The organism is Streptomyces sp. NPDC026575 (assembly GCF_055567415.1).
In genome coordinates this window covers 112,636-168,951 of record NZ_JBVHQM010000005.1, presented here as the reverse complement: position 1 = coordinate 168,951, position 56,316 = coordinate 112,636, and the positions used below count along the sequence as shown (strand labels likewise).

The 56,316-nt window shown below is 71.4% G+C and carries 48 protein-coding genes, 3 pseudogenes and 1 riboswitch (1 of these 52 only partly in view); of the genes and pseudogenes, 31 read left to right on the top strand and 20 right to left on the bottom strand.

Annotated elements, in window-relative coordinates:
* Positions 1-1,415: the 3' portion of a glycoside hydrolase family 13 protein gene (locus tag ACZ4NB_RS08715; protein WP_467659433.1), read on the top strand. 226 nt of this gene lie to the left of the window's left edge; the window shows 1,415 of its 1,641 coding nt (coding positions 227-1,641); its start codon lies off the left edge, out of view; it ends in the stop codon at positions 1,413-1,415.
* A gap of 454 nt (positions 1,416-1,869) precedes the next feature.
* Here the strand turns inward: ACZ4NB_RS08715 and metE are convergent, their stop codons facing one another.
* The 4 genes from metE to aceA form a co-directional block, all read right to left on the bottom strand.
* Positions 1,870-4,179, bottom strand: a complete 2,310-nt coding sequence (metE, locus tag ACZ4NB_RS08710) for a 5-methyltetrahydropteroyltriglutamate--homocysteine S-methyltransferase (protein ID WP_467659432.1) — start codon at positions 4,177-4,179, stop codon at positions 1,870-1,872.
* Between the two features lie 165 nt (positions 4,180-4,344).
* A riboswitch (cobalamin riboswitch) is annotated at positions 4,345-4,566 on the bottom strand.
* A gap of 194 nt (positions 4,567-4,760) precedes the next feature.
* The gene (locus tag ACZ4NB_RS08705) at positions 4,761-5,630 is read right to left on the bottom strand and encodes a 3-hydroxybutyryl-CoA dehydrogenase (protein ID WP_467659430.1); all 870 of its coding nucleotides are present in this window, start codon (positions 5,628-5,630) and stop codon (positions 4,761-4,763) included.
* Positions 5,627-7,225, bottom strand: coding sequence for a malate synthase A (gene aceB / locus ACZ4NB_RS08700; protein WP_467659429.1), 1,599 nt, complete (start codon positions 7,223-7,225; stop codon positions 5,627-5,629). Before aceB ends, ACZ4NB_RS08705 begins: the two co-directional genes overlap by 4 nt.
* Positions 7,226-7,327: 102 nt before the next feature.
* Entirely contained in the window at positions 7,328-8,611 is a 1,284-nt protein-coding gene (aceA, locus tag ACZ4NB_RS08695; RefSeq protein WP_467659427.1) for an isocitrate lyase, read from the bottom strand.
* A 504-nt stretch (positions 8,612-9,115) separates the two neighbouring features.
* Between aceA and ACZ4NB_RS08690 the strand changes: the two are divergent.
* Positions 9,116-9,466: pseudogene (locus ACZ4NB_RS08690) on the top strand (DUF817 family protein); the annotation flags it as partial.
* Here ACZ4NB_RS08690 and ACZ4NB_RS08685 read toward each other — a convergent pair.
* On the bottom strand, positions 9,417-9,902 hold the full coding sequence (locus tag ACZ4NB_RS08685; RefSeq protein ID WP_467659425.1) for a nitroreductase family deazaflavin-dependent oxidoreductase: 486 nt from the start codon (positions 9,900-9,902) through the stop codon (positions 9,417-9,419). The pseudogene ACZ4NB_RS08690 and the gene ACZ4NB_RS08685 overlap by 50 nt on opposite strands.
* Before the next feature lie 491 nt (positions 9,903-10,393).
* Here ACZ4NB_RS08685 and ACZ4NB_RS08680 point away from each other — a divergent pair, with 491 nt between their 5' ends.
* Positions 10,394-10,951, top strand: coding sequence for a DinB family protein (locus tag ACZ4NB_RS08680; protein WP_467659423.1), 558 nt, complete (start codon positions 10,394-10,396; stop codon positions 10,949-10,951).
* Between the two features lie 84 nt (positions 10,952-11,035).
* On the opposite strand, the gene ACZ4NB_RS08675 is transcribed toward ACZ4NB_RS08680, so the two are convergent.
* Positions 11,036-11,569 (bottom strand): nucleoside-triphosphatase, encoded by a 534-nt coding sequence (locus ACZ4NB_RS08675; RefSeq protein ID WP_467659421.1) that lies wholly within the window; start codon positions 11,567-11,569, stop codon positions 11,036-11,038.
* A gap of 122 nt (positions 11,570-11,691) precedes the next feature.
* On the opposite strand from ACZ4NB_RS08675, the gene ACZ4NB_RS08670 reads away from it, so the two are divergent.
* The 3 genes from ACZ4NB_RS08670 to ACZ4NB_RS08660 all read left to right on the top strand — a co-directional run bounded on the left by ACZ4NB_RS08670 (position 11,692) and on the right by ACZ4NB_RS08660 (position 15,438).
* A complete protein-coding gene (locus tag ACZ4NB_RS08670; RefSeq protein ID WP_467659419.1) occupies positions 11,692-12,144 on the top strand; it encodes a YbhB/YbcL family Raf kinase inhibitor-like protein in 453 nt (150 codons plus the stop codon).
* 213 nt (positions 12,145-12,357) lie between these two features.
* Complete coding sequence (locus tag ACZ4NB_RS08665; protein WP_467659417.1) at positions 12,358-12,657, top strand: hypothetical protein; 300 nt, start codon at positions 12,358-12,360, stop codon at positions 12,655-12,657.
* A 393-nt stretch (positions 12,658-13,050) separates the two neighbouring features.
* Positions 13,051-15,438, top strand: a complete 2,388-nt coding sequence (locus ACZ4NB_RS08660; RefSeq protein WP_467659415.1) for a zinc metalloprotease — start codon at positions 13,051-13,053, stop codon at positions 15,436-15,438.
* Between the two features lie 112 nt (positions 15,439-15,550).
* Here ACZ4NB_RS08660 and ACZ4NB_RS08655 read toward each other — a convergent pair whose 3' ends face one another.
* Both ACZ4NB_RS08655 and ACZ4NB_RS08650 read right to left on the bottom strand, forming a co-directional pair.
* Positions 15,551-15,877: a hypothetical protein gene (locus tag ACZ4NB_RS08655; RefSeq protein WP_467659413.1), complete on the bottom strand. Its 327-nt coding sequence runs from the start codon at positions 15,875-15,877 to the stop codon at positions 15,551-15,553.
* A 59-nt stretch (positions 15,878-15,936) separates the two neighbouring features.
* Positions 15,937-17,490 (bottom strand): alpha/beta hydrolase, encoded by a 1,554-nt coding sequence (locus ACZ4NB_RS08650; protein WP_467659411.1) that lies wholly within the window; start codon positions 17,488-17,490, stop codon positions 15,937-15,939.
* Between the two features lie 377 nt (positions 17,491-17,867).
* On the opposite strand from ACZ4NB_RS08650, the gene ACZ4NB_RS08645 reads away from it, so the two are divergent.
* The 15 genes from ACZ4NB_RS08645 (at position 17,868) to ACZ4NB_RS08575 (ending at position 32,637) form a co-directional block, all read left to right on the top strand.
* Entirely contained in the window at positions 17,868-18,227 is a 360-nt protein-coding gene (locus ACZ4NB_RS08645) for a hypothetical protein (protein ID WP_467659410.1), read from the top strand.
* Between the two features lie 744 nt (positions 18,228-18,971).
* Positions 18,972-19,787 (top strand): GNAT family N-acetyltransferase, encoded by an 816-nt coding sequence (locus ACZ4NB_RS08640; protein WP_467659408.1) that lies wholly within the window; start codon positions 18,972-18,974, stop codon positions 19,785-19,787.
* Positions 19,784-19,909 carry a putative leader peptide gene (locus tag ACZ4NB_RS08635; RefSeq protein ID WP_467659406.1) on the top strand — a complete coding sequence of 42 codons (126 nt, stop codon included), beginning with the start codon at positions 19,784-19,786 and terminating at the stop codon, positions 19,907-19,909. The genes ACZ4NB_RS08640 and ACZ4NB_RS08635 overlap by 4 nt, the downstream gene beginning before the upstream one ends.
* A gap of 75 nt (positions 19,910-19,984) precedes the next feature.
* Complete coding sequence (locus ACZ4NB_RS08630) at positions 19,985-21,196, top strand: LLM class flavin-dependent oxidoreductase (RefSeq protein ID WP_467659404.1); 1,212 nt, start codon at positions 19,985-19,987, stop codon at positions 21,194-21,196.
* Between the two features lie 21 nt (positions 21,197-21,217).
* Positions 21,218-22,594: an NtaA/DmoA family FMN-dependent monooxygenase gene (locus ACZ4NB_RS08625; RefSeq protein ID WP_467659402.1), complete on the top strand. Its 1,377-nt coding sequence runs from the start codon at positions 21,218-21,220 to the stop codon at positions 22,592-22,594.
* Positions 22,591-22,716, top strand: coding sequence for a hypothetical protein (locus ACZ4NB_RS08620; protein WP_467659831.1), 126 nt, complete (start codon positions 22,591-22,593; stop codon positions 22,714-22,716). The genes ACZ4NB_RS08625 and ACZ4NB_RS08620 overlap by 4 nt, the downstream gene beginning before the upstream one ends.
* Complete coding sequence (locus ACZ4NB_RS08615; protein ID WP_467659400.1) at positions 22,709-23,827, top strand: LLM class flavin-dependent oxidoreductase; 1,119 nt, start codon at positions 22,709-22,711, stop codon at positions 23,825-23,827. The genes ACZ4NB_RS08620 and ACZ4NB_RS08615 overlap by 8 nt, the downstream gene beginning before the upstream one ends.
* A gap of 68 nt (positions 23,828-23,895) precedes the next feature.
* Complete coding sequence (locus ACZ4NB_RS08610) at positions 23,896-24,942, top strand: amino acid ABC transporter permease (RefSeq protein ID WP_467659398.1); 1,047 nt, start codon at positions 23,896-23,898, stop codon at positions 24,940-24,942.
* A complete protein-coding gene (locus tag ACZ4NB_RS08605) occupies positions 24,939-25,703 on the top strand; it encodes an amino acid ABC transporter ATP-binding protein (protein WP_467659396.1) in 765 nt (254 codons plus the stop codon). The genes ACZ4NB_RS08610 and ACZ4NB_RS08605 overlap by 4 nt, the downstream gene beginning before the upstream one ends.
* A 38-nt stretch (positions 25,704-25,741) precedes the next feature.
* Positions 25,742-26,731 (top strand): ABC transporter substrate-binding protein, encoded by a 990-nt coding sequence (locus ACZ4NB_RS08600; protein WP_467659394.1) that lies wholly within the window; start codon positions 25,742-25,744, stop codon positions 26,729-26,731.
* Positions 26,732-26,951: 220 nt separating this feature from the next.
* Positions 26,952-27,530, top strand: coding sequence for a carboxymuconolactone decarboxylase family protein (locus ACZ4NB_RS08595; RefSeq protein ID WP_467659392.1), 579 nt, complete (start codon positions 26,952-26,954; stop codon positions 27,528-27,530).
* Entirely contained in the window at positions 27,527-28,378 is an 852-nt protein-coding gene (locus ACZ4NB_RS08590; protein WP_467659390.1) for an RNA polymerase sigma-70 factor, read from the top strand. The genes ACZ4NB_RS08595 and ACZ4NB_RS08590 overlap by 4 nt, the downstream gene beginning before the upstream one ends.
* A gap of 211 nt (positions 28,379-28,589) precedes the next feature.
* Positions 28,590-31,487: a TIR domain-containing protein gene (locus ACZ4NB_RS08585; protein WP_467659388.1), complete on the top strand. Its 2,898-nt coding sequence runs from the start codon at positions 28,590-28,592 to the stop codon at positions 31,485-31,487.
* A 124-nt stretch (positions 31,488-31,611) separates the two neighbouring features.
* Positions 31,612-32,229, top strand: a complete 618-nt coding sequence (locus ACZ4NB_RS08580) for a YdcF family protein (protein ID WP_467659387.1) — start codon at positions 31,612-31,614, stop codon at positions 32,227-32,229.
* A gap of 129 nt (positions 32,230-32,358) precedes the next feature.
* Entirely contained in the window at positions 32,359-32,637 is a 279-nt protein-coding gene (locus ACZ4NB_RS08575) for a hypothetical protein (RefSeq protein ID WP_467659386.1), read from the top strand.
* An 88-nt stretch (positions 32,638-32,725) separates the two neighbouring features.
* Here the strand turns inward: ACZ4NB_RS08575 and ACZ4NB_RS08570 are convergent, their stop codons facing one another.
* The gene (locus ACZ4NB_RS08570) at positions 32,726-33,397 is read right to left on the bottom strand and encodes a TetR/AcrR family transcriptional regulator (RefSeq protein WP_467659385.1); all 672 of its coding nucleotides are present in this window, start codon (positions 33,395-33,397) and stop codon (positions 32,726-32,728) included.
* A 93-nt stretch (positions 33,398-33,490) separates the two neighbouring features.
* Here ACZ4NB_RS08570 and ACZ4NB_RS08565 point away from each other — a divergent pair, with 93 nt between their 5' ends.
* The gene (locus tag ACZ4NB_RS08565; protein WP_467659384.1) at positions 33,491-34,927 is read left to right on the top strand and encodes an amidase; all 1,437 of its coding nucleotides are present in this window, start codon (positions 33,491-33,493) and stop codon (positions 34,925-34,927) included.
* A 191-nt stretch (positions 34,928-35,118) separates the two neighbouring features.
* Here ACZ4NB_RS08565 and ACZ4NB_RS08560 read toward each other — a convergent pair whose 3' ends face one another.
* The 5 genes from ACZ4NB_RS08560 to ACZ4NB_RS08540 form a co-directional block, all read right to left on the bottom strand.
* Positions 35,119-35,718 (bottom strand): 2'-5' RNA ligase family protein, encoded by a 600-nt coding sequence (locus ACZ4NB_RS08560; RefSeq protein WP_467659383.1) that lies wholly within the window; start codon positions 35,716-35,718, stop codon positions 35,119-35,121.
* A 256-nt stretch (positions 35,719-35,974) separates the two neighbouring features.
* Entirely contained in the window at positions 35,975-37,771 is a 1,797-nt protein-coding gene (locus ACZ4NB_RS08555) for an acyl-CoA dehydrogenase (RefSeq protein ID WP_467659818.1), read from the bottom strand.
* 2 nt (positions 37,772-37,773) lie between these two features.
* The gene (locus ACZ4NB_RS08550; RefSeq protein ID WP_467659382.1) at positions 37,774-38,103 is read right to left on the bottom strand and encodes a YkvA family protein; all 330 of its coding nucleotides are present in this window, start codon (positions 38,101-38,103) and stop codon (positions 37,774-37,776) included.
* Positions 38,104-38,216: 113 nt separating this feature from the next.
* A complete protein-coding gene (locus ACZ4NB_RS08545) occupies positions 38,217-38,525 on the bottom strand; it encodes a Chromate resistance protein ChrB (RefSeq protein ID WP_467659380.1) in 309 nt (102 codons plus the stop codon).
* Between the two features lie 250 nt (positions 38,526-38,775).
* Positions 38,776-39,432 carry a TetR/AcrR family transcriptional regulator gene (locus ACZ4NB_RS08540; RefSeq protein ID WP_467659816.1) on the bottom strand — a complete coding sequence of 219 codons (657 nt, stop codon included), beginning with the start codon at positions 39,430-39,432 and terminating at the stop codon, positions 38,776-38,778.
* 38 nt (positions 39,433-39,470) lie between these two features.
* Between ACZ4NB_RS08540 and ACZ4NB_RS08535 the strand changes: the two genes are divergently transcribed.
* Positions 39,471-39,746, top strand: coding sequence for a darcynin family protein (locus tag ACZ4NB_RS08535; RefSeq protein ID WP_467659379.1), 276 nt, complete (start codon positions 39,471-39,473; stop codon positions 39,744-39,746).
* A 330-nt stretch (positions 39,747-40,076) separates the two neighbouring features.
* On the opposite strand, the gene ACZ4NB_RS08530 is transcribed toward ACZ4NB_RS08535, so the two are convergent.
* The 4 genes and pseudogenes from ACZ4NB_RS08530 to ACZ4NB_RS08515 all read right to left on the bottom strand — a co-directional run.
* Positions 40,077-41,264, bottom strand: a complete 1,188-nt coding sequence (locus tag ACZ4NB_RS08530; RefSeq protein ID WP_467659377.1) for a cytochrome P450 — start codon at positions 41,262-41,264, stop codon at positions 40,077-40,079.
* Positions 41,261-41,974, bottom strand: a complete 714-nt coding sequence (locus tag ACZ4NB_RS08525; RefSeq protein WP_467659375.1) for a cyclodityrosine synthase — start codon at positions 41,972-41,974, stop codon at positions 41,261-41,263. Before ACZ4NB_RS08525 ends, ACZ4NB_RS08530 begins: the two co-directional genes overlap by 4 nt.
* A gap of 207 nt (positions 41,975-42,181) precedes the next feature.
* Complete coding sequence (locus ACZ4NB_RS08520) at positions 42,182-43,381, bottom strand: macrolide family glycosyltransferase (protein WP_467659374.1); 1,200 nt, start codon at positions 43,379-43,381, stop codon at positions 42,182-42,184.
* 95 nt (positions 43,382-43,476) lie between these two features.
* A pseudogene (locus ACZ4NB_RS08515) lies at positions 43,477-43,857 on the bottom strand (SbtR family transcriptional regulator); the annotation flags it as partial.
* Here ACZ4NB_RS08515 and ACZ4NB_RS08510 point away from each other — a divergent pair.
* A pseudogene (locus tag ACZ4NB_RS08510) lies at positions 43,854-44,381 on the top strand (SDR family oxidoreductase); the annotation flags it as partial. The pseudogenes ACZ4NB_RS08515 and ACZ4NB_RS08510 overlap by 4 nt on opposite strands.
* A 4-nt stretch (positions 44,382-44,385) precedes the next feature.
* Here ACZ4NB_RS08510 and ACZ4NB_RS08505 read toward each other — a convergent pair.
* Positions 44,386-45,657, bottom strand: a complete 1,272-nt coding sequence (locus tag ACZ4NB_RS08505; RefSeq protein WP_467659372.1) for an alpha/beta hydrolase family protein — start codon at positions 45,655-45,657, stop codon at positions 44,386-44,388.
* 995 nt (positions 45,658-46,652) lie between these two features.
* Here ACZ4NB_RS08505 and ACZ4NB_RS08500 point away from each other — a divergent pair.
* From ACZ4NB_RS08500 to ACZ4NB_RS08480, 5 genes are read left to right on the top strand one after another with little or no spacing between them, the layout of a single operon-like run.
* Positions 46,653-48,983, top strand: a complete 2,331-nt coding sequence (locus tag ACZ4NB_RS08500; protein WP_467659371.1) for a HAMP domain-containing protein — start codon at positions 46,653-46,655, stop codon at positions 48,981-48,983.
* Between the two features lie 19 nt (positions 48,984-49,002).
* Positions 49,003-50,340 (top strand): poly-gamma-glutamate synthase PgsB, encoded by a 1,338-nt coding sequence (gene pgsB / locus ACZ4NB_RS08495; RefSeq protein WP_467659370.1) that lies wholly within the window; start codon positions 49,003-49,005, stop codon positions 50,338-50,340.
* A complete protein-coding gene (locus ACZ4NB_RS08490) occupies positions 50,337-50,819 on the top strand; it encodes a poly-gamma-glutamate biosynthesis protein PgsC/CapC (RefSeq protein ID WP_467659369.1) in 483 nt (160 codons plus the stop codon). Before pgsB ends, ACZ4NB_RS08490 begins: the two co-directional genes overlap by 4 nt.
* Before the next feature lie 49 nt (positions 50,820-50,868).
* A complete protein-coding gene (locus ACZ4NB_RS08485) occupies positions 50,869-51,927 on the top strand; it encodes an NlpC/P60 family protein (protein ID WP_467659367.1) in 1,059 nt (352 codons plus the stop codon).
* 53 nt (positions 51,928-51,980) lie between these two features.
* A complete protein-coding gene (locus ACZ4NB_RS08480; RefSeq protein ID WP_467659365.1) occupies positions 51,981-53,900 on the top strand; it encodes an ArnT family glycosyltransferase in 1,920 nt (639 codons plus the stop codon).
* A 92-nt stretch (positions 53,901-53,992) separates the two neighbouring features.
* Here ACZ4NB_RS08480 and ACZ4NB_RS08475 read toward each other — a convergent pair whose 3' ends face one another.
* On the bottom strand, positions 53,993-54,244 hold the full coding sequence (locus ACZ4NB_RS08475; protein WP_467659363.1) for a hypothetical protein: 252 nt from the start codon (positions 54,242-54,244) through the stop codon (positions 53,993-53,995).
* Positions 54,245-54,664: 420 nt separating this feature from the next.
* Here ACZ4NB_RS08475 and ACZ4NB_RS08470 point away from each other — a divergent pair, with 420 nt between their 5' ends.
* Both ACZ4NB_RS08470 and ACZ4NB_RS08465 read left to right on the top strand, forming a co-directional pair.
* Positions 54,665-55,297 carry a DUF4956 domain-containing protein gene (locus ACZ4NB_RS08470; protein WP_467659362.1) on the top strand — a complete coding sequence of 211 codons (633 nt, stop codon included), beginning with the start codon at positions 54,665-54,667 and terminating at the stop codon, positions 55,295-55,297.
* Complete coding sequence (locus ACZ4NB_RS08465) at positions 55,294-56,115, top strand: polyphosphate polymerase domain-containing protein (RefSeq protein ID WP_467659361.1); 822 nt, start codon at positions 55,294-55,296, stop codon at positions 56,113-56,115. The genes ACZ4NB_RS08470 and ACZ4NB_RS08465 overlap by 4 nt, the downstream gene beginning before the upstream one ends.
* Positions 56,116-56,316: the final 201 nt, after the last annotated feature.

Sequence of the window (56,316 nt, the reverse complement as noted above, 5' to 3'; positions counted from 1 at the left end):
TGTTCGGCAACGTCGCGGAGGCCGAGGCGCTCATCGAGGAGGCGCATCGGCACGGCATCCGCGTCATCCCCGACATCGTGCCCAACCACACCTCCGACCAGCACGCATGGTTCCAGGCCGCGCTGGCCGCCGGGCCCGGAAGCCCCGAGCGCGAGCGCTATGTCTTCCGCGACGGGCGCGGCCCCGACGGCGCCGAACCGCCCAACGACTGGACGTCCTGCTTCGGCGGCCCGGCCTGGAAGCGGCTGCCCGACGGACAGTGGTACCTGCATCTGTTCGCCCCCGAGCAGCCGGACCTCAACTGGAAGAACCCGGAAGTACGCGCCGAGTTCGAGGACATCCTGCGGTTCTGGTTCACCCGGGGCGTCGACGGCTTCCGCATCGACGTGGCGCACGGCCTGATCAAGCACCCCGAACTCCCCGACCTGCCGGTCCCCCCGGACCCGGACTCCCCAGAGGCCCAGGCCCCGGTCGACCACCCGCACTGGGACCGCGACGAGGTCCATGAGATCTACCGCTCGTGGCGCCGGGTGGCCGACGAGTTCCCCGGCGACCGCAAGTTCGTCGCCGAGGCATGGGCCCCCAACCCCGAGCGGCTCGCCCGCTACGTACGGCGCGACGGCCTGCACACCGCCTTCAACTTCGACTTCCTGATGACCAGTTGGGACCCCAAGGCGCTGCGCGAGGTCATCGACAGCTCGCTCGCCAGCCTCGGCGCCGTCGGCGCCCCCGCCACCTGGGTGCTCTCCAACCACGATGTCGTACGCCACCCCAGCCGCTACGGGCGCAAGGTGGTCAGGAAGTGGACCGCCAATGTGCCCTACCGGCCCGAAGGCCCACTCGACCTCCCACTCGGCATCCGGCGCGCCCGCGCCGCCGCCCTGCTGATGCTCGCCCTGCCCGGTGGCGCATACGTCTACCAGGGCGAGGAACTGGGCCTGCCGGAGGTCGAGAACCTGCCCGAGGACGTCCTCCAGGACCCCATCTGGGAACGCTCCGGAAACACCGACCCCGGCCGTGACGGGTGCCGGGTGCCGATCCCGTGGTCCGGGCAGGAGGCGCCGTTCGGCTTCAGCCCCGACGACGCCACCGGCGCGCCCTGGCTGCCCCAGCCGGCGGACTGGCACGCCCTCAGCGTCGAGGCGCAGACCGGCGACGAGACCTCCATGCTGGAGCTCTACCGCCGCGCCCTCCATCTGCGCCGGGACCACGCCGCCCTCGGCGACTCCGCTCTGACCTGGCTGGACACTCCACCCGGAGTACTCGCCTTCACCCGCGAACCGGGCTTCGCCTGCGTCGTCAACCTCTCCGCCGACCCCTACCCCCTCCCGGAACACGACGCGGTGGTCCTGGCGAGCGGACACATCGAGGACGGCCGCCTGGGGACGGACGAGGCGGTCTGGTTGGCGCGGTGACGGGGTGACGGGGTAGCGACGCCGACCGCGCCATCGCGCCGTGGTGTGCGGTGCGACCGGTCCCGACCGTGGCGGCCCCCACGGTCGGGACCGGTCGGTCAGCGCAGTCCGCCGGCGTCGCCTCGCGCCCGCGCTGCCTGCTGTTCCGCCTCCTCCCTGGCGGCCCTGCGCCTGCGAGCAGCCATGCTCAAATAGCCCACCAGGGCGATCAGCGCTCCCGTGATGGCGGCAGAAACCAGCTTGTGCAAGAGATCATCCACAGGGTCCCCGTTCACTTGCTCGGTACGCATACGACGTAAGCGCGCGACCGATCGTTCGACACGTTGTGCGCCCACTGTCGCGGGGAGCGCTGAAATGCCGATGAAATACAGGTGATCGCGGGGCTCGCCCGGCCCGTGCCGCGTCCGCGGGCGGTGCCGGCGTTCCTTGGCGCCGGCCCCGCCCGCATCGCGTACTACAGCTCCGCGCGCACCGTCCGCGCGGCCGCGACGAGGTTCTCCAGAGCTGCCCGGGTCTCGGGCCAGCCCCGGGTCTTCAGACCGCAGTCCGGATTCACCCACAGGCGCTCGGCGGGGATCGCCTGCAGGCCGGTGCGCAGCAGTTCGGCGGCCTCCTCCGGGCCCGGCACACGCGGCGAGTGGATGTCGTACACGCCGGGCCCGGCCTCGCGCGGATAGCCGTGGGCGGCCAGTTCGCGGGCGACCTGCATATGGGAGCGGGCGGCCTCCAGGCTGATGACGTCCGCGTCGAGGTCGTCGATGGCCTGGACGATGTCGCCGAACTCGGCGTAGCACATGTGGGTGTGGATCTGGGTGTCCGGTCGGACGCCGCTGGTGGTGATCCGGAACGCCTCCGTGGCCCAGGCCAGGTAGGCGGGGCGGTCGGCGGTGCGCAGCGGCAGGGTCTCGCGCAGGGCCGGCTCGTCCACCTGGATGACGGAGGTGCCGGCCGCTTCCAGGTCGGCCACCTCGTCGCGCAGGGCGAGGGCGACCTGGCGGGCGGTGTCGCCCAGGGGCTGGTCGTCGCGGACGAAGGACCAGGCGAGCATGGTGACCGGGCCGGTGAGCATGCCCTTGACCGGGCGGTCGGTGAGCGACTGGGCGTAGGACGTCCAGCGCACGGTCATCGGCTCGGGGCGGGAGATGTCGCCGGCCAGGATCGGCGGGCGGACATAGCGGGTGCCGTAGGACTGGACCCAGCCGTGCCGCGTGGCGAGGTAGCCGGTGAGCTGCTCGGCGAAGTACTGGACCATGTCGTTGCGTTCGGCCTCGCCGTGGACGAGGACGTCCAGACCGGCCTTCTCCTGGAAGGAGAGCACCTCCTGGATCTCGGCCTTGATCCGCTCCTCGTACCCGGCCGTGTCGATCCGGCCCGCGCGCAGATCGGCCCGCGCGGTGCGCAGCTCACCGGTCTGCGGGAAGGAGCCGATGGTCGTGGTCGGCAGCAGCGGCAGGCGGAGGTGGGCGCGTTGGGCCGTGGTCCGTTCGGCGTAGGGCTGGGAGCGGCGGGCGTCGCTCTCGCCGATCGCGCCGGTACGGGCGCGGACGGCCGGGTCGTGGGTGATGGGGGAGTCGGCCCGGGAAGCCAGGGCGGCCCGGGTCGCGGCCAGTTGGGCGGTGATGGCGCCGGTGCCGTGGGTCAGGCCCTTGGCGAGGGTGACGATCTCGGCCGTCTTCTGCCGGGCGAAGGCCAGCCAGCGCAGGACCTGCGGGGCGATGTCCCGCTCGGCCGACGCGTCGAGCGGGACGTGCAGCAGGGAGCAGGAGGCCGACACATCGACCCGGTCGGCCAGGCCGAGGAGGGTGCCGAGCGTGGCGAGGGACTTCTCCAGGTCGTTGGCCCAGATGTTGCGGCCGTTGACGACGCCGGCGACCAGCCGTTTGCCCGGCAGTCCGCCGACGGCCGCGAGGGCCTCCAGGTTGCCGGCGGCGGCCTCGGTGAAGTCCAGCGCGAGTCCCTCGACCGGGGCCTTGGCCAGCACGGGCAGCGCGTCGCCCAGCCGGTCGAAGTAGGAGGCGACGAGCAGCTTGGGCCGGTCGGCCAGCGCGCCGAGCTCGCGGTAGGCGCGGGCGGCGGTGCTGAGGTCGGCCGGTGTGCGGTCCTGGACGAGAGCGGGTTCGTCCAGCTGCACCCATTCGGCGCCGGCCGCGCGCAGGTCGGCAAGGACCTCGGCGTACACGGGCAGCAGGCGGTCCAGGAGGGTCAGCGGGTCGAAGTCGGCGACCACGCCGGGCGCGGGCTTGGCCAGCAGCAGATAGGTGACGGGACCGACCAGCACGGGCCGGGCCGTCAGCCCCAGCGCCAGGGCCTCCTTCAGCTCGGTGACCTGCTTGGCGGAGTCGGCGGTGAACACCGTGTCGGGCCCCAACTCGGGCACCAGATAGTGGTAGTTGGTGTCGAACCACTTGGTCATCTCCAGCGGTGCGACATCCTGCGTGCCCCGCGCCATGGCGAAGTAGCCGTCGAGCGGATCGGCCGCGACGGCGTCCCGGTGGCGGTAGGGGATCGCCCCGACCATGACGGTGGTGTCCAGGACGTGGTCGTAGTACGAGAAGTCGCCGGTCGGGACCTCGTCGAGGCCCGCCCCGGCCAGCTGCTGCCAGGCGGTGCGGCGCAGTTCGGCGGCGGTGGCGCGGAGGGCGTCGGCGGTGACGCGGCCCTTCCAGTAGCCCTCGATCGACTTCTTCAGTTCCCGGTCCGGGCCCTGGCGCGGGTAGCCGTACACGGTGGCCCGCGCTGCCGCGGCTGCGGACTTGGTGTTCACGGAGATCTCCTTCGCGAGATGAATCCCTGAGATCCCGGCGACGGGACGAAGGCGCGAAGGGGTAGCGAACCGTGCGAGACGACCTCGCGCGGTAAGGCGCGGTCATCCGCCTGGTATGTACGCCGACCCGCCCACGAGGTCACCGGGATATCCGGGTGCGAGTCGTCCGCACCCGGGCAGATGGCAGGTCTTCGGACTCGCGGGCACGTCCTCGCGGGGGAGGACATCTAATGGCCGTCGCTTCCCAGGCCCTCTCGTCGGACCCAGTGCGTATGACGGCGGTCGTTCCCGCTCACCGCTGCGGGGCAGTCCCGGATTCCCACCGGGTTCCCTCTTGCGACGCATCCCGCCTGGCGGACGGGGCGAACCAGCTGCACGGGTCAGCCTAAGGGCCGTCGAGCGATGCGGTACGTCCAGGTCCACCATTCGGAAGGTGAGGTGAGCCACGCGAGCGACAGGTGTGAAGCGCGACGAGGGCGGGAAACGCCGCACATGCGTCTCCCGCCCTCCCTTGTGAGCAGCCGCCGGGTCCCTCGGCCGGCGGCGCGGTCCGGGCCCCTCAGCCCGGCCGGACCAGATCCTCAGCTCTGGTCGTACTGGTGGAACCCCCGGCCGGTCTTGCGGCCCAGCAGCTCCGCCTCGACCATCCGCTGGAGCAGCGGGGGCGGGGCGTAGAGGGGTTCCTTGAACTCGTCGTAGAGCGATTCGGCGATCGAGGCGACGGTGTCCAGCCCGATCAGGTCCGCGAGCCTGAGCGGCCCCATGGGGTGGGCGCAGCCCAGCTCCATGCCGGTGTCGATGTCCGCGGCGGTGGCGAAGCCCGACTCCGCCATGCGGATCGCCGCGAGCAGATAGGGGACGAGCAGGGCGTTGACGACGAAGCCGGCCCGGTCCTGGGAGCGCACGACCGTCTTGCCCAAGGTGCCGGTGGCGAAGTCCGCCACGACGGCGACCGTTTCCGGTGCCGTGTGCAGGGACGTGACGATCTCCACCAGCGGCAGCACCGGGACCGGGTTGAAGAAGTGCAGTCCCACGACCCGGTCTGCGCGGTTGGTGGCCATGCCCAGGCGCATGACGGGGAGGGAGGAGGTGTTGGTCGCCAGCACCGCCCCGGGATCCTCGACGATCTTGTCGAGTGCGGCGAACACCTCCGTCTTGGCCTCCGCGTTCTCCACGACGGCCTCGACGACGAGCTGCCGGTCCGCCAGGTCCTCCAGGCTGCCGGTGAAGAGCAGCCGGTCCAGGGCCTGCTGGGCGGCGACCGGCGCCAGCTTCCCCCGCCGCACGGCGCGGTCGAGCGAGGCGGCCACCCGCTCCCGCGCGGCACGGGCGGCCGTGGCGTCGGCCTCGCAGACCACGGTGTCGAGACCGGCCCGCGCGCACACCTCGGCGATGCCCGCGCCCATCTGACCGCCGCCGACCACCCCGACGCGCTGGATGCCCGCGCTCATGACCGCGGCTCCGCGTTCCGCACGAGGTGGCGGGCGTAGGCGTCCGGGGTGAAGAAGCTCGGCAACTCCCGTGCCAGCGCGGTCCGTTCGAAGAGCGCGCGCACCTCTTCGAGAGGCGCCCACGGGTACTCGGCACCGAGCGCGGCGAGTTCCTCGTCGAGCAGCCGCCGGACCGTCTCCCGGTCCACGACCCGGTGGCGCAGCCACTGCCAGATCTGCACACGGGCGATCTCGGCGGTGGCGGCGTCCTCCATCAGGCCGTACAGGGCGACCGCCCCCTGGCCGCTCAGCCAGGCGGCGAAGTAGCGCAGGGCCACCGCGACGTTGGCGCGCACCCCCTCCGCCGTGGGCGGGCCGCTGATCCGGCGCACCGAGAGCAGGTCCGAGGCGCTCACCGCCACATCGTCGCGGGAACGGTCGATCTGCTGCGGCCGCTCGCCGAGCACGTCGTCGAACACCTCGCGGCACAGTGGCACCAGCCCGGGATGGGCCACCCCGGAGCCGTCGAAGCCGTCCTCGGCCTCGCGCTCCTTGTCCAGCCGGACCTTGGCCAGCGCCGCCTCGTTGGCGGCCGGATCCCTGCTCGGCACCTGCGCGGCCATGCCTCCGATCGCATGGGCGCCCCGCCGGTGACAGGTGCGCACCAGCAGTTCGGTGTACGCCCGCATGAAGGGCGCGGTCATCGTCACCTTCGCCCGGTCCGGCAGCAGGAAGCCGGTGCGGTGTCCCAAGGTCTTGATCAGGCTGAACAGGTAGTCCCAGCGGCCGGCGTTGAGGCCGGAGCTGTGCTCGCGCAGCTCGTAGAGGATCTCCTCCATCTCGAAGGCGGCGGTGATCGTCTCGATGAGCACGGTGGCGCGGATCGTGCCGCGGGGTATGCCGAGCAGCTCCTGGGCCAGGACGAACACATCGTTCCACAGCCGGGCCTCGTAGCGGTTCTCCAGCTTCGGCAGGGAGAAGTACGGGCCGTGCCCGGCGTCGATCTGGCGCTGCGCGCAGTGGAAGAAGTACAGGCCGAAGTCGACGAGCGCGGCGGGCAGCGGTCCGCCGGCGAACTCCAGGTGCCCCTCGTCGAGGTGCCAGCCGCGCGGTCGGACGACGATGGTGGCGAGCCGGTCGCGGTCGGAGAGCCGGTACTCCTTGCCGTCGTCACTGGTGAAGTCGATGCGCCGGTCGATGGCGTCGCGCAGGTTCAGCTGCCCGCCGATGACGTTGTCCCAGGTGGGGGCGGTGGCATCCGCGAAGTCGGCCATCCACACCCGGGCGCCGGAGTTGAGCGCGTTGACCGTCATCCGCCGGTCCGGCGGGCCGGTGATCTCGACGCGGCGGTCGGTCAGGCCCGGAGCGGACGCGGCGACACGCCACGACGGATCGGCCCGCACGGCGGCGGTGACCAGCGGGAAGTCGAGCGGGGAGCCGGCGGCCAGGCGCAGGGCCTGTCGGCGGCGTTCCTTCAGCAGGTCCCGCCGGCGCTCGCCGAAGGCGGCGGCCAGGTGCCCGAGGAAGTCCAGGGCGGCGGGCGTGAGGATCTCGTCGTGACGGTCGCCCGGGGCGCCGAGGACGCGGACACGGTGGGCGAGGGCGCTGGTGGTCATCGGGTTCTCCTGCGGGAGGGAGCGGAGCGGGGGTCGGACGGGACGGTCGTCCGACCCCCGCTCAGGAGGGGACGGACCGGACCGACGCCCGGAAGGGGCGGCCTAGTGGAACTGCTCCTCCTCCGTGGAGCCGGTCAGGGCCGTGGTGGAGGAGGCGGGGTTGACGGCGGTGGAGACCAGGTCGAAGTAGCCCGTGCCGACCTCGCGCTGGTGCCTGACCGCGGTGAAGCCCTCCGCCTGCGCGGCGAACTCCCGCTCCTGCAGGTCGACATACGCGGTCATACCGTGTTCGGCGTAGCCGCGCGCCAGGTCGAACATGCCGTGGTTGAGGGAGTGGAAGCCGGCCAGGGTGATGAACTGGAAGCGGTAGCCCATCGCGCCCAGCTCCCGCTGGAACTTGGCGATCTGGTCGTCGTCGAGAGCGGCCTTCCAGTTGAACGACGGCGAGCAGTTGTAGGCCAGCATCTGGTCCGGGTGCTCGGCGTGGATCGCCTCGGCGAACGCACGGGCCTGCGCCAGGTCCGGGGTGCCGGTCTCCACCCAGATGAGGTCGGCGTACGGGGCGTAGGCCAGGCCGCGGGCGATGACCGGCGCCATGCCGTTGCGGACCCGGTAGAAGCCCTCCGCCGTGCGCTCGCCGGTGACGAACTCGGCGTCGCGCTCGTCGACGTCGCTGGTCAGCAGGTTGGCCGCCAGGGCGTCGGTGCGGGCGACGATGAAGGTCGGCACATCGGCGATGTCGGCCGCGAGCCGGGCGGCGTTGAGGGTGCGGATGTGCTGCGAGGTCGGCACCAGCACCTTCCCGCCGAGGTGGCCGCACTTCTTCTCGGAGGCCAGCTGGTCCTCGTAGTGGATACCGGCCGCACCGGCCGCGATCATCGCCTTGGTCAGCTCGAAGGCGTTCAGGGGTCCGCCGAACCCGGCCTCGGCGTCGGCGACGATCGGCGCCAGCCAGTCGGTGGTGTCACCGTCGCCCTCGGCGGTGGCGATCTGGTCGGCGCGCAGCAGCGCGTTGTTGATCCGCCGGACCACCTGGGGCACGGAGTTGGCGGGGTACAGGCTCTGGTCCGGGTAGGTGTGGCCGGCCTGGTTGGCGTCGGCGGCGACCTGCCAGCCGGACAGGTAGATGGCCTGGAGGCCGGCCTTGACCTGCTGGACGGCCTGGCCGCCGGTCAGCGCGCCGAGCGCGTGGAGGTAGTCCTGTTCGTGCAGCTGCCGCCACAGCCGCTCGGCGCCGCGCCGGGCCAGGGTGTGCTCCTCGCGGACGCTGCCGGACAGCCGGATCACGTCGTCGGCGCTGTAGGTGCGCTCGATGCCCTGCCACCGGGGGTCGGCGGCCCAGCGCCGCGCGAGTTCCTCGGCCGCCTGCGTCCTCGCCTCTGTCATGACTGTCACCGTCTCCTCGGTTTGTCTCGTCTGCCAATCTCCGGCCTGCATCAATGGAGATGGCACTGTGTGTCTTATGGCTGGGATGCGGCCCGCCGTCACGCCATGGGGCGGAGGTGGGCAACGCTGCCGTAACGCGACCCCGCCGGCGCCGGGATCTCCGACGTCAGGGCGTGAATCGCGCCCCGGATCCGAGCGGTGGCCGCCGGTGTCCGGCGGGCCGCACCGATGACTCTGGCACTGGCACTCAGTGCCATCAATCGTGGACGCCTGCCAACTTCTGCGAATCTTCCGGCCGCCGTTTGCCAATCTTGCGAAGGTTGCACGGAGGTACGGGGCGGTGCGCGGGGGCTCGACAGCGCCGCCGGCATCACCACGGCCTCTGCAACCACCACAGCCCCTGGAACCACCACGGCCACGAATCTCGTCTCTCTGGCCGTGACCGCGATCGTCGCCCCCCTGCCGCAGCTGTTCCTGTTCGCCCGGCTGCAGACCCGCTGCGCGACCGCGTCAGTCGCCGCGGCCGTCTACGTGAACTTCTTCAGCCACCACTGGCTGCCCGATATGCGCTGGCCACTCGCCGCGCTGCTGGTCGCCGTCACGGCCGGTACGTCGGTGGGATTCCGCGTGGGGACCGCGCGCTACCGCATGCCGCTGGCGCTGTCCTTCGCGCTCATCGGCTTCTTCCTGTGGCTGGCCGAGAACATCGCCACCTACCTGGGCGCCTGGCGCTACCCCTACCAGCTCCATGGCTGGCAACCGGTCTCCCTCGACAAGTTCGGCGCCTGGTCGCTGCTGATCAGCGTCACCGTCGTGGTCGTGGCAGCCACCCGGCGGCGACGCGACCCCGGGTAGTGGGAGTGGTCTCCAGCCGCACAAAGGGAAGGGACGACCCGACGCTGCGGAGGTCCGCGTCGCCGCCGTCCACGTCGAACCCCATCAGGGCGCAGAGGCGACGGGCGAGCCGCGGGTGTGCGGCGGCGTAGCGCACCATGATGTCGCCGCCGTCCTCAGGGGGAAGAAAGCGCGCGGTCGCGGCGTAGCGGAGGTTGCCGAACTGGACCATGACGCGCGGGGAGTGCCGCAGGTTCTGGTACCAGGCCGCGGTCGGCCCGAAGCCGGAGGCCACCGTCCAGGCGAGTCGGTCACCGTCGCGTTCGTAGGCGATCACCTCCAGCACGACCCGGCGATGGAGTCCGGTGAGGTGGCCGGTGTGGTGCAACAGGAGCAGCCGCTTGCCGAAGAGCGGACCGAATCCCGCCTGGTAGAGGCGGATGGGTAAGCGCGCCACGAAGCCCCTTCCACTGGTGGGGAGTTGCGGGCGCCCTTGCGTCGAGAACTGGTACGACATGGTCGCCTTCCGGGTTGGGAGGCCACGGTGTCTCGACCTCGTCGCGGGAAACGAGGTGGCACGGGTGGGCCTTGAGCTGACACGCGTGACCGTCCGCCTGACCGTTCGTCAGTGCAACGTTTGCAGAGTCTAAGTGTCGGTGGGCTGCACCAGCGGTAGGCGACTCTGGAGTGTCGAAGCGGTCCTCTCGGGCGCCGACGCGGACGCCGGGGCCGCCGGGCCACCGCCGGACCGCGCCCGGAGCCGGGCAGCTTGCCGGCGGTCGCCGTCTTGGCCGTCACATCGATCTGCGAGATTGCGCTCGCCTCCGATGAGATGTAGGTCAGCATCCGACCTACATGGTCACTAGCTTGGATGGTGCGTCACGGAGCAGACCAGCCCAAGGCCACCAGGCTCAAGGCCAACACCCACACCTACACAAGGCGGAGACCATGACTGTCACCGAGTCGACCACCCGGATTTCGGCCCGCACGTCGGCAGCCACCGGCGAGCGCGCGGACCTGTTGGCGATGCTGGCCAAGCAGCGGCACATGCTGCGCTTCACCACCCGCGACCTCACCGATGAGCAGGTGGGGCTGCGTACCACGGCCAGTGAGCTGTGCCTGGGCGGGCTGATCAAGCACGTCACCTCGGTGGAGCGGAGCTGGGTCGAGTTCATCGTGGACGGCCCCGGCTCGATGGGTGACTTCACCGCCATGACCGAGGCCGACTGGGCGCGGCGGGCCGACGAGTTCCGGATGCTGCCGGGGGAGACGTTGGCGGGGGTGCTGGACGGCTACTCCGAAGTGGCGCGCCGGACCGACGAACTGGTCGCCACCCTGTCCGATCTGGGCGCCACCCAGCCGCTGCCCAAGGCGCCATGGTTCGAGTCCGATGAGCGCTGGTCGGCCCGCCGTGTGCTGATGCACATCATCTCCGAGACCGCCCAGCACTCGGGCCACGCCGACATCATCCGCGAGAGCCTGGACGGCGCCAAGAGCATGGGCTGACCGTGCACGGCGGACGGGCGTCGGGGGAGGGAGCGGTGGAGCCACGGCTGTGCGGTGGTGCGCTGGTGATGGTCCGTGAGGTCGTCACCGACGCTCCATCCGGGCTGCCAGATCAGCGGGGAGGGCGTCCCGGTTCGCCCGGGTCACCTGGATGAGTTCGATGTCGGCGCGCCGCTTGAGCACGTCGGTGAACGGGTCGCTCTTCGCATGGACCGTGGCGACGATGTCGACGTCGGACGCGAACAGGCGCCGGACCGTGTCCTGGAACTCGGTGCACGCCAGCTCCATCCGCCCGAGCTCGTCGATCAGCACCAGCTCCCCGGGATCCGGATGCGCCGCCGCCGACCTGAGCGCAGGCAGCGCGAGCCGCTCCATGACGCCCAGGTCCACGCCGTACCGGCCCACCCGCGGTGGCCCCGGAAAGCCGATATCGGCGAGCACCGCGCGCGGACCGCCCGCCAGCGCTTCCAGCGCGAAACCGGTCCGGGTGGCGCCCTGCCGGATCTCCTCCGTGGTGAAGCCGACGACCCTACGGGTACGCAGGAGCGCGGCGAACCGGCGGACAACGGTCGTCTTGCCCGATCCGGGCCGTCCCTCCAGCAGGATTCTCGTCGGCATCCGGTGCTCCCTGTAGGTCGGTCTTACGGTTCCCGGCTCCGTCGGCCGGCGTGCTCCGCCAATCGGGGGTTCTGCCCGCCTGGGCCGGTCCCGACCGGTCCGCTTCGGGTATAGCCGCGCGCATGACCGGAATTCAGCTGACGAGCGGCACGTTCGCCGACCATGCAGAGATCCCTCGACGCCACACCGGGGAGGGCGATGACGTCTCGCCCTCGCTGACCTGGTCGTCCGCGCCGGACGGTACGGCGGAGCTGGTCCTGCTCTGCGAGGATCCCGATGCTCCGGGTGGGGCGTTTCTGCACTGGCTGGTCACCGGTATCGACCCGCGGAGTTCCGGTGTGGCGGAGGGGGAGCCGCCTCCCGGCGGTCGGGAGTGGCCCAATGGATTCGGCCGGGTGGGCTGGGGCGGTCCGATGCCTCCGCCGGGGCACGGGACACATCGCTATTTCTTCCGGCTGTGGGCCGTGTCGGAGTCGCTGCCCTTGCAGGGAAGGCCGACGGTCGATGCGGTGCATCGCGCCGTGAAGGGAAGGGAGTTGGCCGGCGGAACGCTGATGGGCACCTACCAGCACTGACCGTTGCCGTGCAGCCGCTGAGGACTCCGCGGCCTGCGCAGTGGCGGCGTGCGCAGTATGGGCGCGGCATAGGGGTCCGAGGCCCTGCGGAGCCGCGTTGCGGCCGGTCGCCGGGTGACTGAGAATCGCTGTGCGGACACGACCTAGGGGTGTCTGTCCGATCTCCGTGGCCTGGACCTGGGCAGCACGTCGGCGAGGGAGTGCGCCAGTGCCATGAACGTACTGAAGATCGCGTTGGAGGAAGGCTTCAGCGGGCAGCACGTCACGGTCTCGGTGGACGGGGCGGTCGTGCTGGACGAGACCGAAGTGCGTACCCGGCTGCAGATCGGCCTGGCCAGGTCCGTGGAGGTCGAGGTGCCGGACGGGCGGCATGCGGTCGAGGTCCGGGTCGAGGGAGTTCCGCCGCTGCGCACCGAGGTCGACGCGGCCGACATCAGGTCGGTACGGATCAGCCTCACCGCCGAGGGCAGTCCCGTCGCGGTCACCAGCCGTGAGCGCCCTCGCTATCTCTGAGGTTTCCGCATAGTTGCCTGCTGGACGATTCCGACGGTCGCTTCCGGGCCGCGGCCGGGCCGGCCCTCGGGTGAAGGACGGTGCCGGACTTGGCCGGTTGCACCCGGCACCCGGCGGGTTTTCACTGGCAGTAGAGGCGGTCGAAACGTCGCGGCGGCGGCCTCCTCGTACGGCCTGGGCTCCATGTGCGGATCCTCGGGCCACAGGACCAAGACCGACTGAAGCCGGACGCCGACGGTTCGGCCCTCGTGCCCCGGCGACGGCCCGGCCTCACCACCTTCATCCGCCAGGGCGCGATGTGCCCGGCAGGCCGACTCACCGGGTTTCCCGTCGCCGGGACTCATCCCGCCCTGCCCCACCACGTCCCGGCCACGTCCGGGTCCAGGAGGCGGCATGACCACGCAAGAATCCGGCTCGCGGAGCGAGTTCGACACACTCGTCCGTGCCGTAGTGGACGAAATCGCACACCGTACCGGAGGTGACCTAGGCGTCAGGCCCCAGATGAGCCAGGACGTCGGACAGGCCCGCGCCCAGGGCCAGCGCAGCGGCGTCTATCGCCGTACCGAGCAGCCGATTTCCCATCTGATGGAACGGGGCGGTGCCCAGGCCATGCCAATGCCGGGCGCGGGCCCGTCCGGTGAGGCACAGTCGGCCGCCGCGCCCATGGCCTCACCCGCGGCCGTACCGGACACCGGCCCGACCGCCGAGCAGTGGACCACGGCCGGTCAGACATCGGCCGAGACCGTCCGGTCCCGGGCCGCCGCAGGCGCCTTCGAGGAGCTGCGGGTGGACGTGGACGGGCCGGCGCCCACCATGACCGTTTCCGGTACCGTCTGGCGGCTTCCCACGGGCGGGCTCACCTGGCTCGCCGAAGTCGTCAAGCAAGCCGACGGCTCGCTCGTCGGCCCCATCAGCTACCGCAACGGCAACGCTTCGCTGCGCCCCGGCACCAGCATCCGGGTGCAGCTCACCGGCTCACCACCGCTCCAGCCCTTCGGCGCCGTGGTGACCTTTATGAAGCCGGGCGCAGCGGACGAGGTGGTCGGCTACACCCAGGCGACCCCGCACTTCCGCGAGGTCGGGATCGAGTACGACCGGGTCGAGGACGCCGTGCAGATCGACGCCTACTCGCTGCACGACCACCCGGTGCGGCCGCCGGACCTCCCCGACATCACGCTCACCGTGGAGGACGCCTTCACCCGCCAGGGCATTCAGGTCACCCGTAACGGCGGCAGCAATGTGATTCCGCTGTCGACCGCGGTCAACGGCCGCTGGTCCGACATCGAGATGCACGACGCCATGCAGCAGCACTGGTCCCAATGGCAGCCCGGCCCCACCGGTGAGGGCATCGCCCAGTGGCAGATATGGACGCTCTTCGCCGGGTTGCACGACGAGGGGAAGGACCTCGGCGGCATCATGTTCGACGACATCGGCGCCGCGCAACGGCAAGGCTGCGCGATCTTCTCGAAATCCTTCATCTCCGATCGCCCGCCGAACGACCCCGCGCCCGAGGCATACGTTCGCAGGATGGGCTTCTGGACCGCCGTGCACGAGATCGGTCACACCTTCAACCTCGCGCACGCCTGGCAGAAGTCGCTCGGCACCCCATGGATGCCGCTGGTCGACGAGCCCGAGGGCCGTAGCTTCATGAACTACCCGTTCCTGGTGACCGGCGGACCGCAGGCGTTCTTCTCGGACTTCCGCTACTTCTTCTCCGAGGACGAACTGCGCTTCCTGCGGCACGCCCCGGAGCGGTTCGTGGAGCAGGGCAACATCCCGTGGTTCGACCACCACGGCTTCGAACAGGCCCGGCGCGGCGCGTCCGACGGGGCGCTCCAGCTCACCCTGCGGGTCAACCGCGACCCCGACCGGCAGGGGGCGTACCGCTTCGCCATGCTGGAGCCGGTGATCGGCGAGCTGAAGCTGACCAACACCTCGACCGTCCCCACGATGGTGGACCGCAACACGCTGGTCGGCGACAACCTCAGCGTCTTCGTCCGGCGCGAGGACGGCACCGAGGCCAGCGTCGTCCAGCCGTATCTGCGCTACTGCAAGCAGCCCGCGCCCGTGATGGTGCAGCCCGGGGAGTCGCTGTACGAGCAGGTGGTGCTGTCCTTCGGAGTCGGCGGCTGGAAGATCGCGGAACCGGGCGCGTACCAGGTCTACGCGGCACTGCGAACGGCTCCTGAGAGTGCGTCCGCCGCATCCGCAGCCCCGACCGGCCAGGTCCTGGCCGCCCCGCTCCCCATCCGGGTGGAGCGCCCGGCCAGCCGTGAACAGGAGCGGCTCGCGGACGACGTCTGCACCGACACCGTCGGACGCGTCCTGGCGCTGGGCGGCAGCCGCGTGATGGACGACGCCAACGACGTACTGCGCGACGTCACCGACCGGATCCCCGACGAACTGGTCGCCAAACACGCCGCCGCATGCCTGAGCACGGCCGCCACCATCCCCGGCAAGGTCATGGCGGACGGCGGAAACGGCGCGCGACGCATCGAGGCGCGGGAAACGGACGCGGACGCCGGCATGCAGCTGGCCCGGCACGCGTACGAGGACCTCGACACCGCGGCCGAGACCTTCGGCCATATCCGGCTGACCCGCAACGTCGAGGCCATCGCGGTCGCGCTGGACGAACAGGACAAGCGTGAGCCCGCCACCCAGCTGCTCGGCAGACTCGCCCAGACCCTCCAGGACCGCCAGGTCAAACCGCGGGTCGTGGAGCGGGTGCAGCAGCTGGAGCAGCGGATCGCCGGCAGCGACGGCTCGGGCCGGCGGACCTGAGTTTCCCGGCAGTTCCGTGACTCGGCGTCACGGATCCAGGGGGTGCCTCGCCAGGACACCCCCTGGCAGTCCGTGGCGGTCGGTAGCCGTCCCTAGCCGTCCCTCGCCGTCCCTAGCCGTTCTCCCGGCCGGGGAGCGGCGCCCCTTGGAGAAACGCTCGATAGGCGTCCGCGGCGTCGTCCTCCACGGTCGGCCCGTCCGGTCCGTACCGGGTGTCGCTCCGGTCGCGTTTCGGCCCGGAGATCCAGAAGTCCTCATGGGATTCGACGTCGTAGAAGTTCGCGTCGGGCAGTCCGAGACCCGTACCACGTCGCAGGGTCCGCCCCTGGAAGTAGGCCGTCTTCCAGGTCTTGGAGAAGTCCACCCACCCGATCCACGAGGGCCCGCGGTCGATGCCGTGGCCCGTTTTCAGCTGCACGAACATGATTCTGCGAGGCATGGGCCCAGCATGGCCGACGGCGCTGTTCCAGCACACCGGTTTTTGCCGGCGTCCCTGTGTCAGCGAGGGCAGTCGGCGACCTTGTCCGGCAGCTCTCCCTCGACCAGGTACGTGTCGACGACTCGGTCGGTGCACGCGGACGGCTCCCCCGAGGCGTACGCCCCGTGCCCCTGGCCCTTGCGCACGAGCAGCGAGCTGTGGTCCAACTGCCGGTGCACCGCCTGCGCGTTCGCCAGCGGAGTGTGCGGATCGTCGGTGTAGGACACCAGCAGCACCGGTGCCGCCCCGGCTGCCCTGATCGGCTCGACCTCACCGGTCGGGGCGATCGGCCACGTCGCGCAGTCGATCATCTGCCAGGTGTAGTAGCGCCCGAAGAGCGGTGACTGTTCGGCGGCCGCGTCGGCGGTGTCGAGCATCTGCTTCGGGGACTTCGGCGCGGACGGGGAGTCCAGGCACAGCACCGCCGGCATGCTCAACGAGACGTTCTCCTCGGCCCGCTCCTCCTGCGGCGTCAGCTGCCCGCCACCGCCCTCGTCGGCCATCGCGGCATCAAGGCGCTCGAAGGCGGTCCCGTCCCCGGCCAGGGCGGCCACCAGGGCATCGGTCAGTCGCCGCCAGTCCTCTTCGGCCGTCACGGCCGTGCTCAGATACGCGGACAAGGCGGTGTCGGTGAATTCCTCGCCGTCGGCCCCGCGCAGCGGCTTCTGCTCCAGCTTCCCGGCGAACGCGGTGATCCGCCGCAGCACCTCCCCGGCCGTGGCTCCCAGACGGTGATCCCCGCGCGCGACGAGGTCCCGGGCGTATCGACGCATCGCCGCATCGGCGGTCCTGATGTCGAGCCGGGCGACCTGCCGCAGGTCCGCGGCGGGGTTCACGACACCGTCGAGCACCATCCGGCCCACCTTGTCGGGAAACAGCTTCATGTACTGCTGGCCGATGAAGGTGCCGTAGGAGAAGCCGGTGTAGTTCAACTTGGCGTCTCCCAGGACCGTACGCAGCACATCCAGGTCGCGCGCGACGCTCACGCTGTCCATGTGCGCGAGAACGGCACCGCTCGCCCGCCGACAAGCCTGGGCACGCCTGGTCGCGTCGGTGAACGTCCGCTCGGCCGCCGCTTCGGTACGCGGCGGGTTCTCGGGCCCTTGCGCCACGCCGTCGGGGCACTTGATCTGACCGGAACCGGCGGTGCCTCGTGGGTCGAAGCCGACCAGGTCGTAGCGGGCCCGCGCCTTGTCACCGGCCCGCCAGTTACCGTCCGCCACGTCGGAGGCACCGCCCGCGCCGGGCCCGCCGGGGTTGAAGAGCAGTGACCCGAGCCGGTGACCGTGATCCTCGGCCCGCACGCGCGACACCCGCAGTGTGACGGTCTGCCCGTCCGGGGCGGCGTAGTCGACGGGGACCTTCACCCAGCCGCACTCCGCGCCGGGCACCGGCTTGGGGGTGACGTCCGTGCCACAGGCCGTCCACTGGACCTTCTGCTGCGCGAAGCGCGCCGGCAGCGCCGGGACGGAAGTGTGCAGGTCCTTGGCGTCATCGGGGCGGGACGCCGCGGCGCCACCGACGCCGCAGACCGTCACCACCAACGTGGCGGCGGCCAGTGCACCAGCGGTCAAGGCTGTGGATATGCGGGGTATGGGCATCGCCGATCTCGCTCTCTCACTACTCCCCAAGGAAGCATGCGCACAGGCGTCGGCACCTGGCTATCGGCCCCGTCACAGTCGCCGTACGAGGCGGCTTACGCAGGGCGTTCGCGCGAGCGCGCAGGGCGATCGGCCGAGGGGTGCCCGGCGTCCCACCGCGGCGTCCTGGCCGGAGCCGTTCGCGCTGGTCAGGGGGTGGGACATCCCAGGAGTGCGGCAGTTCGGCGGCAGGGGTGGCCACACCGGCGGCGCGCCCCGCACGCTCGACGGCGTAGCTCGGGCGGCGCGGCCCGCCGCCCTCTCCCACACGCCAGGGAACGCCAGAGCACCAGAGGAAAGGACTTCGCGCCATGAGGAACACGCTCCGTAAGCGCCTCGCACTCGCCGTCGCGGCGGCGGCGCTCGGCGGTGGGCTCGCCCTGCCGGCCGGGCCCGCCATGGCCGCGCCCGCACAGGTGGGCCCCGGGGACCGCGCCACCACCGAGGCCACGGAGGGCGCGGGAATCCTGGGCACCGCTCCGGCCTGCGTCCGGCGGGACGTCATCAAGCACGAGAAGAAGGTGACCGTGGGGAACGACTGCGGCCACGCCATGCACCTGAAGGTGGTCATCAACTGGGGGCCCGACTCGCGCTGCCTGACCTACCAGAACGGCCAGGCATGGACCTGGCACTGGGGGATGGGCTCCTACGGCAAGGTCGTCACCTGCTGAGCCGCTTCTTCGGGCAACTTCGGCGCCGCGGCCGTGCGCATGGCCGCGGCGCCTCTGCGTGGCGGCCTGACGGTGCCGTGAAGGAGCGAGTGAGGGCGGGGTCTCCGGCGCCCCTGAGCGGGGCGTCCAGTGCCAACTCGGGCGGCGGGAGGCCCTGTTGCCGCGCCCGTACGTGACCGCCGCGCAGCGTGGACTCCACGGCGTCCGCGTGCGGTCGAGCGAGCTGCGCCCCCGCAGCGGCGGGGAGGCTCACTATGTCGGCAGTGCGAAAAGTGTTCGGATCTTCTTGACCCAAGCGCGGGATGTCTGCTGGACTCCCGTGCCATGACCCCGCGCGTGGACCTGACTCGGCGGCGCCACATCGACCTGGCGCAGGTGGCCAGCGCGTTCTGTCGTCGCTGACCCCGGAGGGCGCGTGGGCGAGGGGCTGTTCGTGCAGGCCGATGTGGCCGCTGCGGGCCCGTCGCGCTGCCTGTCGGTCTGAGACCGGCCAAGTGTGCCGTCAGGTGCGGCGAGAGCGCACCACCTGAGCGGGGCGGCGGTCGGTACCACCTCTTCCGCTGCCGCTCGACCGGCATGAGGCACTTCTCGTGCGGTCGTCGGTCGGCCCCGGCCCCGGCCCCGGCCTCGGCCTCGCGGCCGGAGCGGCCGGCTGCCGACTCCCCGGCCGCTCGGCCCGCCGTCCCCATTCGCTCCCACTCCCAGCAACCGGCTGTGCGTCCAGTCCGTCGAGGGGACCTCCTCATGCCTCTGTCCATCCACAAACCCACGGGCCCGGTCGGCGCGGTCGTCGAAGGTGTTGACTCCGCGGCGGCACGGCACGTCCTGGACAACCCCGCCTGGGCGGCCCTGACCGGCCCTCACGCCCGCTTCGCCGAGCGGGTCGGCGGTGCCGTCCGCTACCCCGTCGATGTCTCGCCGTTCACCGCCCTTGAGGATCCGGCCGACCCGCGGTGCTGGGACGACCTGGCCACACTGGTCGGCCCGGGAACCGTCACACCCGTCTCCGGGGTGCCGGACCCGCCCGCCGGATGGGAGAGCGTGCAGAGCATCCAGGGCGTGCAACTGGTCGACACCGGCCTGCGCACCGAGCCCGCCCCCGAAGCGGTGCGGCTCGGGCCCGACGACGTACCGGAGATGCTGGACCTGGTCGCCCGGACCCAGCCCGGCCCCTACCTGCCCCGGACCGTCGAACTCGGCACTTACCTCGGCATCCGGGACCGCGGCCGACTCGTCGCCATGGCCGGCGAACGGCTCCACCCGCCCGGCTGGACCGAGATCAGCGCGGTCTGCACCGACCCGGCCCACCGCGGCCGCGGCCTGGCCACCCGTTTGATCCGCGCCGTGGCCGCCGGCATCCGGGACCGCGGGGACACCCCCTTCCTGCACACCTCCGCCGCCAACACCGGGGCCATCCGGCTGTACGAGTCGATCGGCTTCACCCTGCGCCGTCGGACCACCTTCCAGCAGGTCCGCACGCCGGGCCGCCAGACCGAACAGCCGGTGTCGTCTTCGGCGTTGCACGGCACAGCGCGAGCGAATGGGGAGGTGCGGCGATGACGGTGGTGCCGGTGTCCGTGCCGCTCGCCGTCGCCGTCGTCGCCCCGCGCGGCTGCGTCCACCTCTACGGGCGGCCGCATATCGACCTCCAGCGCGTCGCCGGCGCGCTCTGTCCGGCCTGATCTGTTCCCCGCCGCCGAGACCTCCCGCCGGAGGTCCGGTGATCACGTACGGTCGATCAGGAAGGCAGTCCGTTCATGTCCGCATCGCTTCCCCCGCTCCACCTTGCCGTCGCACTGGACGGCGCGGGCTGGCACCCGGCCGCATGGCGCGAACAAGGGGCCCGCCCCCGGGAGCTGTTCACCGCCGGCTACTGGGCCGATCTGGTCACCGAGGCCGAGCGCGGCCTCATCGACCTGGTGACCCTCGAGGACGGCCTCGGCCTGCAGTCCTCCCACTACGGCGAGTTGGACGGCCGCACCGACCAGGTCCGCGGCCGCCTGGACGCCGTACTGATCGCGGCGCGCATCGCGCCCCTGACCCGGCACATAGGTCTAGTGCCGACCGTGATCGCCACCCACACGGAGCCGTTCCACATCTCCAAGGCGATCGCCACCCTCGACTACGTCAGCACCGGCCGGGCCGGCCTTCGCGTACAGATCACGGCCCGCCCGAACGAGGCCGACCACTTCGGGCGCCGCGCCTTTCCGCCGATCGATCTGGAGGAACTGAAGAGCCCGGCCGGACAGGAACGGCTCACCGACCTCTTCGACGAGGCGGCCGACCACGTCGAGGTCGTCCGTCGTCTCTGGGACAGCTGGGAAGACGACGCGGAGATCCGGGACGCCGCCACCGGCCGCTACATCGACCGCGCCAAGCTGCACTACATCGACTTCGAGGGAAGGCGCTTCACGGTGAAGGGCCCGTCCATCACCCCGCGCCCGCCGCAGGGCCAGCCGATCGTCAGCGCCCTCGCCCACCAGACCCTGCCGTACCGGCTGGTGGGCCGCCAGGCCGACATCGGCTACGTCACCCCGCACGACGCCGACCAGGCCCGTGCGATCGTCGCCGAGATCCGAACCGAGCAGGGGGCGGCCGGGCGGGCCGGCGAGCCGCTGCACGTCTTCGGCGACCTGGTGGTCTTCCTCGACGACGACCAGGCCGCCGCCGAGGACCGGCGCGCACGCCTGGACGACCTCGCGGGCGAGCCGTACACCAGCGACGCGCGCATCTTCACCGGCACCCCACCGCAACTCGCCGACCTCTTGCAGGAGTTGTCCGAGGCGGGGCTGAGCGGCTTCCGGCTGCGGCCGGCCGTCGCCGGGCACGACCTGCCCGCCATCACCCGCGGCCTGGTCCCCGAACTCCAGCGCCGGGGCGTCTTCCGCACCTCCTACGAGGCCGACACCCTCCGCGGACTGCTGGGCCTGCCCCGCCCGGCGAATCGCTACGCCGCCGTCGTCGCCTGAGCCGGAAGGACCATACCGAACATGAGCAAGCCGCTGAAGCAGATCCATCTGGCCGCGCACTTCCCGGGCGTCAACAACACCACCGTCTGGAGCGACCCCGCGGCCGGCAGCCATATCGAGTTCAGCTCCTTCGTCCACTTCGCGCGCACCGCCGAACGCGCCAAGTTCGACTTCCTGTTCCTCGCCGAGGGGCTGCGGCTCCGCGAACAGGCCGGGCACATCTACGACTTGGACGTCGTCGGGCGACCCGACACCTTCACCGTCCTCGCCGCGCTCGCCGGCGTCACCGAACACCTCGGCCTGACCGGCACCATCAACTCCACCTTCAACGAGCCCTACGAGGTGGCCCGCCAGTTCGCCAGCCTCGACCACCTCTCCGGCGGCCGCTCCGCCTGGAACGTGGTCACCTCCTGGGACGCCTTCACCGGCGAGAACTTCCGCCGCGGCGGCTTCCTCCCGCAGGAGGAGCGCTACTCCCGCGCCAAGGAGTTCCTGGCCACCGCGAACGAACTGTTCGACTCCTGGCACGGTGACGAGATCGTCGCCGACCAGGCCACGGGGGTCTTCCTGCGGGACGCCAAGGCCGGCTCCTTCGTGCACACCGGGCAACACTTCGACATCCACGGCCAGTTCAACGTCCCGCGCTCCCCGCAGGGCCGCCCCGTCGTCTTCCAGGCCGGAGACTCCGACGAGGGCCGCGAGTTCGCGGCCGCCGGCGCCGACGCCATCTTCAGCCGGTACGCCGCCCTGGAGGCGGGCCAGGCGTTCTACACGGACGTCAAGAACCGGCTCGCCAAGTACGGCCGTCGCCACGACCAGCTGCTGATCCTGCCCGCCGCCACCTTCGTGCTCGGCGACACCGACGCGGAGGCAAAGGAACAGGCACGGGAGGTACGCCGCCGGCAGGTCAGCGGGGCCACCGCCCTCAAGCACCTGGAGTTCGTCTGGAACCGGGACCTGTCGTCGTACGACCCGGAAGGGCCGCTCCCCGACATCGACCCGGACATCGGCGACGACCACATCGCCAAGGGCCGCGCCCAGGTGCGCATGTACCGCGACCCGCTGGCCACTGCCCGCGAGTGGCGCGAACTCGCCGCCGCCAACGGCTGGTCGATCCGCGACCTGGTCATCAACACCGGCAACCGGCAGAACTTCGTGGGCTCCCCGGTGACCGTCGCACAGCGCATCAACGACCTGGTGCAGGCCGACGCCAGTGACGGCTTCATCCTCGTCCCGCACCTCACCCCGTCCGGGCTCGACGACTTCGCCGACAAGGTCGTCCCCCTGCTCCAGGAGCAGGGCGTCTTCCGCACGGAGTACGAGGGGCCGACCCTGCGCCACCAGCTCGGCCTCGCCCTCCCGGACGCCGTACGGGACGAGCGGCGGGTGGCCTCGTGAAATTCCTCGCCATCACCTCGATCGTGCACCGCCCGGACCCGGTCGCCGGGGTGCACAAGTCGACGCACGACCGGTCCCGCGAGGTGCTCGACAACGCGCTGGAGGAGCCCGTCCATGTCTGACATCCCCCTCGGCATCCTCGACCTGGTGCCGATCCCGTCCGGCTCCACCGCCGCCGACGCCCTGCGCAACTCCATCGACCTCGCCCAGCAGGCGGAGCGCCTCGGCTACGCGCGCTACTGGTTCGCCGAGCACCACCTCAACCCCGGTATCGCGGGCACGTCCCCCGCCGTCGTCCTCGCCCTGACGGCCGCCGCGACCTCCACGATCCGGCTCGGCTCCGGGGCCGTACAGCTCGGCCACCGCACCGCCCTGAGCACGGTCGAGGAGTTCGGCCTGATCGACGCGCTGCACCCGGGCCGCTTCGACCTGGGCCTCGGCCGGTCCGGCGGCCGCCCGCCGGGACAGCCGGCGGTCACGGCGACGCCGGTCGTCGACGGCCGCGCCCCCAACGGCCTCCTCATCCCACCGCGCTTCTCCTTCGAACGCCTCCTCGGCTCACCCCGGATCGCCCTCCAGCGCAAGCTGCTCCTCCTGCCCCACGCCGAGTCGCAGGACTACGCCGAGCAGATCGACGACCTCCTCGCCCTGCTGGCCGGCACCTACCGTTCCCCGGAGGGCATCGAGGCGCATGTGGTGCCGGGCGAGGGCGCCGAGGTCGAGGTGTGGATCCTGGGCAGCAGCGGTGGCCAGAGCGCCGAGGTCGCGGGCGCGCGGGGCCTGCGGTTCGCCGCGAACTACCATGTCAGCCCGGCCACCGTCCTGGAGGCCGTGGAGGGGTACCGGTCCTTCTTCCAGCCCTCCGACTTCCTCGACAAGCCGTACGTCAGCGTCTCGGCGGACGTCGTGGTCGCCGAGGACGACGACACGGCCCGCGAGCTGGCCACCGGCTACGCCCCATGGGTGCGCAGCATCCGCACAGCCGAGGGCGCCATCGAGTTCCCGACCCCGGACGAGGCCCGCGCCCACGTGTGGTCGGACGAGGACCGGGAGCTGGTCCAGGACCGGGTCCAGACCCGGTTCGTGGGCTCCCCGGCGACGGTGGCCGACCGGCTGGAACAGCTCCAAGAAGCCACCGGAGCCGATGAGTTGCTCATCACCACCCTCACCCACGGCCACGCGGACCGGGTGCGCTCCTACGAGCTGCTGGCCGAGGAATGGCGGCGGCGATGAGCCGCGAACGGGCGACCGTCCCACCACACGAACACACCTCCCCCCAGAACCTGTGAGCAGGAGCCACGATGGGACTCACCACCGATTCCGCGCCGGTCGGCGCGGCCACCCCGGGCGGCGGGCCGGCCGCCCCGCCGACCGCCCCGGACGATCCGGCCTCGCTCCGGGTCGTCCCCGCCCGCCACCCCCTCCGCTGGGCGGCGGCCGTCGCCGTAATGGTGCTGACCGCGCAGTTCGTGCACGGCCTGGCCACCAACCCGGTCTGGGAGTGGGACGTCTTCCGGGCGTATGTGCTGTCCGAGACCATCGTCGCGGCGGTGGGGGTGACCCTCCAGCTCACGGTGTACGCCACGGTGCTGGGGTTTGTCCTCGGCACGGCGCTGGCCTTCATGCGGCTGTCGCACAGCGCCGTTCTGCAGACCGTGTCCTGGACCTATATCTGGGTCTTCCGGTCCATCCCGATGATCGTCCAGCTGGTGTTCTGGTTCAATCTGGGGGCCCTGTACAAGGAACTGGGCGTCGGCATCCCCTTCGGCCCGGTCCTGTGGTCCGTGGACAGCAACAGCCTGATCGGGACGATCGGGGCGGCGCTGATCGGGCTGTCGCTCCATCAGGCCGCCTACGCCGCCGAGATCGTGCGCGGTGGGGTCCTCGCGGTGGACGGCGGCCAGCTGGAGGCCGCGGCCGCACTGGGCATTCCCCGGTTGCGGCAGATCCGGCGGATCGTCCTGCCGCAGGCGATGCGCGCCATCCTGCCCACGGCCGGCAACGAGATCATCGGCCTGCTCAAGGGCACCTCGGTGGTCTACGTCATGGCGATCGGCGAACTCTTCTACCAGGTGCAGGTCGTCTACGGCCGCAACGGCCGGGTGATCCCGCTGCTCATGGTCGCCACCGCCTGGTACGTGTTCCTGACCTCGGTGCTGTCCGTCGCCCAGTACTACGTGGAGCGCCGCTTCGCCCGTGGCGCGAACCGGACCCCGCCGCCCACCCCTCTCCAGCGTGCGCGGCGCTTCGTACGGGACCTCCGTGCCGCCGCCGCACGGCCCCACCGGCCCGTGCCGGCCGGTCGTCCGGCCCTGGCGCCACTCGCAGAACCCGGAGTGCACCGATGAGCCAGGCCATGGTCGACGTCCGCGGCGTCCACAAGAGCTTCGGCCCCCTGGAGGTGCTGCGCGGAGTGGATCTTCGGGTCCGGCCGGGCGAGGTCGCCGTGATCCTCGGTCGTTCCGGCTCCGGGAAATCGACACTGCTGCGCACCATCAACCACCTGGAGAAGGTCGACCGCGGCTGGATCGGCATCGACGGCGAGCTGATCGGCTACCGCCGCTCCGGCGGCAAGCTGTACGAGCTGAAGGAGAGGGAGGTCCTCAAGCAGCGCACCCAGATCGGGTTCGTCTTCCAGAACTTCCACCTCTTCCCCCACCTCACCGTGCGGGACAACCTCATCGAGGCCCCGGTCTCCGCGCTGCGCCGGCCGCGCAAGGAGGCCGTGGCGGTGGCCGAACGGCTGCTGGCGCGGGTCGGTCTCGCCGACAAGGCGGACGCCTATCCGCGGCGGCTCTCCGGCGGCCAGCAGCAGCGCGTGGCCATCGCCCGGGCACTCGCCCTCGAACCGAAGGTGCTGCTGTTCGACGAGCCCACCTCGGCGCTCGACCCGGAGCTGGTCGGCGAGGTCCTGGACGTGCTCAAGGACCTGGCCCGGACCGGCACCACCATGATCGTCGTGACCCATGAGATCGGCTTCGCCCGCGAGGTCGCCGACACCGTGGTGTTCATGGACGGCGGTGTCGTCGTGGAGCAGGGGCCGCCCTCGGCAGTCCTGGACGACCCGCGGCACGAGCGCACCCGCGCCTTCCTCTCCAAGGTCCTCTGACCGCCCCTCACCCCGTTCCGCACGCAAGGAGTTCGACCGTGTCCCACCGCCTCGCCCGCCCCGTCGCCGCAGTCTCCCTCGGAGTCGCCGCCGCGCTCGTCCTCGCCGCCTGCGCCAACCCCACCGACGGAGGTACGACCGACGTCGCGGCCTCGGGCGATGGGTCGGGAAGGACCAAGATCAACAACAGTCCGGACCAGAAGCGGGTCACCACGGACAAGGTCGGTTCTGTAGCCGCCGAAGTGCCGGCGAAGATCCGTAAGAGAGGCACCCTGAAGATCGTCGGATCCGCCGGCAGCGAACCGCCGCTGGGCTTCTACGCCACCGACGACAGGACCCGCATCGGTGTGGAGATCGACCTCGCCCATCTGGTCTCCAACGTCCTGGGGCTGAGGCCCGACTACACCGCCGTCTCCTGGGAGAACATCTTCGTCGGCCTGGACAGCGGCAAGTACGACGCCGGCTTCAGCAACATCACCGACACGGAGGAACGCAAGGAGAAGTACGACTTCGCCGGCTACCGCAAGGACAATCTGGCCTTCGAGGCCAAGCGGGGCAGCGGACTGAAGATCCGCGGCTACAAGGACGTGGCGGGCAGGACGGTCGCCGTGGACACCGGCACCAATCAGGAGAAGATCCTTCTGGAGTGGAGCAGGCGAGCCGAGAAGGCGGGCCTGAAGCCGGTGGACATCAAGTACTACAAGGCCCAGGCGGACACCTACCTCGCCCTGGAGTCCGGCCGGATCGACCTCTTCCTCGGCCCCAACCCGACCGCCGCCTACCATGTGGCGTCCGCCGGGAAGACCGAGATCGCCGGTACCCAGTCCGGTGCCGGAGCCGGCCTCCAGGGCCTGATCGCGGCCACCACCAAGAAGAACAACGGCCTGGTCAAGCCACTCGCCGACGCGCTCGACGAGATCATCGAGAACGGCACGTACGCCAAGGTGCTCAAGCGCTGGGGGCTGTCCGACGAGGCCGTCGAGAAGTCCGAGATCAACCCGCCCGGCCTGCCCAAGAGCAACACCTAGGGCCTGACCCATCGGACAGGCCCTAGCCCTCCCGGGGCGCGGGAGCCGCACGGCTTCCCGCGCCCCGGCTCCCCCTGCGGGGGGCCGGCGCGCGGTCGCCGGCAGGCAGGTACAGGATGGCCCGGCTCGCTGTTCCTCCTCGATGTCACATGCGTGTCCCCGGCGGTGTCTTCATGTCAGACACGTACACGCATCCGCACCGCACAAGGAGAACAGCATCATGGCGCTACGCGTTCCGAAGGCCGAGCTTCCCGCCGAGTTGAGCGAAAACCTGGTCGAGCAGCTCGGCGAAGTCCCCGAGCCCGTCGCGGTGGTGTGGCACAGCCCCGAGGTCGCCACCTCCAATCTGGAGTTCTCGGCGAAGCTGAGCGAGTGGGATGCGGCCGACGCGGGCCTGAAGTCGTTCGCGCATATGGCCGTCGCGGCACAGGTCGGTTGCGGCTGGTGCCTCGACGTCGGCTACTTCCAGGCACAGAACCAGAACCTGGACCTGGCCAAGGCGAGCCAGGTGCCGCGCTGGCGGGAGTCGGAGGTGTTCACCCCGCTGGAGCGGGACGTCCTGGAGTACGCCGAGGCCATGACGAACACCCCGCCGACCGTCACCGACGAGCTGTACGGGGGTCTGCTCGACCGGCTCGGCCCGGCGGCGATGGTCGAACTCACCGCGTACATCGCCTTCGTCAACATGGCGACCAGGAACAACAACGCACACGGGGTCATGTCGCAGGGCTTCTCCGATGCCTGCGGGATTCCGCTGGCCGAGCGCTCCGAGCCGTCCGGTGCGGTGCCGACGGCATGACTCAGGACCCGTTCGTCGCCCATCGCAGCCTGCTGTTCACGGTCGCCTACGAGATGCTCGGGTCGGCCGCCGACGCGGAGGACGTGCTGCAGGAGTCCTGGCTGCGGTGGGCCGACGTCGACCACGCCCAGGTGCGCGAGCCGCGGGCCTACCTGATCCGGCTCGTCACACGGCAGGCCCTCAACCGACTGCGGACGCTGTCCCGCAGCCGCGAGGACTACGTCGGCGAGTGGCTGCCGGAACCGTTGCTGACCAGCCCTGATGTCGCCGAGGACGTCGAGTTCGCGGAGAGCGTCTCGATCGCGATGCTGACCGTCCTGGAAACCCTCAGGCCAACGGAGCGGGCGGTGTTCGTGCTCCGCGAGGTCTTCGACATGCCGTACGGCGAGATCGCCGAGGCCGTCGGGAAGTCCGCGGCAGCGGTGCGGCAGATCGCCCGGCGGGCCCGCGAGCATGTGGCGGCCCGGCGGCCCCGAATGCGGGTCAGCCCGTCGGAGCAGCGAGCCGTGGTGGAGCGGTTCCTGGCCGCGCTGCGGACCGGGCGGGTACGGGAGCTGATGGAGGTGCTGGCTCCGGACGTGGTCCTCGTCGCCGACGGCGGCGGGCTCGCGGCCGCCGCCCGCAGGCCGATCCACGGGGCCGAACTCGTCGCCACGATGCTCGCGCGCCCGGACCGGGTGGTGTCGGCCGTGTGGCTCAACGGCGCGCCCGCGGCCCGGATCGAGGTCGACGGCCGGCTGGCCGCGGTCAGCCTCGTCGTGGAGAACGGGCGGGTCACCCGGATCCATGCGATGGCAAACCCGCGGAAGCTGACGCGGCTGGACGAGCCGGCCGCACTCGTCCGATAGGTCCGCGGCCGCTCCGGCGCCGTGGGGGTACAGGCGGCCCGACCCCGGACCACCTGTACCCCGTGCCCGGCCATGGCCGAAGTCACCCTGGTCCCGGCAGACTTCACGGGACACCCGGATCGTCGTCTGGGATCATGTGGCTTCGCCGGCCGAGCGGGGTGGACCATCGGACGGGGCCCTGTGGCGCGCTTCCCCCATGTGAGGCAACACGATGCCGTCGACCAGCACCGCGACCCGATACACCTACGACGCCTTCCTCTCCTACAGTCACGGGGCCGACGCCAAGGTGGCCCCGGCCGTGCACAGAGCGCTCAGCCGCCTGGCCAAGCCGTGGAACCGGCCGCGCGCCCTGCGGATCTTCCGCGACCAGGCATCCCTGGAAGCCAGTCCGGACCTGTGGGCCACCATCGAGGCCAAGCTGAGTGCGAGCCGCCATCTCGTCCTGCTCGCCTCGCCGCAGGCCGCCCGCTCCCGCTGGGTGGCCCGGGAGATCGCCTACTGGAAGCAGCACCGCGAGCCCGCCACCTTGCTCATCGTGCTCACCAGCGGCGCCATCCACTGGGACCACACCGCGCGGAACTTCGACCGGACACGTACCACCGCCCTGCCGCCCGAGGTGTTCGGGTGGTTCGAGGCCGAACCCCTGTGGGTCGACCTGAGCTGGGCCGGGAGCGAGGTCGAACTGTCCCTGGAGCACGCCCGGTTCCGCCAGGACATCGGCACCCTGGCGGCGTCCCTCCACGGAGTGAGCAAGGACGCACTCGACAGCGAGGAGGTCCGCCAGCACGCCAGAACGGTCGGTGTGCGGCGCGGGCTGACCTGGGGCCTGGTCTTCTTCCTCGTCGCCTCGCTCGTCTTCGGTGTCATGGCCCAGACCCGTGGCGACGAGGCCGAGCGCCGGCGCAAAGAGGCGGACGGGCAACGGCGGGTGGCCACGGTGCGCGCGCTGCTCGCCGAGTCGAGGAGCCGCCTGGCGGACGATCCGCGCATCGCCGTCCGCCTCGGCCTGACCGCGTACAGCCTGCGCCCCACCACGGAAACCCGCGCCGCCTTGGTCGACGTACTGCAGCGCACGCCGTACGCGGGCGCAGCGCGCGGGCCGGACGACATCGGCCAGTTCGTCCGGCGGCTCTCGGACGACGCCGGCGTCCTGGCCGTCGCGGACAAGGGCACGCTCAAGCTCTGGGACGTCTCACAGCCCGGACGTCGCCGCCTGCTGCACCGTCTCACCCCGCCGCCCGGGGACATCGAGGACATCGCCTTCAGCCGAAACGGACGCACCCTCTTCGTGGCGGCCACCAAGGGCCACGCCCTGTGGGACATCGCCGGGCCCGGCAAGCCGCGGCCGTTACCGGGCCTGCCCGGCGCGACGGGCCTGGACGGCGGCGGGTTCGGCGACGGCGACCGGATGCTGGCCACCGTGCGCGACGACAAGGGCGGCAGCGGCCGGATGGACCTCTGGGACGTGGCAGCCCCCGGCCGGCCGCGCCGTCTCGGCTCGGTGACCGGAATCTACGACGCCAAGGACGTCGAGATGAGCCCCGACGGCAAGACCGTCGTGAGCGCCACCGGGAAGATCACCCTCGACGAGGCGGACACGGGGAAGATCACCATTGAGCACGGCAGCGGGATGACCGTGTGGGACACCTCCGCCCCGGCCCGTCCGCGCCGCCTGGGGCGCCAGGACGCCTGGGGCGGAGCGCTCGTTTTCAGCCCCGACGGACGCACCCTGCTCAGCAGCCACGGCAGGACCGCCTACGTCTGGCGCATCCGCCCCTTCCGCGCACCGCAGCTGCTCGGCAGGCTCCGCGGCCACCGGGGCGCCGTGACGGACGCCGGCTTCGGACCGGACGGCAGGACGGCGGTCACCCTCGACGACAAGGGAAGCGCGGTGCGCTGGGACCTGGCCCACCCCGACAGGCCGCGTTCCCTGGGAATGCTGCGCGACGGCGATCTGCGTTCCGGCGAGGACGTCGCCTTCACGCCTGACGGACGGTACATCCGAGAGGTCGACGGCAGCGATGCGGTCGCCAGCTGGCGCGCGGACTCCGAGACCGGTCCTCGGCAACGCGCCCGGACGGCCGCAGACCCGGTGGCCGTGGCGGCCGTGGCGATCTCCCCGGACGGGCGCACGGCGGCGACCGCGGGTATGCGCGCGCTGGTGCTGTGGGACATCACCGACCCCGACCGGCCCCGCCAACTCTCCGTACTGCGCGGCTTCTCCGCGTCCATGACGGACGTGGCGTTCTCGGCGGACGGCCGCTACCTGGCCGGAGGCGACGGCGCCAGCCGGGTCATCCTGTGGGACGCGTCGAACCGGCGCAGCCCCCGCAAGACCGCGACCCTGCGCACCCGCGGCCCGGTGGCCTCGCTGGCCTTCAGCCCACGAGCCCCGCTCCTGGTCACGTCCGGAAACCACCCCCGGTTCACCGGGGACATCGACGGCTGGGCGACCCTGTGGGACCTCAAGGGCGCGCGGCCCGTGGAGACCCGCTCGTACACCCTCAAGAGCTACACCCACGCGAGTGTGGCCTCGTTCAGTCCGGACGGCGGGCTGCTCGCGCTCCCCGGCGCCGGCAGCGGCCTGTTCGACATGAGCGACCCGCACCGGCCCCGTCACCTCAAGTGGGACCCGGTGGCGGTGCTCCAGAGCGACACGGCGTTCAGCGCGAAACGCAAGCTGCTGGCCGTCGGCGAAGACGTCTACCGGGTCAACGGGACCTCGCTGTCCGAGCACGCCGTTGAGCTTCCCGATGCGCCCCGCGTTGGCGGGCGGGTGGCCTTTCACCCCGACGGCAACCTGCTGGCCGAGGCGGACGACGACGGCACGGCGGCGCTCTGGGACATCGGAGATCTCCAACATCCCCATATGGCAAGCGAGTTGCCACCGCTCGACGACAGCATCGACGACGTGGCGTTCACCCCCGACGGCCGTACGCTGCTGACGGTCGGCGGCGACGGCACGCTGCGCCTGTGGGGCCTGGGCCCGCTGCCCGCCGTTGCGCACGACCCGAAGCGCCTGGCCTGCCAGGTGGCCGGCGGCGGCCTGGACCGCACCCAGTGGCTCCAGCACGCGCCAGGACTGCCTTATCAAGACCTGTGCCGCTGACGACCTTGCGCAAGGGCGATGCACCGGCGCCCGACGCCCTGGAAGAGGCCGCGGAGGTAACGGTCCGCGTCCTCAGAGGGCACGCCCTGCCAGGCGGCCTCGGGACAGCCCTTAGGCTCGCGGTATGCGATCCGCGTGGGTGGTAGTGGCAGGAGCGGCCTCCGCCCTGGCCTGGGGCGAGTGGTTGAACCGGCGGTGGTCCCGCACGCTCGTCGGGAACCGCGAGGGCGACACCACGGCCGTCGTCGTGCTGGGCTACCGCAATCCGCACCCCTCGATCAACATCGTCAACCGGTGGCGCGTCCGTGCCGGGCTGCGCTCCGTCGCCTCCGACGGAGCGCGCGACACCCAGGTGATCTTCAGCGGAGGCGCGGCGGGTGGCGGCCCTGCCGAGGCCCGGCTGATGGCCGACTACGCCAAGTCCGTGCTGAGGTTCGACGGTCGCGTACTCATCGAAGACCAGAGCAGGACGACGTGGGAGAACATCGAGAAGGTGGTCCCGCTCCTTGAAGGTGCGGATCGCATCAAGATCACCTCCCAGCCGGCTCACGGGCTCAAGGCCCGCGCGTATCTGCGCCGGCAGCGCCCCGATCTCGCCGCGCGACTCGTGCCCGCGGATGACTACCGCCCCGGCGAGTGGACGGTACTCAAACCCCTGCTGGCTCTGTACGGTCTCTGGACGCTCCGCGGCATCGAAGCCGATGAACGAAAGCCCTTGCAGCCTCCGCCGGCAGGGGGTTGAGCCGGGCACCGGTGCCGGTGCCGATCCGGCGGGTGTCCCTCTGCCGTCGCACTCCGCCGCCGGGAATATCCCTGCCCCCCTGGGGCTTGGCAGTGACGTTCGACCGGATCGGTAGTCCTGGGGGGCGGAATGAAGGATGAGCGCGCACTGGCCACCGAGACCGTGACCGAGGCCGAGCGGCGGGCCGTCATCGAGGCCCGATTGCCGTCCCACAGGTGGCCGGAGCGCACACTGTCGGTGGTCGCCGTGCACGCCGCCACCGGCCGGACCCGGGTCTTCGACCGTACCTCCGGCGTCGACCTGGTGGACGCCGTGACGGCGAGCTGCGCCATCCCAGCGGGCCACGCCGGTTTCGCCCAGGGCCGGGCGGCCGCGCAGGACATCGCCGTGCTGTGGAACAAGGCGTAGCGAACGGCGCGACAGCGGTGGCCGACGGCGTCAGCTCGCTGGACCTCAACCGACCGGGGCCCGCGCCGTCATGACGGTCCTGGCCGCCCTACCGCTGTGACGGCGGGCCCTGACCGTCGTCCTCCCCGGCCGGTGACTGTTGCGAGAGCGCCGTCCAGGAGCGCAGCAGCAGGTCGAAGGCGTCCACGACGACCTCGTCCTGGATGCCGTCGGGGGTCAGCAGGCGCTGGATGAGCAGGCCGTCCTCCAGGGCGTGGACGATCAGGGCCAGGAACGCGGGGTCCGCGGGCGAGGCGACGCCGCGGGAGGCGAACGCCCGCTCCAGGCCGGTGGTGTGGGCGTCGCGGGCGAGGAGTTCGCGTTCGGCGAGCAGCGGACGCAGTGCGTCGTTCCGCAGGGCGTACAGGACGAGTTCCATGCGCAGGGCGAGCCATTGGGGCAGGTGCTGGGCCCGGTCGCGGTTCCAGCCCCGGAGCCTGTCGAGCGCGTCGGCGCCGGAGGCGGCGTCCTCGGTGAGGGAGCGGACCTCCTCCAGTTCGCGGCGTGTGCGGTCGTGGAGCAGCTCGGCGACGAGGGCGTTCTTGTCCTCGAAGTTCCCGTAGAAGGCGCCGCGGGTGTACCCGGCGCGCTCGGCGATCTGCTCGACGGAGGTGCCGTTGACCCCTCGTTCGGTGAACAGCTCGGCAGCGGCGGCCAGCAGGCGGTGCCGGGTCTGCTGTCGGCTCTCTTCACGGCTCAGGCGCTTGCGTTCAGGTGTCACAGCGGCATCCTACGGCGCGCCGGTCCCGCAATATACAGTTCTGTATCCAGATACATATCTGTATCTTTGCTGGCCGGAACGGAAGGAGGCCCGATGGGGGCGAACGAACTGTGGCCGCTGGGGGCGACGGAGCTGGCGAAGCGGGTGGCATCCGGTGAGGTGTCCGCGGCGGAGGTCATGGAGGCGCACCTGGAGCGGATCGCCGCGGTGAACCCGCGGGTGAACGCGGTGACCCGGCTGATGGAGGACAGCGCCCGGCAGGCGGCGCGGGAGACCGACCGGCGACGGGCCGCGGGCGGGCGACTGGGCCCGCTGGCCGGGGTGCCGTTCACGGTGAAGGAGAACATCCACGTCGAGGGATCGGCGACCACACACGGTGTGCCGTACTTCCGCGACTGGGTGGCGCAGGCGGACGCGCCCCCGGTGCGGCGGCTGCGTGCGGCCGGGGCGATTCCGATCGGACGCACCAACATGCCCGACCTGGCGATCGCCGGACTGCACACGGTCAGTCAGCTCTTCGGGGACACCGTCAATCCGTGGGACCCGAAGCGCACTCCCGGCGGCACCAGCGGCGGCGACGCGGTCGCGGTGGCCACCGGAATGGCGGCACTGGGGCTGGGCAACGACTCCGGCGGGTCGATCCGCAATCCGGCGACGTTCAACGGCGTCGCGGGGCTGAAGCCGAGCTACGGGCGGTTCCCGGCCGACCACCGGATGAACGACCAGGAGCCCGTCCTGGGCCACCAACTCTTCCCGATGGACGGGCCGTTGGCCCGGTCGGTGGCGGACCTGCGGGCAGCGTACGAGGTGCTCGCGGGGCCGGATCCGCAGGACCCGCGGGCCGTTCCTGCCCCGCTCTACGGGCCGAGGCCGGACGCGCCGGTGCGGGTCGGCGTGGTGACCGACCCCGGCGGCCGGGGCGACGTCCACCCGGACGTGCGCGCGGCGATCGAGGCGGCGGCAGCAGCCCTCAAGGACGCCGGACACCCCGTCGAGGAGGTGGAGATACCGCGACTGCAGGACGCTCTCGACGGCTACGGCGCACTGCTGCGAACCGAGTTCTCCCTGGCCTGGCCCACCCTCAGGCGGCTGCTCACCGACGACAGCGCCCGCCATATCGAGCTGGACATCCAACGCCACCCGGCCGTCGGCCTGGCGGAGTACATCCGACAGACCGGCGTACGCCTCGGCGTCCAGCGCGCGTGGGCCCACCTCTTCGAGCGCTGTCCGCTGCTGCTCGGGCCGGTGTCCACACAGCCGGTACCCGAGCCCGTGGTGCCGCGGACCCCGGAGGAGCGCGACGCGACGTTCACGCCGATGCGGCTGCTGACCGCGTCGACGTACGTGGGCGTACCGGCCGTGGCCGTACCCACCGGAATCGCGTCCGGGCTGCCGCAGGGCGTCCAGATCATGGCCGGTATGTACCGCGAGGACCTGTGCCTGGACGCGGCACAGCGGATCGAGGAGCGCCTCGGCGTACTCACGCCGCTCGATCCGCGTCCGCGGCGGTGCGACGCGGACGAAGGGTAGCGGCGGGGAGTTCCTGGCCCACCCTCAAGCGCCGCATCGGGGCGGCCAGGAACCGGCGCCATCTGGCGAGGAACTCGTCGAGTGCGGAGAGTCCGGGACGGTCTGCCGCCGATACCCCTACCCCGGTGGGACAGCCGACGGAGGGACCACGGCGTCGGTACCTCCGGGGGCGTGATTCGTCCGGGCAGGACCTAGTGCTCAGGCACTCGGCGGATCTCGCCCGTGCCCAGCGTGATCACGGCCCGGGGGCGCATGGGGCCCTCGCCGCGCCGGGAGAGCAGGACCACCTCCTCCACCGGGGCCGACAATGCGCCCAGCCGGGCGGCGCAGGCGGCGGCCAGGGGCCGTGGATGCGGGGTGCGGCCGAGGGAGAGGTGCGGTGTGAAGCGATCGTGGCGTCCACGGCAGAGCGGGAAGCGCTGCCCCAGTTCCCGGTGGAGACGGGTCCACGGTGCCAGGTCCGCGGCGGCCGGATCGAGCCATACCGTCGCGTAGTGCCGGTGCCGGAAGTAGCGAACGCCGACCAGGCGGGCCGTGAACGTCGCGCACTCCGCCGCCCCGGCGGCGAGCAGCGGCACCGCCCGTGCGAACTCCTCCTCCGGTACGAAGCCGAACAGCAGATTCACATGCGGTGGCCACCGCCGTACCTGCGGATCATGCTCCAGGCGGATCTCCTGGATCGCCGGCCACAGCTCCTGCGGCGGCAGCCACGCCACCGCGGTCCGGGCCGTCGGCGCCGCGTCGAGCACGTCCACCGGCTCGGCCCCGTCGAGATCTGGATGCCATCCCACCTTTCCATGGTCCGTGCCGTGCCCGCCTCGCACGAGTCGGCGTGCCCTGCACCGGGGCCACAACGAGGACTCGCGCCGTCGGTCGTGGGGCCGAGGGCGGGCGGCCGCCTCCAGCGTCCAGCGTCCGGCGGAGCGCCTCGGAGCCGCGGGAATCTGTAGAACGAGTGGCATCCCTGCGGACCACTTCACAGCGGGTCAGCCCGGGACACCCATGGCAGAAATCGGGCGTCACCACGGGCTCCGACCGGCCCGCGGATCAGAACCACTCGGGCCGGCAGTCCGCCACGGTGCGGTCCAGGCTGTCGAGCAGGTCGAACTGCGGTCCGGTCCGCGGGAGTTCCACCCGGAAGAAGTACCGGGCCGCCTGCCGCTTGCCCTCGTGGAAGGCGTCCACGCCGTCCCCCAGCGCGAGGAACTGCTCCAGCCAGATCCAGGCCAGCACCACATGCCCGACGGCCTCCAGATAGACAGAGGCGTTGGCCAGCGCGGTCGCGGGGTCCCCGGTCGACCACAGCTTGGCGGTGGTCGCCTCCACGCGGGCCGCGGCCCGCTCCAACCCGGCGGCCAGTTCGGCCGCTTCGCCGCCGGCCGCCGTGGCCCGGGCGGCGGTCGCCGCGAGGGTCTCAAGGAGCAGTTTCAGCCCCGCGCCGCCGTCGAGGACGACCTTGCGGCCGAGCAGGTCCAGCCCGTGGATGCCGTGGGTGCCCTCGTGGATGGGGTTGAGGCGGTTGTCCCGGTAGAACTGCTCGACGTTGTACTCGCGGGTGTAGCCGTAGCCGCCGTGTACCTGGATGGCGAGGTCGTTGGCCGCCAGGCACCACTGCGACGGCCAGCTCTTGGCGAGGGGCGTGAGGACGTCCAGCAGCAGCCGGGCGCGGGCGCGGTCGGGCTCCTGCTCGGCGGTGCGCTCCTCGTCGAGCAGGCGGCTGCAGTACAGGGTGAGGGCGAGGGCGCCCTCCACATAGCTCTTCTGCGCCAGCAGCATCCTGCGCACGTCGGCGTGCTCGATGATCGGGACCTGCGGGGCGTGCGCGTCCTTGCCCGTCAGCGGGCGGCCCTGCGGGCGGGTGCGGGCGTAGTCGAGGGCGTGCAGATAGCCGGTGTAGCCGAGCGCCATGGCGCCCTGGCCGACGCCGATGCGGGCCTCGTTCATCATGTGGAACATGTACGCGAGCCCGTGGTGGGCCTCGCCCACCAGGTAGCCCACCGCTCCCGGCGCGCCGCCCGGGGTGTGGCGGCCCTCGCCGAAGTTGAGCAGGGTGTTGGTGGTGCCGCGGTAGCCCATCTTGTGGTTGAGGCCGGCCGGCACCACATCGTTGCGCTCTCCCGAAGAGCCGTCCGGCTCGACCAGGAACTTGGGCACGACGAAGAGGGAGATGCCCTTCACACCTGCCGGACCGCCGGGGATCTTGGCCAGCACCAGGTGGACGATGTTCTCGCTGAGGTCGTGGTCGCCGCCGGAGATCCACATCTTGGTACCGCTGATCCGGTACGTACCGTCGTCCTGCGGCACCGCCCGGGTGGTGATGTCGGCCAGCGAGGAGCCCGCCTGCGGTTCGGAGAGGCACATGGTGCCGAAGAAGCGGCCCTCGACCATGGGGCGCGCATAGGTCTCGATCTGCTCCTTGCTGCCGTGCGCCTGGAGCAGGTTGGCATTGCCGACCGTCAGGAACGGGTACGCGGCGGTGCTGATGTTGGCGGCCTGGAACCAGGCCGTGCAGGCGTGGGCGACCACGGCGGGCAGCTGCTGTCCGCCGATCTCGTAGTCCATGGCGGCGCCGGTCAGGCCGGCCTCGGCGAAGACCCGCAGCGCCTCCTTGACCTCCGGGATGACGTGCACCCGCTCGCCGTCGAAGCGGGGCTCCTCGGCGTCGCTCTTCTTGTTGTGCGTGGCGAAGTGCCGGGTCGCGATGGCCTCGCTGAGGTCCAGCACCGCGTCGAAGGTGTCCCGGTCGTGGTCGGCGTAGCGGGGGCGGCGGGTCAGCGCCGTGACGTCCAGCCAGTCGTGGAGCAGGAAGTCGAGGTCGCGGCCGGAGAGCAGCAGGGAGTCCATGGTCATGCGTCCGATCGGGGAGGGCGGCGGATAGGGGTGGGGGAGTGGGGAGTTCCGTCGGCGGCCCGCTGGAGTCCGGTCAGCCGGGACAGGGCGGCGAAGCCGTCGTCGGTGCCGGGCCAGTGGGCGCGGACCGCGTCGATCCCGGCCCGTCGTACGACGCTCCGCAGGACGAAGGCGACGATGATGGCGTCGTCGGCATAGCCGATGACGGGCAGGAAGTCGGGGATCAGGTCGATCGGCAGGGCCAGGTAGACCATCAGCAGGCCGAGCCGGACCCGTACGCCCCGCGGCAGGGTCTTGTCGGCGGCCAGGCGGCGCAGCAGCCGCACCAGATCCGGCAGCAGGCGTACGGCCTCGGCGAGCAGGGCACCCTTGGGGCGGATCAGCAGCAGCGCGATCAGCAGGGCCAGCCATGCGGCGAGCAGGCCCGCGCCGATCGCGATCAGGATGTCTCGCTGTCCCGTTCGGCGTTGAACTCGCCGACCAGTTGGGCGAGTTCGGCGTCGTCCGTGATGTCCACCGTCAGCTGGCGGGCGGTGCCGCCGTCGGCCCGCACCGAGGCGAGCAGCCGTGCCACCTGGCGCCGTACCGGTTCGCGATCCGGCAGCAGGCAGACCGACTGCTGGAGGTACAGCGCGCCCAGCGAGCGCAGCTTGCGCCACACCCGCACCCGTGTCGCCGTGGGGGCGTCGGCGGTGCTCACGGACACCAGCAGGAACCGCGCACGGCCCACCGCCGTCTCGGCAGTCATGTAACGACCGTAACATCCGCGGTGAAACGCAGACTGCGGGCCGGATACGAGGACGGTCCGGAGGTGTTGCGGCGCCGCTCGGCGGCTAGGGCCTGTCCGATGGGTCCTGGCCGGGCCCGCGACGCCTGGCACGGCACCTCGCGGCGTTGCCGAATCATCCCGATAGCTCCGCTATCGAGACGCTCCGGCGCCTTGCGATGCACCGCACCAGACGCCGCGGCCTTTCCGACCCCGACCCATCGGACAGGCCCTAGCCGGCCTCGATCCGGGGCTCTCCCAGTGCCGTGAGGATGTCGCGGACGGTGTGGTCGAAGAGCGGTCCGGGGTCGGTCAGGGCGAAGTCGAGGTGGCCGAAGACCTCCACGGCCACGGCTCCGTAGAGGCGGGCCCAGCAGGAGACGAAGACGTAGACGACCTCCAGGGGCACCGGTTCGCCGGAGAGGTGCTCGCGCACCTCCTCCAACTGGGCGGTCCAGGCCGGGTCGAGGCCGGCGGGCGGCTGGATGTTTCCGCGGTGCCACAGCCGGACCATCAGGTCCAGGAGGACGCCGCCGCAGCGCCAGCTGGGGTCGTGCGCGGCTGCTCCGGGTGCGGTGTCGGCGTCCGTGAGCGGTTTGGCGAACAGCAGCCCGAACTCCTGGCGGTGGGCCAGTGCCCAGCGCCGCAGTTCGCCGCACGCCGCAGCCAGTTGGCGCCCCGGTTCGGAGGCGGGATGGCGGTCGCGGGCCGCCGTCAGGGCCGCGGCCAGCTCGTCGTAGAGGGACGAGGTCAGTGCCTGGATCAGGTCCCGGTGGGCGGCGTAGTAGCGGTAGGGGCCGGGCGCCGTCATGCCCATCTCGCGGGCGATGGACCGCAGTGTGACGGCGGCGGGCCCCTCCTCGACGAGCTGGCGCCTGGCGGTCCGCAGGATCTCGGCCAGCGCCTCTTCGCGGACGCGGTGGCGCGATGCGCGCGGCGCATCTGGAGCCGGTCTTCGCCGCCTACGCGGACCGTGTGACGGCCCGTTTCTTCGACGCCGAGGCGTTCACCGGACGGGTCTCGGACTTCGCCGTACTGGAGACCGACGACCTGGGCGCGTACTACTTCCTCGTCGAGGCGCTGCGCGACACCCCCGTCATCAGCGAGGGCTACCTCGCCTTCGCCGACATCTTCCTGGGCGTCGAGGACGGCTTCCAGGCGTACGAGCAGGCCGCTCTGTCGCAGGGGGCCGGGCTCCGATGACAGTGCAGCACGAGGTAGACGAGCGGCGGTGGCCGATGCGGCTGCTGCGCGGACCCGGCTGGCCCGCCGCCGCCAGTGCGGCGCTCTTCATGTAGCGCCCCCGGTACCCGGAGAACCGCACGAGGACCTCCACCACCTCGTAGGGGCGGACGTCACTGCCACAACCTCGAACACGAGGACATGGCGATCATGGCCGAACTCCAGGTCGTCTGAGGCCGGTCGGGGCGCGCCACCCTGCTCCGGCGCCTCCTGGAGGTGCTCCCAGGAGGCGCCGAAACGGGACTGCGGTGCGGGGAGGGGCGCCGGTTCACGCCGGCACCCCTACTGCTCCTACCAGGCGACCGGCAGGCGCTCCGGGATGCGCTTCATAAAGCCGGTGCGCCATACGAGTTGGTCGACGGGAACGGCCAGGTGCAGGCCGGGCAGGCGGGTGGTGAGGACCTCGATCGCGGTCTCGATGTGCTTCTTCCCGAGCGGGACGGCGGGGCAGTAGTGCCCGCCGTATCCGAACGAGAGGTGGGCGGCCGCGTTGGGCCGGTCGATGTCGATGGTGTGCGGGTCGGGGAACACGCTCTCGTCGGTGTTGGCGGCCTCGACCAGGACGAGGACGAGTTCGCCCTTCTTGATCTCCGTGTCACCGAGCCGCAGGTCCTCCATGGCCAGGCGGGGCAGCCCGTCGGCGATGGACAGGTTCACGCGCAGCAGTTCGTCCACGGCGCCCGGTATCCTGCCGGGCTCCGCGCACAACCGCTCCCAGATGTCCGGGTTCTGAAGGAGCGTGAACACGGCCATGGTCAGGGCGCCCATCGTGGAGATGACTCCGGCGCCGAACATGGTGACGCCGACCGTGGCGAGCATCTCGTCGGTGAGGTGCGCATAGTCGGGGTCACCGCGGAGGGCGGCGAGTGCGGCCATGAGCCCGTCGGTGGCGGGGTCGTTGAGCCGCCCGGCCATATAGGCGATGTCCCGGTCCCAGTTCAGGCGCGCTCCGGTGATGGGGCAGGCCGAGTTCATGAACGCGATGTCGAGACTGGAGGCCAGCAGCGGTGCGTCGTCGCGGGGGATGCCGAGGATGTGGCAGTGGAGGTGCTCGGCGTAGGGGTTGGCGAACCGTCCGCGCAGATCGACCGGCGGGCCGTAGTCGAGGATGCCGTCGACCAGGTGGGCGGCGTGGTCGGTCATCCACTCCGTCAGGCCGCCGGCCTTGGGATTGATCGCCTTGAGTACGGCCTTGCGCAGACCGGCGCCGGTGATGTTGCCCATGTTGTTGACCACCTCGGGCGGGATGGTCAGCGCGTACTGCCGGGGCACGCCGGGGGCGGAGGTGTCCTTGAGGCTGAAGCGGGGGTCTTCGAGCACCTGTCTGCACAGCTCGTAGGAGGAGACCAGCCACGCCTCGTCCCCGGCGATCGTGCGCACCCGCGTGACCGGGGTGGCGCGAAGCCGCTCGACCTCCGGGGGAAGACGGTCGCCGCGCGGGGAGAAGGGGAAGTCGATCAGGGTCGGTGCGGTCGTCACTGGTCGCGTCCTTCGGTCATGGTGCCGGCGGGGGTTATCACGGCGTGGCCTTGGTTGCGCGTGGCGCGCAGGCCATGGCCGCGTGAGTAGAGGAGATCGGCCATCGGCAGTGCCTGGTGGTAGCAGTTGAGCGACGAGGGGACGCCCATGATCGCGGGGGTGTCGATGAACAGCGGCGCCTCGGCGCAGATGTAGTCCCGGCAGACCTGGCGCTGACGGTCCGTGGGCTGCTTCCCGTCGAGAACCTTGCTGGTGAGGAACCGGACCACGAGCTGATCGCAGACCTCGCGGAACACCGGGTCGGCGGACAGCCGGTCGTCGAGGCTCTCGCGTATGACCCGATAGGCGGGGATGTCCAGCAGCGCGGACATGGGGCGGCCGCGGAGCCTGGCGCCGTCCGGGTCGAGCGCGGCAACGGCGGCGGTCACCTTGGCCCGTACACCGCGCAGGTTCTTCACGGCCTTGCGCTGGGCCTCGACCGCCGGATATCCGAGTGCCTCGTACATGTCGGCGACATGCAGATCCGTGTAGATCAGATCGACCTGACGGAAGTTCTCCAGTCCCCAGGCGGCGAGGCCGAGGATTCGGTGATGGGTGAAGTAGGAGTTCCCCGGAGAGATGCCGATGACTGCGTGATCACCTTCGTCGGTGATGACCTGGCAGTGCGGGGTGTACGGACGGACGTGGAAAATCTCGGTCGCTGTCGTCAAGAGACGATGCCCCTACGTGCCGCTAGTCCCTGGGAACCCGGTGTTCCCGGTGTGGCGGCGACACCGGAAACCTACCTGATTGTCGGTTCTGAATGATGCCGAACTAGGCGGTAACTCGCAGGTCAGAGCGCCTAGTTGTGTTCATGGGGCGTTCACAAGTACGGCCTGGTGACCGCGAACGAGCCTGTCGCGAACTGTCCGCCCGCCCTAGCGGCCCACTCGCTCCCCTGCCAGCTGCTCCTCGATCAGCTCCACGGCCCGGCGGGTGCCCCCCTCGGTGCGCACCTCGGCCCACAGCCATGCCGAGCGCGCGGCGACCTGCGGATCGCCGATGAGTTCCATCAGGGCGGTCCGCAGCGCCGCCGCGGTGACGTCCGCGGAGTCGATCCGACGGGCGACACCCAGCTCGACGAGCCGGTCGGCGTAGAGGCCCTGCTCGGCCCCGTTCGGTACCGCGATCATCGGCACACCGGCGTACAGGCCCTCACCGCAGCTGCCCATTCCGGTGTGCGTGACCCAGGCGTCCACCTGATCGAGGATCGTCGACGGCGGAACCCACGGCAGCACCTCGAAGTTGGGGGGAATCCGTTCCCCCAGCCGGGCCGAGTCGCCGCCACCGCCGATCTGCAGCACCACATGCCAGCCCGGGAGATCCGCGAAGGCCGCCACACACTGCTGGTGGACCTCCCGCTGCCTGGGGTACGCCGCCGAGCCGCCCAGCGAGACCAGCAGCACCTTCTCCGCACCGGCCGGCCGCATCCAGCCGCCCTGCTCCTCACCGGCGCCGCGGCACGGGCCGACGAACGTCACCGCCTCGGCGTCGACCTGGTCCGCATAGGGCTGCATGGCGCGCGGGATCAAGGCCAACGCACGCCCCGGCCGGCCGATGAACTCCTCGACGTTCGTGGTCACCGCACCGCACTGGGCAAGCCAGGTGGCGAACCGCAGGCGGTGGTCGGGACCTCCGGGCAGCCCGGCGAAGGCCGCATCCATCTCCTCCCGGGCACCGTCCCAGGCCACATGCGCCGGCGACAGCTGGACCGGCTCACGGCCCTGCGCCTCGGCCAGTGCGCGGCCCGCGTACGCACCGATGTCGTAGAGGTAGAGGTCGGCGGGGGCGTCGTCGTAGGCGGCGTGCAGCTGTGGAAGTACGGCCATCGCCTCGTCCAGGAAGAGGGAGGCGGTGGCAATGGGGTCGCGCGGCCAGTCGCCGTCGGCGACCGGCAGAGTGGAGGTCAGGCGGACCAGCTCGGCACCGGTGGGGGTGATCAGCTCGGCGACGTGGTCGGCGTTGGCGTATGTCACGCGATGGCCGCGGGCCACCAGCTCGCGGATGATCTCCAGGCTGGGCAGCACATGGCCGACCGTGGGAGTGCCGATCATGGCGATATGGGCTGGAAGGGGCATATCGGGACTTCCTTCAATAGAGGGCTACAGAAGGGAAACGCCGAGGGCGCGAGAAGGCAACGCGCCGCGCAGTGCCAGAGTCACTTGCCCGGTCTTCATGGACGGGTCTTGAGGCCGTCCAGGGTGAGGTCCAGCAGGCGTTCTGCGCGCTGTCGTCGTGCGGGGCCCGCCGAGGTGAGGGCGATGCCTTCGAGGGCGGCGCCGAGGTCGCCGGGGCTGATGTCGGTACGGATCAGTCCGGCGGCCGTGCATGCGTCCATGAGTGCGGTGAGGGCCGCCCGGATCATTTCCCGGCTGTGACCGTAGGGGTTGCTTCCCGTCGCGGCGATGGCGCGCAGGGCGTCGATCATGCCGTATTTGGCGGTGACGTAGTCCAGGAAGAGGCGCGTCCAAGCGCGCAGGGCTTCGTAGGGCGGCTCCGCCGCAAGCAGCGTGCGGGCCGCATCGCACAGTTGGGCCACCTCGTTGCGGTAGACGCCTGACGGACACGGCGGTCGATCGGTTCGGCCGGCTGGATGTCCTGGTCTCCAACGCCGGCACCATGGCGATCTCGCCGTTCGACGAGCTGCGCCAGGACGACTGGGACGCCATGGTCGCCACCCACATCACCGGCCTGCTGAACGGCATCGGGGCGGCGCTGCCCGTCTTCCGGCGGCAACGCTCCGGCCAGTTCGTCAATGTCGCCTCCACCGCGGCCTACGTCGTGAAGCCTCCTCAGGCCGTCTACGCGGCCACCAAGACGGCGGTGAAGGTGCTGACCGAGGGCCTGCGGCAGGAGTCGGGACCCGACCTGCGTGTCACCCTGGTCTCGCCGGGGTTCACCGACACGGAGGGCGTGGGCAAGGGGGCGAGTGCCGAAGCGGCGGCGGCCGTCATCCGGCAGCGGGACGAGATCGCCATGCCGCCCTCCGCCGTGGCCTCCGCCATCGGTTACGCGATCGAGCAGCCCGACGGCGTCGACATCAGCGAAATCGTCGTCCGACCCACCGTGCAGACCTGACGGCTCAGCGCACGAAGTCGATCTCGGGGTAGTGGCGCGAGGGGCCGTCCAGGAGGCGGCCGCGGTGGTGGCGCAGGTGCTTGTCGAAGAAGGCCGCGAGGTAGGTGCGTTGGACCTCGATGGAGCGATCGGGGTCGATCGTGCCCAGCAGCTGCTGCAGTTGGGCGGGGGTCAGCCGGAACGCGCCCGCTGCCTGGGGGAGCAGGGCCTGGTTGTCGAGGAAGGAGTTGTGCCCGGAGCCGAGCAGCTTCAGGTCGAGCCGCTCTCCGTGCAGGTGGTCCCAGAACCGCGCCCAGCTCCGATCGGTGTTGCGGTTGTGGTTCTGCGAACTGAACAGCAGGAAGGGGCGGTCGAGCCGCTGGGTGACCTCCGACCCGAAGAGCTGGCCGTCCAGGTTCGCGCCGGCGTCGATCCTGGAGTCCTTGTGCATGGCCGCGGGCACCACCGCTCCGCCGAGGGAAGCGCCGAACATCCCGACGCGCTTCATGTTCACCGCTTTGGACAGCCCGTGGGGGAGCGGTTTGCGCTCCACGTCCGGGTTGTGGCCGCGGGCGATCGAGGCCAGCTGGTCGAGGACGAAGCTGCTGTCCGCCGCCCGGACGTCGATCGTGTCGGACGAGTGGGTACCTGCCGGCATGGTGTTCACCTCAAGCCGCCCGCCGGGGAACTCCACTTCGTTGGCGTCGTGGGTGTGGTCGATGGTGACGACCAAATAGCCGCGGCTGGCCAGGTCCTGGGCCAGTGAGGTCCCCATCGCCCGGTCGGAGTGCAGGCCGGTCGAGTACAGCAGCACCGGCAGTTCGCCGGCGTTGCGATCGACCGGCGCGCCGATGTGCCCGGCAGTGGTGGGCAGGGTCACCGAGCCCGGCGGCACCTGCCATTGGGCCAGGTAGTGCGCGGCGGCGGCGGGCTGCAACCAGGGCGCTGCGGGATAGCGGTCGGTGTTCGTGGCCGGGTACCACAGCGTGACCATCAGCTCGCGCGGCTGGAATCCGGGCACATACGGGTCGTCGCGGTGCGCGTCGCGCAAGTGGAGGTCGACCGTTCCGACGCCATGGCGCCCGGTGGGTGCGGGGAGCGTCAACTGGCCTGGGGCAGGCGCAGGATCCATGGCCGCTGCCGTGTCCAGGGACGCCGCCGCGGTCCGGGGTGCGGCGGGAGCCTTCTCCGCGGCGGTGGCCGGCGCGATTCCGGCCCCCAGGGCGACGGCCAGTACTCCTGTGGTGCCGGCGACCCGGGCGCGCAACCGGCTTTGCCGCCGTCGTGCGTGTTTCATGGGCAGCCCCCTCCATGGCAGCGATCGCCATATGCCCGGCGATCGGCTGGCGATCATCGTATAGGCAGTTAGCCGTGGTCGCGCCAACACACCTGAATGTGCGGTGAGTTACCGGCCGGGGTCGGCAATGCGAACACTGCCGGCACGTTCGGAAACGCACGGTGTCGGCTTCGTGTCTCGCGGTATTGCCGGCCATACGGCCGATCCATTCCGTGGACCGGCATGCGCTGGAAGCGGCCCGTCGGCGCTCGTGGAGTATGCCACCGGGTTGATCGACGTCGAGTGCCCAGGGCCGAAGCGTGCGGCGGGAATTGGCCTGGTGTGGCTGGTTGTCGTTGTCACCCCCGGACAACTCCGGATCCTCGTCGGGTCGGTGGAAGCGGTACGGACCAAGCCGGGAGGGGGCTGCCGTGAACGGCATTGCCGCACTTCAGTGCGGTGCGACGGTGGTTGCCGCGGCGTCGGTACCGGCCGGTCGACCGCTGCGCAAGACGTGGCTCATTCGCGCCATCGACGCATGACGGGCATCACATCCAGAATTCCACGGCGGTGCCGAGGATTATCACTGAGCGTTTTTGTTACGCGCCAGTTCGTGATCCCGCGAGTCTCGCCAACCGTCCCTGCGGGTTTACGGATTCTTTGGGAAGGGTGTTTGCGGGGGCTGTCCGTCGGCGACGTCCGAGACTGTGCGTGATGCGGTGAATGCGGACGGAAAGGTACGGTCAATTAGCCCTGTCAGTCGCTGCGTTGGGAATTCCGGCCTGGCGGGATGAGGTCCGCGGTGCATAAGTGGCAGTCACCAAGGGTGAGTTGAGCGGAGTTCCGCATGGCTCGTATTCGGCGGGTCAGTGCGAACGGACTTGTGATTATCCTGTGATCCCAGTATTCCTACTGGTCGAGTTGCCGCACGGCAATCCCCCACATGCCGAGAGGACGCTGCCCTGCACGCCCTTGCCCGTGCGCCCCGCCCGCACCGAACCCGACGCCGTGCCGATATGCCTCTGCTCGGAGGCGTCCGCCCACCGATCGCCGCACTGCTCTGCGTACTGCTGGTGGTCGCCGCGTTCACCGCACTCGGTCTCGGCACCGTTCACGAACAGGACGTTCCGCAGGCCGTACGCGACGCGGAACGCCAGATCGCCGAGGACGCCGCCGACTCGGTCGGGACCTCCGTCAACGCCCGTGCCGCGGCGGTGCGCCGTGCTGCGGCGTCGGCCACGCCCGCCGGCGGCGGTGCTCCGAGAACGCTCCTGCGATCCCTCGTCCCGACCGAGCACCCCGGTCAGGGCGCCGCGCTGCTCGACCCGCGCACCGGCAGGTCGCTGGCGGCCAGCGGTGAAACGGTGCCGCTGACCGGGGTGGACGTGACGTCCCTGGCGCGGCCCGGGACCGCGAACATCGCGCCCCGGTTGGCCTCTTCGGGGACCGCCGAACCGCGGCTGTTGCTCTTCGCCCGCGTGACCGCCCCCGCGCCGGGCGCCAAGAAGGACGAGAACCGCGACCAGGCAGGGGATCTGGCGGGCGATCAGGACCCCGAGGATCGTGAACTCCTGCTGGTCGTCTCGGAGAAGGTCGCCGCCCCGGCGGTGTTCGGAGGCGGCCGCACCGGGCAACTGGTCGACCGGAACGGGCGGGTGGTCGCCGCCGCCACCAACGCCGCCGCGGCGCCGGCGCCCAAGGCCGAGCACCGGTCCGTGTCGGCCGATGCGGCGACCGCCGCGAGCGCCGCCAAAGCCGCTCTGACCACCGGCGACGCCGCCGGCAGCATGCTCGGTGACGGTCCCGACGGCCTGCGCAGGGTCACCGGGTGGGCCTCGCTCGCCGCGATGGACGGCACGGACGACACCTCGGATCTGGGACTGACGATCCTGACGGGAAGGGATGTGGCTCCGGCGAAGGAAGGAGCCGACCACACGTGGTTCGCCGTCATGGCCGCGGGCGCGCTGGTGGTGATCGCCTTGCTGGTCACCGTGGTGCTGTGGGGCACTGTGCAGCGTCCCCTGCTGCGGCTGCACCTGTCCGCCGCCCGGCTGGCCCGCAGCGCCTGCGGCCCGGCCACGGCGCGGCAGCAGTTGGCCCGGCCGGTGCCGCTCGTCGCGTTCGGTGAGATCGGCAGGATCGGCCGGGCGCTGGAGTCGATACGCCGCCAACTGACCGGTGAGACGGGGCCGGAGCCCGCGCGACCGGTGCGGCGCCGGCCAGGTGTCCGGGCCCTGGCCGTCGTCTGCGCGCTGGTGATCGCCGGGTGGGGGGTGCCCCTGCTGTTCCTGCTCAACCGCGCACCCGCCGACAAGGCCGTACCGGCCGTCGCCGTCGCCGACCAGGAGGCCCGCACCGAGGCCGCCGCCGAACGGGTGCGGCGGTCCCTGGACCGGAGCTGCACCGACCTCAAGGCGGTGGCGTCGGCCCTCTCCGGCGCGTCACGGGAGCGGGCGGCGGAGATCCTGCGGCGTGACCGCGCCGACCATCCCACCTACCGGTCGCTGTATGTGCTGGACCGCACCGGTGCCATCGCGCTGCAGGCGGGCAAGGAGCCGCTGCGCACCCTCGACCCCGCACCGGCCGGCGGCGGAATCCGCCAGGTCAACACGTCGGGCAAGGTCCCCGCGATCGCCGCCTACGCGCAGGTCCCGACGGCCAAGAAGGGCGCGAAGGACCCGAAGGACGCCGCACCGGCCGTGGTCGTCGCCGAGATCGGTGTGGACGCGCTGAACGAGCTGGTCGCCCGGCCGGGGCTCGGGAGCGTGTGGCTGACCGACGCGCACCACCGGGTGCTCGCGGCGAGCGTCGGCTTCCAGGCATTCCAGCCCCTGCCCAGTCGCAGTCTCACCCGCCTTGTGACCAGGACCGACACGGCTCCCGGGAGCGCCGGTAGCCCGGCGTCGGCCGTCCTCCACGCGGGGACCGCGACGGGCGGGGGGCAGTCGGTCGCGGCCGCCGCGCCACTGGCACAGACGGGGCCCGCCGCCGGCCTCGGCTGGCGGGTGGTCTCCGCCGAGCCCGCCGCAGCGCTCAAACTGGCGGCGTTCCAGGTCCAGGCGCGCACCATGCTGGCCGGGCTGCTCGCCCTGTCCGCGGGCGTCGCCTGCCTGGGCTGGCTGCACATCGTCGTGGTCAGGCCGCTGCGCGCGCTCACCAGTTGCGCGGAGCGGCTGGCCGGCGGCGACCACCGCACCGTGCTGTACCCGGTCCACCACGACGAATGCGGGTCGGTCACCCGCAGTCTGGAACTGCTCCGGCAGGCGCTGGTGGAGCGGGACCGCGGCCCGGTGGCCGATGTGGCCCGTGTCCCCGCCCCCTCGTCCCCGTCCGGCAGCGCGCCGTAGCAGCGAAGGATCAACTGACGTGCTTTTCCTCTATGTCGTGCTGCTGCTGAGCTGTGCCGTGCTGCTGGTCGCCGGAGTGCTGGAGCAGCGGCGCCATTACGCCGCACTGGCGCAGATCCCCACGCGGGTGCTGGTCAACGGCATCCGCGGCAAGAGCTCGATCACCCGGCTGTGCGCGGGCGCACTGCGCGGCGGCGACCTGGTCACCGTGGCCAAGACCACCGGCACCGCCGCCCGGTTCATCCACCCGGACGCCACGGAGGAGCCGGTGTACCGGAAGTTCGGCATCGCCAACGTCGTCGAGCAGATCGGCATCGTCCGGCGCGCGGCGGCCTACCGGCCGGACGCGCTGGTGATCGAGTGCATGGCGGTGATGCCCGCGCTCCAGGAGGTCAACCAGGAGAAGCTGATCCGCTCGACGATCGGCGTGCTGTGCAACGTCCGCGAGGACCACCTCGCCGAAATGGGCCCGACGCTGGACGACGTGGCCCGCTCGCTGTCCCGGTCGATGCCGGTCGGCGGGGTCTGTGTCACCGCCGAGCAGGAGCGGCTGCACATCCTCAAGGAGGAGGCGGACAGGCGCGGTTGCCGCCTGATCGCGGTCGACCCGGAATCGGTCACCGACGAGGAGCTGCGCCGGTTCAGCTGGTTCACCTTCAAGGAGAACGTCGCCATCGCGCTGGCCGTGGCCGAACTGCTCGGTGTGGACCGGGCCACCGCACTGCGCGGCATGTGGGACGCGCCGCCGGACCCCGGCGTGCTCTCCGTCGAGCGCTACCGCACACCCGACGGCAAGCGGCTGCGCTTCGCCAACGTCTTCGCCGCCAACGACCCCGAGTCGACCTTGATGAACGTCCGCCAGCTGGAGGAACTCGGCGCCATCCGCCGCCCGCTGAGCGTGGTCGTCAACTGCCGCCCGGATCGGGTCGAACGCAACGGGCAGATGGGAGCGATCGTCCCCGACCTGGCGCCGGAGACGGTCTTCCTCATCGGGCATCCGACCAAGAGCGCCCACGACGGCATCCCGCCGGACTGGTCGTCGGGCCGGGTGGTGGACCTGGGCGGCGACCGGCGCGACGCGCAGGAGCTGACCCGCGCCATCCTCGCCGAACTGGGCCCGGACTCCTCGCTGGTGGCGGTCGGCAACATCCACGGCCAGGGCGAACTGTTCCTGGAGCACCTCGCCGGACTGCCCTCGGACCACGCCGACGAGCCCCTGCCGATCGCGCACCCGCCCGAGCCGGAGCCGTACAGCTGGGTGGCGCCGCTGAACGGCGCCAAGTCCGCTGCGCACACCCCGAGTTCCCCCTCCACCCCTGCCGACTCCCGGTACGAGACCGCAAGGAAGCCGCTGTGATCCCCGTCATCGTCACTCCGCAGACCGCCGCGCTGGGGATCGCCCTGGGACTGGTCTTCTCGCTGGTCTGCTATCTGACCACCAACCTCTCTCCCGGCGGCATGATCACCCCGGGCTGGCTGGCGCTGACCCTCGTCACCGATGTGGTCCGGGCCGCGATGATGATCGGCGTCACGGCCCTCACCCTCGCCGCGACCAAGGTCCTCCAGCGCCATGTGATCCTCTACGGCAAGCGGCTGTTCGCCGCCGTGGTGCTGGCCGCGGTACTGCTCCAGACCTCGGTGATGCTCGCGCTCCAGCACGAGTTCCCGCTCCTCTACACCGCGCAGACCCTGGGCTTCATCGTGCCCGGCCTGATCGCCTATCAGCTGGTCCGCCAACCGCTCGCGCCCACCGTCATCTCCACCACCGCGGTGACCCTCGGCACGTATGTGGTGCTGGTCGCCGGGCTGCTGCTGGGAGCCCTGCCGGTCAGCTGAACGGCACCGCCCGCGTCCGCCGCGCCCATCCGCACGTAGAGGAGGCACCATGGGCACCACCACCCCGTCCGGCCGGCCCAGCCGCCGCCAGGTCCTGGCCTGCGCCGCCGGTCTGGCCGCCGCCGGAGCGGTCACCGGATACGCCTGGCACCGCCTGGGAAGCGGCGTCCCGGGCGATGACTTCTCGCATCCCGGCGGTGACTTCCCCGTGCCGACCGGCGGCTACCGCTTCGAGCACCACGCCGCGCCCGCCCGTACGGTGGTGCGCGCCGCCGACGGCCGGGTGCTGGCCACCTTCACCGACGGTGCGCGCACCGCGCTGCTGGCCGGCCCGACCCGTACCTGGAGCGAGCCGCGCACCACCGGCGCGGTGGTGCGCAGCGGCGCCTGGGTACGGCTGATGGGCGGCCCATGGACGCGGGGCAAGGAGCGGACGGCCTGGTTCCGGGAGTGGTTCCCCAAAGCGCTCGCCGACCGCAGCCCGGACGCCTTCGCCGTGGCCTTCCAATACGGCGACGGGGCGGACGACCGGCACACCCGAGCGGGCCTGCGCTACGCCGGCAAGGCCCACTTCGGGCCGCAGGTCCCCGGGCAGTCGCCGACATCGTTCCACTACCGCGACGAGAAGTCCGACTTCTACGACTACCTCGGCACCCCCTGGACCTTCCCGGACGGCACCCGCAGATACCCGGAGAAGGAGCGCTACGGGGACGTGGACTGCTCCGGTTTCCTGCGCCTGGTCTGGGGCTACCGCCTGGGCTACCCGATGCACGCCACCAACAGCCCCGGTATCGGCCTGCCCCGTCGCGCCTACGCCATCGCCGACCGGGCCCCCGGCGTGCTGCTGATCCCCAACACCGGCCGGCCACCCGCCGACATCAGCCTGCTGCTCCCCGGCGACCTCGTCTTCTTCGCCATCGACATCGGCAGACCGCACGGCATCGACCACTGCGGCATCTACCTGGGGCCGGACACCGACGGGCATCCGAGGTTCTACTCCAGCCGCTCCCGGGCCAACGGTCCGACCATGGGCGACCTGGCCGGCCGCGCGACGCTCGACGGCCATGGCTTCTACGCCCAAGGGCTGCGCATGGCCCGCCGCCTGTGAAGCCGCCCCACCCCCGCATCGCACCGCCCAGCCCTCCGCAGGAGAGACCCCGCATGGCCACCGCCCCCCTCACCCGGGACCCCACAGACCGCCGCCACCCCTTCCACCGCATCAGCCGTGCCGTCCGCGCGAAGTACCGTCCGGGGACCACCCCCAGCCGGGAGTCGGCCGTGCTGCTGCTGATCCTGCTGGCCGCCGCGGTGCTCTACGCCTGGGGCATCGACCGTGCCGGGGTGCACCCCTACTACAGCGCGGCCGTACGGTCGATGGCGGCGGACTGGCACGCCTTCGTCTTCGGCGGACTCGACCCGAGCGCCTCGATCACCGTGGACAAGATCCCCGGCGCGCTGTGGCCGCAGGCCCTCTCCGTCAGGCTCTTCGGACCGTCCAACTGGGCCGTGGTACTGCCGCAGGTGCTGGAGGGCGTACTCGCCGTCTGGGCACTGAACCGCATCGTCCGTGCCTGGGCCGGTCCCTTCGCCGGGCTGCTCGCCGCTCTGGTACTGACCCTCACCCCGGTCACCGTCGCACTCAACCGGCACAACGTCCCCGACACCCTGCTCGTCCTGCTGCTGGTCCTCGCGGCGGGATCGCTGCAGAAGGCCGTCCGCACCGGGAAGCTGCTGCCGCTGCTCCTGTGCGGGGCGTGGGTGGGGCTGGCCTTCCAGGCCAAGATGCTCCAGGCGTGGCTCGTCCTGCCGGTCTTCGCCGCGCTGTACCAACTGGCGGCGCCCGGCTCCCGGTGGGAGCGGGCCAGGCGGCTGCTGTACGCCGGGATCACCGCACTCGTCGTCTCCTGCTCATGGGTGCTGCTGGTCTGGGCGACCCCCGCCGCGAACCGCCCCTATCTCGACGGGACCTCCAACAACAACCCCTTCACCCTGGTCTTCGGCTACAACGGGCTGAGCCGCTTCGGCCACGACCCGAACGCGCTGGGCGCCGTCGCCGGCACCGCCGCCAGCCGCACCTCCGGCAACACCGGTTGGACCATGCTGGTCAACCAGAGCGTGGGCCCGCAGATCGCCTGGCTCCTCCCGCTGGCCGTACTGGCCCTGGCACTGGGTGTGTGGTGGCGCACCGGACACCCGCGCACCGACGGGCCGCGGGCGGGATTCCTGCTCTGGGGCGGCTGGCTGGCCGTGCACATCGCCGTCTTCAGCAACTCCAACGGCAACCACGGCTACTACACCGCCGTACTCGCCCCGGCCCTCGCCGCGCTGACCGGTGGCGGAGTCGCCCTCCTGTGGGCCGAGCACCGCGCCGACGGCCGACGTCGAGCGGCGCTGCCCGTAGCGATCGGACTGACGGCACTGTGGGCCGCGGCGATCGACGGCCCGCACGGAGACTTCGTGCCCTGGCTGCTGCCGGTGGTGCTGATGCTCGGCCTGTGCGGAACCGTCGGCCTGTGGACCAGCCGGCCGGACACCACACGTCGAGCGGTGCACAGCGCCCTCGCGGCGTCCCTGGCGGCCGTACTGCTGGCCCCGGCGGTCTGGGCCGCCTCCTGCCTGGACCGGCGCTACCCCGGCTCACCGATCGACCCACTGGCCGGACCGGTCGGCCCCGGCTACCAAGGCACCCACCACCGCGCCAAGTTCCCGCGCAACCCCGTGAACACACCGTCCGCACGGGACACCGCGCTGCTCGGCTACCTCTCCGCGCACCGTTCCGGAGAGAAGTACCTGCTCGCCACCCAAGCCGCCTACGGCGCCGAGCCCCTGCTGCGCGCCACCCCCCAACCCATGCTGGTCATGGGCGGTTTCACCGGCCTGACCCCGTATCCGACCGCACCCCGGCTCAGCGACCTGGTCTCCACCCACCAACTGCGCTACGCCCTGCTCACCTCCCGCCGCCCCGCGACACCGGCAACGGTCTGGGTGAAGAGAGCCTGCACCCCCGTCCCCCCGCGCGCCTACGGCCGGACCTCGAACGGCAGCTTCACCCTCTACGACTGCGCTCGACCGGGCCACTGAACTGAAGGGCGGGCGAGGTACTGGACGGAGGGCGGGGTGTCGGTGGTCTCGGTGCGGCCGCCGAACGGCCGGGCCCCACGCATCGGTTGCCGTCAGCCGGCCCGTACGAAGCTGAGCAGCACGCCGGTGCCGAGCCACGGCTCGACCCCGCAGCACTCCCAGCCCTCGCGCTCGATGGCCCGGATGGTTTCGTCGACGCCGCGGTCCGCCCTCCTGGCGGCCCGTTTTCCGTACACCGGCCGATTGAGGTAGAGCTGCACCGTGTGCGTCACGTCCCCCGCTTCCCGCGCCCTGCGGGCCTCGCGGGCCATGCCCCACAGGTCCCGCCGCTTCATGCTCGTCATGTGGTACCTCCGTGTCGTCCCGCCGGACCGGACCCGCGCCGGGCTCTCTCCTTCGGCGTGATCGGTGCCCCCGGTTCCCGCGCTGGTCCACCAACTTGACGGGTGCCGCTGGAATAACGATGAAATTCCGTTGACCCGCGATGACGCACGGGGCCGGACGGCAACGGGGCGTCGGAGAAACTGCTCACAGTCGTGGCAGGTGGCAGGTGGCAGGTGGCAGGTGGCAGGTGGCAGGCGGGCGTCGCGATCCGGGCGAGGGAGCAGGTCGGCGGGTCCGGGCACGCGAGCCGTGATGCGCATTCGGACACTTACCAACAGTAACTGCCAAGTCCCGCCAACATTCATCAAGTTGGGGGTGACTGTTCACCTCGCGTTTCCCTAAGGTCTGGATCTCCTCCCTTCTTCACAGAGAGTGGACCCATGGATTCGTTACGTCACCTCGTCGCCCACCTGGGGCTCGACCTCGCCGCGATCTGCCTGCTGACGTTCGCGATCTACTACCCGAGGCATCGCCGCCGCGACCTCGTGCCGGCGTATCTGGCCCTGAACGTCGCCCTGTTCACCGTCGTCGTGGCGCTCGCCGCAGTGGGCGGCAGCGGTGGCACGGCGGTCGGCTTCGGCCTCTTCGGAGTGCTGTCGATCATCAGGCTCCGCTCCGACTCCGTCCAGCACGAGGAAGTCGCCTACTACTTCACCACGCTCGTCCTCGGACTCATCTGCGGGCTTCCGCACCTGGCGTTCGGCCTCGCCGCCGCGTTGAGCGCCGTGCTCCTGCTCGTCGTCTACTCGGCCGATCATCCGCGGCTGTTCGCCCGAGCCCGTCGTACGGTCGTCACCCTCGACACCGTCCACAGCGACCCCGCCCCACTGCGGGCCGACCTCGCGCGGCGCCTGGGTGAACCACTGCAGTGGACGGTCATGGAGGTGGACTTCGTACGCGACCTGATGGTCGTCGATGTGCGCTACCGCGAGGCCGCGCCGAGGGCCGGCGGTCGGCAGACGGCCGGGGCCGAACTCGTGCGCCCGACCGCGCCCGTCCTGGACCCGGCGTGACGGCCGGGACGGCGGTGTTCGCCCCGGCGGCCGTACAGGCCATCAACGAGGCGGCCCACGACGCCGACCCCATATCCCTCGCCGAGGTCAACGAGCGGTCCGCCCTGCTCGCGCGCTTCGACCGCAGCTATCTGGTACCGGCGGAAACGTTCGCGCGCGTGGTCGGCCGGCTCACCTCGCCGCAGCACTCCGGTCGGCCGCTGCGCGCGCTGGCCATCGACGGCCGTCGCGCCTTCCGCTATCACTCGGTCTACTACGACACCCCCGGCCTGCGGTCCTTCCACGACCACCGCCAGGGCCGCCGCCTCCGCTTCAAGATCCGCGAGCGGGTCTACGAGGACACCGGCGAGCGGCAGTACGAGATCAAGCTCAAGGGCCGCCGCGGCGACACCGTCAAGCACCGTCGGCCCCTCACCGGAGGCGAGACCCCGCTCGACCCCACCCACCAGGCATTCCTCGCGGCAACCCTGGACCGGGCCTATGCGATCGCCGCGCCCGCCACCCTGCGTCCCTCCCTCAGCACGGACTACCTCCGTGCGACCTTCGTGGGCGACGGCGAGCGCATCACCTGCGATGCGGGACTGGTGTGCATCGACCTGAGGACGCAACAGACCGTGCACTGCGACACCGACCTCGTGCTGGTCGAGACGAAATCGACCGGGCACCTGACCGACGCGGACCGGGTCCTGCACGCCCACGGTCTGCAGCCCGCCGTCTTCACCAAGTACTGCGGCGCATTCGCCGCCCTGCGTCCGTCCCTCCCCGCCAACCGCTGGCGCCGCGCGGCGCGCCGAGCCTTCGGGGTGGGAGCCGGGTGACCGTAGCCTCCGCCGCGTAGTGGCGGCGGCTGACGGGCGCGTGCGGGCGTCCCGTCAGTCGGCAGGCTGGGTCCCCGCACCAGTCCGGCGCGGCCCGCCCCGCGGCTGCCGTCTCCCGGTCGATCCGCTGTCGCAGCAGATCGGCCTCCATCCCGAAGCACGCGGACGGTGACAGCCACAACCGGCGTGCCGTACCTTCTG

What these genes read in the sequence shown, in the direction of transcription:
- ACZ4NB_RS08680 (WP_467659423.1), top strand. Translation starts at nt 10,394, where the DNA reads ATGACTGTCACCGAGTCGACCACCCGGATTTCGGCCCGCACGTCGGCA.
- ACZ4NB_RS08605 (WP_467659396.1), top strand. Translation starts at nt 24,939, where the DNA reads ATGAGCCAGGCCATGGTCGACGTCCGCGGCGTCCACAAGAGCTTCGGC.
- ACZ4NB_RS08555 (WP_467659818.1), bottom strand. Translation starts at nt 37,771, where the DNA reads ATGGACTCCCTGCTGCTCTCCGGCCGCGACCTCGACTTCCTGCTCCAC.
- ACZ4NB_RS08505 (WP_467659372.1), bottom strand. Translation starts at nt 45,657, where the DNA reads ATGAAACACGCACGACGGCGGCAAAGCCGGTTGCGCGCCCGGGTCGCC.
- ACZ4NB_RS08670 (WP_467659419.1), top strand. Translation starts at nt 11,692, where the DNA reads ATGACCGGAATTCAGCTGACGAGCGGCACGTTCGCCGACCATGCAGAG.
- ACZ4NB_RS08630 (WP_467659404.1), top strand. Translation starts at nt 19,985, where the DNA reads ATGTCCGCATCGCTTCCCCCGCTCCACCTTGCCGTCGCACTGGACGGC.
- aceB (WP_467659429.1), bottom strand. Translation starts at nt 7,225, where the DNA reads ATGACCACCAGCGCCCTCGCCCACCGTGTCCGCGTCCTCGGCGCCCCG.
- ACZ4NB_RS08675 (WP_467659421.1), bottom strand. Translation starts at nt 11,569, where the DNA reads ATGCCGACGAGAATCCTGCTGGAGGGACGGCCCGGATCGGGCAAGACG.
- ACZ4NB_RS08480 (WP_467659365.1), top strand. Translation starts at nt 51,981, where the DNA reads ATGGCCACCGCCCCCCTCACCCGGGACCCCACAGACCGCCGCCACCCC.
- ACZ4NB_RS08485 (WP_467659367.1), top strand. Translation starts at nt 50,869, where the DNA reads ATGGGCACCACCACCCCGTCCGGCCGGCCCAGCCGCCGCCAGGTCCTG.
- ACZ4NB_RS08475 (WP_467659363.1), bottom strand. Translation starts at nt 54,244, where the DNA reads ATGACGAGCATGAAGCGGCGGGACCTGTGGGGCATGGCCCGCGAGGCC.
- ACZ4NB_RS08660 (WP_467659415.1), top strand. Translation starts at nt 13,051, where the DNA reads ATGACCACGCAAGAATCCGGCTCGCGGAGCGAGTTCGACACACTCGTC.
- aceA (WP_467659427.1), bottom strand. Translation starts at nt 8,611, where the DNA reads ATGACAGAGGCGAGGACGCAGGCGGCCGAGGAACTCGCGCGGCGCTGG.
- ACZ4NB_RS08500 (WP_467659371.1), top strand. Translation starts at nt 46,653, where the DNA reads ATGCCTCTGCTCGGAGGCGTCCGCCCACCGATCGCCGCACTGCTCTGC.
- ACZ4NB_RS08590 (WP_467659390.1), top strand. Translation starts at nt 27,527, where the DNA reads ATGACTCAGGACCCGTTCGTCGCCCATCGCAGCCTGCTGTTCACGGTC.
- ACZ4NB_RS08565 (WP_467659384.1), top strand. Translation starts at nt 33,491, where the DNA reads ATGGGGGCGAACGAACTGTGGCCGCTGGGGGCGACGGAGCTGGCGAAG.
- ACZ4NB_RS08610 (WP_467659398.1), top strand. Translation starts at nt 23,896, where the DNA reads ATGGGACTCACCACCGATTCCGCGCCGGTCGGCGCGGCCACCCCGGGC.
- ACZ4NB_RS08705 (WP_467659430.1), bottom strand. Translation starts at nt 5,630, where the DNA reads ATGAGCGCGGGCATCCAGCGCGTCGGGGTGGTCGGCGGCGGTCAGATG.
- ACZ4NB_RS08655 (WP_467659413.1), bottom strand. Translation starts at nt 15,877, where the DNA reads ATGCCTCGCAGAATCATGTTCGTGCAGCTGAAAACGGGCCACGGCATC.
- ACZ4NB_RS08645 (WP_467659410.1), top strand. Translation starts at nt 17,868, where the DNA reads ATGAGGAACACGCTCCGTAAGCGCCTCGCACTCGCCGTCGCGGCGGCG.
- ACZ4NB_RS08470 (WP_467659362.1), top strand. Translation starts at nt 54,665, where the DNA reads ATGGATTCGTTACGTCACCTCGTCGCCCACCTGGGGCTCGACCTCGCC.
- ACZ4NB_RS08640 (WP_467659408.1), top strand. Translation starts at nt 18,972, where the DNA reads ATGCCTCTGTCCATCCACAAACCCACGGGCCCGGTCGGCGCGGTCGTC.
- ACZ4NB_RS08545 (WP_467659380.1), bottom strand. Translation starts at nt 38,525, where the DNA reads ATGACTGCCGAGACGGCGGTGGGCCGTGCGCGGTTCCTGCTGGTGTCC.
- ACZ4NB_RS08635 (WP_467659406.1), top strand. Translation starts at nt 19,784, where the DNA reads ATGACGGTGGTGCCGGTGTCCGTGCCGCTCGCCGTCGCCGTCGTCGCC.
- ACZ4NB_RS08575 (WP_467659386.1), top strand. Translation starts at nt 32,359, where the DNA reads ATGAAGGATGAGCGCGCACTGGCCACCGAGACCGTGACCGAGGCCGAG.
- ACZ4NB_RS08665 (WP_467659417.1), top strand. Translation starts at nt 12,358, where the DNA reads ATGAACGTACTGAAGATCGCGTTGGAGGAAGGCTTCAGCGGGCAGCAC.
- ACZ4NB_RS08585 (WP_467659388.1), top strand. Translation starts at nt 28,590, where the DNA reads ATGCCGTCGACCAGCACCGCGACCCGATACACCTACGACGCCTTCCTC.
- ACZ4NB_RS08535 (WP_467659379.1), top strand. Translation starts at nt 39,471, where the DNA reads ATGCGCGCGGCGCATCTGGAGCCGGTCTTCGCCGCCTACGCGGACCGT.
- ACZ4NB_RS08595 (WP_467659392.1), top strand. Translation starts at nt 26,952, where the DNA reads ATGGCGCTACGCGTTCCGAAGGCCGAGCTTCCCGCCGAGTTGAGCGAA.
- ACZ4NB_RS08625 (WP_467659402.1), top strand. Translation starts at nt 21,218, where the DNA reads ATGAGCAAGCCGCTGAAGCAGATCCATCTGGCCGCGCACTTCCCGGGC.
- ACZ4NB_RS08520 (WP_467659374.1), bottom strand. Translation starts at nt 43,381, where the DNA reads ATGCCCCTTCCAGCCCATATCGCCATGATCGGCACTCCCACGGTCGGC.
- ACZ4NB_RS08615 (WP_467659400.1), top strand. Translation starts at nt 22,709, where the DNA reads ATGTCTGACATCCCCCTCGGCATCCTCGACCTGGTGCCGATCCCGTCC.
- ACZ4NB_RS08580 (WP_467659387.1), top strand. Translation starts at nt 31,612, where the DNA reads ATGCGATCCGCGTGGGTGGTAGTGGCAGGAGCGGCCTCCGCCCTGGCC.